Annotated in this window: 57 protein-coding genes (2 of these 57 running past the window's edge); 30 read left to right on the top strand and 27 right to left on the bottom strand. The window is 66.0% G+C overall.

From position 1 onward, the window contains the following. From B0T44_RS01100 to lpdA, 3 genes are all read right to left on the bottom strand, one after another. Positions 1-321, bottom strand: the start of a protein-coding gene (locus tag B0T44_RS01100) for a polysaccharide deacetylase family protein (RefSeq protein WP_077118310.1). Its footprint begins 396 nt before the window's first position; the window shows 321 of its 717 coding nt (coding positions 1-321); the start codon lies at positions 319-321; its stop codon lies beyond the left edge, outside the window. Positions 322-333: 12 nt separating this feature from the next. After that, positions 334-1,140: a phosphotransferase gene (locus tag B0T44_RS01095; protein WP_077118312.1), complete on the bottom strand. Its 807-nt coding sequence runs from the start codon at positions 1,138-1,140 to the stop codon at positions 334-336. Positions 1,141-1,258: 118 nt separating this feature from the next. Continuing rightward, positions 1,259-2,659: a dihydrolipoyl dehydrogenase gene (lpdA, locus tag B0T44_RS01090; RefSeq protein ID WP_077118314.1), complete on the bottom strand. Its 1,401-nt coding sequence runs from the start codon at positions 2,657-2,659 to the stop codon at positions 1,259-1,261. A gap of 164 nt (positions 2,660-2,823) precedes the next feature. On the opposite strand from lpdA, the gene B0T44_RS01085 reads away from it, so the two are divergent. The 3 genes from B0T44_RS01085 (at position 2,824) to B0T44_RS01075 (ending at position 7,336) form a co-directional block, all read left to right on the top strand. Beyond that, positions 2,824-3,945 (top strand): helix-turn-helix domain-containing protein, encoded by a 1,122-nt coding sequence (locus tag B0T44_RS01085; protein ID WP_245839251.1) that lies wholly within the window; start codon positions 2,824-2,826, stop codon positions 3,943-3,945. Between the two features lie 190 nt (positions 3,946-4,135). Then, entirely contained in the window at positions 4,136-5,191 is a 1,056-nt protein-coding gene (locus tag B0T44_RS01080) for an NADP-dependent oxidoreductase (RefSeq protein WP_077118318.1), read from the top strand. A gap of 72 nt (positions 5,192-5,263) precedes the next feature. Beyond that, the gene (locus B0T44_RS01075; protein ID WP_081511447.1) at positions 5,264-7,336 is read left to right on the top strand and encodes a prolyl oligopeptidase family serine peptidase; all 2,073 of its coding nucleotides are present in this window, start codon (positions 5,264-5,266) and stop codon (positions 7,334-7,336) included. Between the two features lie 6 nt (positions 7,337-7,342). Here the strand turns inward: B0T44_RS01075 and B0T44_RS01070 are convergent, their stop codons facing one another. Then, the gene (locus B0T44_RS01070) at positions 7,343-8,203 is read right to left on the bottom strand and encodes an alpha/beta hydrolase family protein (protein WP_077118321.1); all 861 of its coding nucleotides are present in this window, start codon (positions 8,201-8,203) and stop codon (positions 7,343-7,345) included. 92 nt (positions 8,204-8,295) lie between these two features. After that, on the bottom strand, positions 8,296-8,928 hold the full coding sequence (locus B0T44_RS01065) for a TetR/AcrR family transcriptional regulator (RefSeq protein ID WP_077118325.1): 633 nt from the start codon (positions 8,926-8,928) through the stop codon (positions 8,296-8,298). Positions 8,929-9,172: 244 nt separating this feature from the next. Between B0T44_RS01065 and B0T44_RS01060 the strand changes: the two genes are divergently transcribed. Then, the gene (locus tag B0T44_RS01060; protein ID WP_077118328.1) at positions 9,173-9,862 is read left to right on the top strand and encodes a ZIP family metal transporter; all 690 of its coding nucleotides are present in this window, start codon (positions 9,173-9,175) and stop codon (positions 9,860-9,862) included. 91 nt (positions 9,863-9,953) lie between these two features. Here the strand turns inward: B0T44_RS01060 and groL are convergent, their stop codons facing one another. From groL to B0T44_RS01030, 6 genes are all read right to left on the bottom strand, one after another. Continuing rightward, positions 9,954-11,579, bottom strand: coding sequence for a chaperonin GroEL (gene groL, locus B0T44_RS01055; protein ID WP_077118553.1), 1,626 nt, complete (start codon positions 11,577-11,579; stop codon positions 9,954-9,956). Between the two features lie 220 nt (positions 11,580-11,799). Continuing rightward, positions 11,800-12,093, bottom strand: a complete 294-nt coding sequence (locus tag B0T44_RS01050) for a DUF222 domain-containing protein (protein WP_077118330.1) — start codon at positions 12,091-12,093, stop codon at positions 11,800-11,802. A gap of 145 nt (positions 12,094-12,238) precedes the next feature. Next, positions 12,239-12,994, bottom strand: a complete 756-nt coding sequence (locus B0T44_RS01045; protein ID WP_077118333.1) for a Clp protease N-terminal domain-containing protein — start codon at positions 12,992-12,994, stop codon at positions 12,239-12,241. Between the two features lie 78 nt (positions 12,995-13,072). Next, positions 13,073-13,993, bottom strand: a complete 921-nt coding sequence (locus tag B0T44_RS01040) for a CDP-alcohol phosphatidyltransferase family protein (protein WP_081511445.1) — start codon at positions 13,991-13,993, stop codon at positions 13,073-13,075. Then, the gene (locus B0T44_RS01035) at positions 13,993-14,718 is read right to left on the bottom strand and encodes a phosphatidylserine decarboxylase (protein WP_077118336.1); all 726 of its coding nucleotides are present in this window, start codon (positions 14,716-14,718) and stop codon (positions 13,993-13,995) included. Before B0T44_RS01035 ends, B0T44_RS01040 begins: the two co-directional genes overlap by 1 nt. A gap of 136 nt (positions 14,719-14,854) precedes the next feature. Continuing rightward, positions 14,855-15,127, bottom strand: coding sequence for a GlsB/YeaQ/YmgE family stress response membrane protein (locus B0T44_RS01030; RefSeq protein WP_077118339.1), 273 nt, complete (start codon positions 15,125-15,127; stop codon positions 14,855-14,857). 223 nt (positions 15,128-15,350) lie between these two features. On the opposite strand from B0T44_RS01030, the gene B0T44_RS01025 reads away from it, so the two are divergent. Next, positions 15,351-16,379 carry a beta-ketoacyl-ACP synthase III gene (locus tag B0T44_RS01025; protein ID WP_077118342.1) on the top strand — a complete coding sequence of 343 codons (1,029 nt, stop codon included), beginning with the start codon at positions 15,351-15,353 and terminating at the stop codon, positions 16,377-16,379. Between the two features lie 73 nt (positions 16,380-16,452). On the opposite strand, the gene B0T44_RS01020 is transcribed toward B0T44_RS01025, so the two are convergent. Further along, the gene (locus tag B0T44_RS01020) at positions 16,453-16,908 is read right to left on the bottom strand and encodes an SRPBCC family protein (RefSeq protein WP_077118558.1); all 456 of its coding nucleotides are present in this window, start codon (positions 16,906-16,908) and stop codon (positions 16,453-16,455) included. A gap of 140 nt (positions 16,909-17,048) precedes the next feature. Between B0T44_RS01020 and trbK the strand changes: the two genes are divergently transcribed. Beyond that, positions 17,049-17,342, top strand: coding sequence for an entry exclusion lipoprotein TrbK (trbK, locus tag B0T44_RS01015; protein ID WP_077118345.1), 294 nt, complete (start codon positions 17,049-17,051; stop codon positions 17,340-17,342). Positions 17,343-17,417: 75 nt separating this feature from the next. Here trbK and B0T44_RS01010 read toward each other — a convergent pair whose 3' ends face one another. Next, positions 17,418-18,026, bottom strand: coding sequence for a DUF8020 domain-containing protein (locus tag B0T44_RS01010; protein WP_077118348.1), 609 nt, complete (start codon positions 18,024-18,026; stop codon positions 17,418-17,420). A gap of 484 nt (positions 18,027-18,510) precedes the next feature. Between B0T44_RS01010 and B0T44_RS01005 the strand changes: the two genes are divergently transcribed. The 7 genes from B0T44_RS01005 to mnhG all read left to right on the top strand — a co-directional run bounded on the left by B0T44_RS01005 (position 18,511) and on the right by mnhG (position 26,850). After that, the gene (locus B0T44_RS01005; protein WP_077118350.1) at positions 18,511-20,745 is read left to right on the top strand and encodes an AAA family ATPase; all 2,235 of its coding nucleotides are present in this window, start codon (positions 18,511-18,513) and stop codon (positions 20,743-20,745) included. Between the two features lie 191 nt (positions 20,746-20,936). Continuing rightward, positions 20,937-23,723: a Na+/H+ antiporter subunit A gene (locus B0T44_RS01000; protein ID WP_077118352.1), complete on the top strand. Its 2,787-nt coding sequence runs from the start codon at positions 20,937-20,939 to the stop codon at positions 23,721-23,723. After that, a complete protein-coding gene (locus tag B0T44_RS00995) occupies positions 23,720-24,103 on the top strand; it encodes a Na(+)/H(+) antiporter subunit C (protein ID WP_077118354.1) in 384 nt (127 codons plus the stop codon). The genes B0T44_RS01000 and B0T44_RS00995 overlap by 4 nt, the downstream gene beginning before the upstream one ends. Beyond that, positions 24,100-25,698 carry a Na+/H+ antiporter subunit D gene (locus B0T44_RS00990; RefSeq protein ID WP_077118356.1) on the top strand — a complete coding sequence of 533 codons (1,599 nt, stop codon included), beginning with the start codon at positions 24,100-24,102 and terminating at the stop codon, positions 25,696-25,698. The genes B0T44_RS00995 and B0T44_RS00990 overlap by 4 nt, the downstream gene beginning before the upstream one ends. Then, a complete protein-coding gene (locus B0T44_RS00985; protein WP_077118358.1) occupies positions 25,695-26,222 on the top strand; it encodes a Na+/H+ antiporter subunit E in 528 nt (175 codons plus the stop codon). The genes B0T44_RS00990 and B0T44_RS00985 overlap by 4 nt, the downstream gene beginning before the upstream one ends. Continuing rightward, the gene (locus B0T44_RS00980) at positions 26,222-26,482 is read left to right on the top strand and encodes a monovalent cation/H+ antiporter complex subunit F (protein ID WP_077118361.1); all 261 of its coding nucleotides are present in this window, start codon (positions 26,222-26,224) and stop codon (positions 26,480-26,482) included. The genes B0T44_RS00985 and B0T44_RS00980 overlap by 1 nt, the downstream gene beginning before the upstream one ends. Then, on the top strand, positions 26,479-26,850 hold the full coding sequence (gene mnhG / locus B0T44_RS00975) for a monovalent cation/H(+) antiporter subunit G (RefSeq protein WP_077118363.1): 372 nt from the start codon (positions 26,479-26,481) through the stop codon (positions 26,848-26,850). The genes B0T44_RS00980 and mnhG overlap by 4 nt, the downstream gene beginning before the upstream one ends. 178 nt (positions 26,851-27,028) lie before the next feature. Here the strand turns inward: mnhG and B0T44_RS00970 are convergent, their stop codons facing one another. The 5 genes from B0T44_RS00970 to napA form a co-directional block, all read right to left on the bottom strand. Further along, the gene (locus B0T44_RS00970; RefSeq protein WP_438269006.1) at positions 27,029-28,456 is read right to left on the bottom strand and encodes a phosphatase PAP2 family protein; all 1,428 of its coding nucleotides are present in this window, start codon (positions 28,454-28,456) and stop codon (positions 27,029-27,031) included. Between the two features lie 150 nt (positions 28,457-28,606). Then, the gene (locus B0T44_RS00965; protein ID WP_077118365.1) at positions 28,607-29,752 is read right to left on the bottom strand and encodes a glutamate--cysteine ligase; all 1,146 of its coding nucleotides are present in this window, start codon (positions 29,750-29,752) and stop codon (positions 28,607-28,609) included. 13 nt (positions 29,753-29,765) lie between these two features. Further along, the gene (gene sodC / locus B0T44_RS00960) at positions 29,766-30,455 is read right to left on the bottom strand and encodes a superoxide dismutase[Cu-Zn] (protein ID WP_077118367.1); all 690 of its coding nucleotides are present in this window, start codon (positions 30,453-30,455) and stop codon (positions 29,766-29,768) included. A 124-nt stretch (positions 30,456-30,579) separates the two neighbouring features. Continuing rightward, positions 30,580-31,149, bottom strand: coding sequence for a LytR C-terminal domain-containing protein (locus B0T44_RS00955; RefSeq protein ID WP_077118369.1), 570 nt, complete (start codon positions 31,147-31,149; stop codon positions 30,580-30,582). Positions 31,150-31,167: 18 nt separating this feature from the next. Continuing rightward, complete coding sequence (gene napA, locus B0T44_RS00950) at positions 31,168-31,542, bottom strand: nucleoid-associated protein NapA (RefSeq protein ID WP_077118371.1); 375 nt, start codon at positions 31,540-31,542, stop codon at positions 31,168-31,170. Positions 31,543-31,749: 207 nt separating this feature from the next. Here napA and B0T44_RS00945 point away from each other — a divergent pair, with 207 nt between their 5' ends. From B0T44_RS00945 to B0T44_RS00935, 3 genes are read left to right on the top strand one after another with little or no spacing between them, the layout of a single operon-like run. Further along, entirely contained in the window at positions 31,750-32,337 is a 588-nt protein-coding gene (locus tag B0T44_RS00945; RefSeq protein WP_077118373.1) for a peptide deformylase, read from the top strand. Continuing rightward, a complete protein-coding gene (locus B0T44_RS00940) occupies positions 32,330-33,346 on the top strand; it encodes an N-acetylglutamate synthase, CG3035 family (protein WP_077118375.1) in 1,017 nt (338 codons plus the stop codon). The genes B0T44_RS00945 and B0T44_RS00940 overlap by 8 nt, the downstream gene beginning before the upstream one ends. A gap of 10 nt (positions 33,347-33,356) precedes the next feature. Further along, entirely contained in the window at positions 33,357-34,172 is an 816-nt protein-coding gene (locus tag B0T44_RS00935) for an exodeoxyribonuclease III (protein WP_077118377.1), read from the top strand. On the opposite strand, the gene B0T44_RS00930 is transcribed toward B0T44_RS00935, so the two are convergent. After that, positions 34,139-34,756 carry a Uma2 family endonuclease gene (locus B0T44_RS00930; protein ID WP_077118380.1) on the bottom strand — a complete coding sequence of 206 codons (618 nt, stop codon included), beginning with the start codon at positions 34,754-34,756 and terminating at the stop codon, positions 34,139-34,141. The genes B0T44_RS00935 and B0T44_RS00930 overlap by 34 nt on opposite strands. Positions 34,757-34,924: 168 nt before the next feature. Here B0T44_RS00930 and B0T44_RS00925 point away from each other — a divergent pair, with 168 nt between their 5' ends. The 4 genes from B0T44_RS00925 to B0T44_RS00910 all read left to right on the top strand — a co-directional run bounded on the left by B0T44_RS00925 (position 34,925) and on the right by B0T44_RS00910 (position 38,330). Further along, the gene (locus tag B0T44_RS00925) at positions 34,925-36,121 is read left to right on the top strand and encodes a homogentisate 1,2-dioxygenase (RefSeq protein ID WP_077118382.1); all 1,197 of its coding nucleotides are present in this window, start codon (positions 34,925-34,927) and stop codon (positions 36,119-36,121) included. Beyond that, a complete protein-coding gene (gene fahA / locus B0T44_RS00920; protein ID WP_077118560.1) occupies positions 36,118-37,302 on the top strand; it encodes a fumarylacetoacetase in 1,185 nt (394 codons plus the stop codon). The genes B0T44_RS00925 and fahA overlap by 4 nt, the downstream gene beginning before the upstream one ends. Positions 37,303-37,336: 34 nt before the next feature. Next, positions 37,337-37,822, top strand: coding sequence for a VOC family protein (locus tag B0T44_RS00915; protein ID WP_077118384.1), 486 nt, complete (start codon positions 37,337-37,339; stop codon positions 37,820-37,822). A gap of 88 nt (positions 37,823-37,910) precedes the next feature. Further along, positions 37,911-38,330, top strand: a complete 420-nt coding sequence (locus B0T44_RS00910; RefSeq protein WP_077118386.1) for a hypothetical protein — start codon at positions 37,911-37,913, stop codon at positions 38,328-38,330. 220 nt (positions 38,331-38,550) lie between these two features. Here the strand turns inward: B0T44_RS00910 and B0T44_RS00905 are convergent, their stop codons facing one another. Beyond that, on the bottom strand, positions 38,551-39,027 hold the full coding sequence (locus B0T44_RS00905; protein WP_077118388.1) for a DUF6194 family protein: 477 nt from the start codon (positions 39,025-39,027) through the stop codon (positions 38,551-38,553). Between the two features lie 87 nt (positions 39,028-39,114). Here B0T44_RS00905 and B0T44_RS00900 point away from each other — a divergent pair, with 87 nt between their 5' ends. Continuing rightward, a complete protein-coding gene (locus B0T44_RS00900; RefSeq protein WP_081511443.1) occupies positions 39,115-39,936 on the top strand; it encodes a MerR family transcriptional regulator in 822 nt (273 codons plus the stop codon). 203 nt (positions 39,937-40,139) lie between these two features. Here B0T44_RS00900 and B0T44_RS00895 read toward each other — a convergent pair whose 3' ends face one another. The 3 genes from B0T44_RS00895 to B0T44_RS00885 are packed head-to-tail and all read right to left on the bottom strand — an operon-like array spanning position 40,140 to position 42,155. After that, entirely contained in the window at positions 40,140-40,634 is a 495-nt protein-coding gene (locus tag B0T44_RS00895) for a GNAT family N-acetyltransferase (RefSeq protein WP_077118391.1), read from the bottom strand. A 39-nt stretch (positions 40,635-40,673) separates the two neighbouring features. After that, positions 40,674-41,741 (bottom strand): Gfo/Idh/MocA family protein, encoded by a 1,068-nt coding sequence (locus B0T44_RS00890; protein ID WP_077118393.1) that lies wholly within the window; start codon positions 41,739-41,741, stop codon positions 40,674-40,676. A 60-nt stretch (positions 41,742-41,801) separates the two neighbouring features. Further along, entirely contained in the window at positions 41,802-42,155 is a 354-nt protein-coding gene (locus tag B0T44_RS00885) for a hypothetical protein (RefSeq protein WP_139347885.1), read from the bottom strand. A 294-nt stretch (positions 42,156-42,449) separates the two neighbouring features. Between B0T44_RS00885 and B0T44_RS00880 the strand changes: the two genes are divergently transcribed. The 3 genes from B0T44_RS00880 to B0T44_RS00870 all read left to right on the top strand — a co-directional run bounded on the left by B0T44_RS00880 (position 42,450) and on the right by B0T44_RS00870 (position 45,139). Beyond that, entirely contained in the window at positions 42,450-43,232 is a 783-nt protein-coding gene (locus tag B0T44_RS00880) for an aminotransferase class IV family protein (protein ID WP_077118397.1), read from the top strand. Positions 43,233-43,361: 129 nt separating this feature from the next. Continuing rightward, a complete protein-coding gene (locus B0T44_RS00875) occupies positions 43,362-44,219 on the top strand; it encodes an SUMF1/EgtB/PvdO family nonheme iron enzyme (RefSeq protein ID WP_081511442.1) in 858 nt (285 codons plus the stop codon). Positions 44,220-44,326: 107 nt separating this feature from the next. Next, positions 44,327-45,139: an inositol monophosphatase family protein gene (locus tag B0T44_RS00870; RefSeq protein WP_077118402.1), complete on the top strand. Its 813-nt coding sequence runs from the start codon at positions 44,327-44,329 to the stop codon at positions 45,137-45,139. Between the two features lie 133 nt (positions 45,140-45,272). Here B0T44_RS00870 and dmpG read toward each other — a convergent pair whose 3' ends face one another. Genes dmpG through B0T44_RS00850 form a run of 4 tightly spaced genes read right to left on the bottom strand, consistent with a single transcriptional unit; the run spans position 45,273 to position 49,682 of the window. Continuing rightward, positions 45,273-46,310, bottom strand: a complete 1,038-nt coding sequence (gene dmpG / locus B0T44_RS00865) for a 4-hydroxy-2-oxovalerate aldolase (protein ID WP_077118404.1) — start codon at positions 46,308-46,310, stop codon at positions 45,273-45,275. 15 nt (positions 46,311-46,325) lie between these two features. Next, the gene (locus tag B0T44_RS00860) at positions 46,326-47,240 is read right to left on the bottom strand and encodes an acetaldehyde dehydrogenase (acetylating) (RefSeq protein ID WP_077118406.1); all 915 of its coding nucleotides are present in this window, start codon (positions 47,238-47,240) and stop codon (positions 46,326-46,328) included. Positions 47,241-47,263: 23 nt separating this feature from the next. Further along, positions 47,264-48,049 (bottom strand): 2-keto-4-pentenoate hydratase, encoded by a 786-nt coding sequence (locus B0T44_RS00855; protein ID WP_077118411.1) that lies wholly within the window; start codon positions 48,047-48,049, stop codon positions 47,264-47,266. Position 48,050: 1 nt separating this feature from the next. Next, entirely contained in the window at positions 48,051-49,682 is a 1,632-nt protein-coding gene (locus B0T44_RS00850) for an FAD-binding protein (protein WP_077118414.1), read from the bottom strand. A gap of 119 nt (positions 49,683-49,801) precedes the next feature. On the opposite strand from B0T44_RS00850, the gene kstD reads away from it, so the two are divergent. The 6 genes from kstD to B0T44_RS00820 form a co-directional block, all read left to right on the top strand. Continuing rightward, complete coding sequence (kstD, locus tag B0T44_RS00845; protein WP_077118417.1) at positions 49,802-51,502, top strand: 3-oxosteroid 1-dehydrogenase; 1,701 nt, start codon at positions 49,802-49,804, stop codon at positions 51,500-51,502. 288 nt (positions 51,503-51,790) lie between these two features. Next, positions 51,791-52,654 carry an enoyl-CoA hydratase ChsH3 gene (gene chsH3 / locus B0T44_RS00840; RefSeq protein ID WP_077118562.1) on the top strand — a complete coding sequence of 288 codons (864 nt, stop codon included), beginning with the start codon at positions 51,791-51,793 and terminating at the stop codon, positions 52,652-52,654. A gap of 246 nt (positions 52,655-52,900) precedes the next feature. Continuing rightward, positions 52,901-53,596: a helix-turn-helix domain-containing protein gene (locus B0T44_RS00835; RefSeq protein WP_254854211.1), complete on the top strand. Its 696-nt coding sequence runs from the start codon at positions 52,901-52,903 to the stop codon at positions 53,594-53,596. A gap of 77 nt (positions 53,597-53,673) precedes the next feature. Beyond that, positions 53,674-54,465, top strand: coding sequence for an SDR family NAD(P)-dependent oxidoreductase (locus tag B0T44_RS00830; RefSeq protein ID WP_077118421.1), 792 nt, complete (start codon positions 53,674-53,676; stop codon positions 54,463-54,465). Between the two features lie 212 nt (positions 54,466-54,677). Continuing rightward, a complete protein-coding gene (locus B0T44_RS00825) occupies positions 54,678-56,108 on the top strand; it encodes a cytochrome P450 (protein WP_175648065.1) in 1,431 nt (476 codons plus the stop codon). Continuing rightward, a protein-coding gene (locus B0T44_RS00820) for a class I SAM-dependent methyltransferase (protein WP_077118427.1) crosses the window boundary here: on the top strand, positions 56,101-56,618 show its 5' portion. It continues 271 nt past the right edge of the window; only the first 518 of its 789 coding nucleotides appear in the window; it begins with the start codon at positions 56,101-56,103; the stop codon falls past the right edge of the window. Before B0T44_RS00825 ends, B0T44_RS00820 begins: the two co-directional genes overlap by 8 nt.

Genomic DNA, 56,618 nt, shown 5'->3' with positions numbered 1-56,618 from the left:
ATGCGAATACGTGTGGTTACCGATATCGTGCCCGGCCGCCGCGATCGCCGCCCCGTGCTCGGGATGCGCGGCCAGATCCCGCCCGTTCAAGTAGAAGGTCGCCGGGACGTCCGCACCGGCGAGGATCCGCAGCACTTCTGGTGTCAGATCGGTGGGACCGTCGTCGAGAGTCAACGCGACGATCTTCTCGGTCGTATCGACCCGATCCACCAGCCGCCCCGCCAGCTGGAAGCTCCGCGCATTCATGACGTAATAACCCCCGGCCACCAATGCCAGCACCACCACGAGCGCGAGCACCACACCGATAATCCATCGCCGCATCCAGGTTGTATATCAAGGAGCGCAGCGGAACTGCACGCCCGTGAGCCGCCGGAGCACGCCGTCCAGACCGGAGCGAACCTCGGCGGGCTCGTCGTGGTCCAGCCCGTGCAGGACTTCGTACCACGGGCCGAGCTGGTGCCACCGGAAGGCGCGTTCGCGTAAATGCCGAGTGACACCGTATGCCCGCGCTGCGGCGCATGAGAACTCGTGCGGCGTTGCGTGAAGTACCCAGGCCAGGTCGATCGCGGGGTCTCCGGCGTGGGCATCGGAAAAATCGATCACTCCGGTCAGGCGTTCATCGGTGCACAGGACATGTTCCGGGCCGACGTCGCCGTGGACGACCGTGTCGGCGGGGAGTCCGCCTATCGCATCCAGCAAGTTCGTTGCCGCAGCGCGATGAGGGGCTGGGAGCAGGGGCGTGACTTCCGACCGGAACCTGGCCACCGTCTCGTCACGATCACGCGCGGTCTCTCGAGCCGTGGGCAGGCCGTGTGCGACAGCTGCGGCGAGGTCCACCGCATGCAAGGCGCGTAGGAACCGGCCGAGCACGAAGCCGTTGTCCGCGCTCAGAGTGTCGATGGGTTCGCCCGCGACCAGCGCATGGCGGACGACCAGAGGCTCCACTGCTGCGATCCGGGGTTCCGGCACCGCCAACGGCAACCGGGCCGCCAGCCAGGGCATCAGCTGCGTTTCCATCCGCAACCGACCGGCGACTTCGACTCGGCGAGGCCGGCGGTCCACCCAGCGGCCGTCGACCAGGGTCGCCACGCTGTCCCAACCACTGCCGAAGTTCACCGGAACTGCCGCGTCTTTTTCCACGCGCTGATGAAACCGGCTTACGGCGCGACACGCATCGTATTTTTCGGCCGCGGATACGCGTATGGGCCGCCCGCACCGAGGCGAGCGGCCCATATCCGCCGGTCCGGGGCCCGGGCGATCAGAAGTTGATCATGTGCCCCGCCAGCCCGTGGATGGCCTCCTGCAGGGCCTCGCTGAGCGTCGGGTGGGTGTGCACGTTGCGGGCCAGCTCGTTGACCGTCAGATCCCACTTCTGGGCCAGGGTCAGTTCCGGCAGCAGTTCGGAAACGTCGGGGCCGATGAGGTGTCCGCCGATGAGTTCGCCGTGGGTGTTATCGGAGATGAGCTTGACGAAACCGGTGGCATCGCCAAGGCCGTGCGCCTTGCCGTTGGCGGTGAACGGGAAGGTGGCGACCTTCACGTCGTAGCCTTCGTCGCGGGCCTGCTGTTCGGTGAGGCCGAAGCTGGCAACCTGCGGCTGGCAGAAAGTGGCGCGCGGCATCATCCGGTAATCGCCGAGCGTCATGGTCTCCGCGTCGCCGATGGTTTCCGCGGCCACCACGCCCTGGGCTTCGGCGACGTGCGCGAGCTGCAGTTTCCCTGTGACGTCGCCGATGGCGAAGATATGCGGCACGTTGGTGCGCATGTAGTCGTCGATGGCGATGGCGCCGCGCTCGAGCTGCACCCCGGTGTTCTCCAGGCCGTAGCCCTCGACCCGCGGCGCAAAACCGACAGCTTGCAGCACCTTGTCGACGGTGACCGTCTCCACCGAACCCGACTTGTTGTCCTTGATCGCGACGGTGACCTTGGCGCCGTCGTCATCGATGGACTGCACGGCCGCACCGGTGGTGATGGTGATGCCGAGCTTCTTGTAGGCCTTGGTGATTTCCTTGGAGACGTCGGCGTCCTCGTTCGGCAGCGCCCGGTCGAGGAACTCGACGATCCGCACGTCCACGCCGTAGTTGCGCAGCACGTAGCCGAACTCCATCCCGATCGCGCCCGCACCGACGATCAGGATCGAACCGGGCAGGTCACGGGTGAGGATCTGCTCTTCGTAGGTGACGACATTGTTGCTCAGCGAGGTGCCGGGCAGCAGTTTGGTGACGGTGCCGGTCGCGATGATGACGTTGTCGAAGGTGACCGTCTCGGTGCCGCCGGAGCTGAGTTCGACCGAGATGGTGTTGGGGTCGGTGAACGTGCCCTTACCGTCGTATTCGGTGATCTTGTTCTTCTTCATCAGGAAGTGGACGCCCTTGACGCGCCCGTCGGCGACCTTGCGGCTGCGGTCGAACGCCGCACCGAAGTCGAACGACGCTTCACCAGTGATGCCGAAGGTCTTGGCCTCCTTGGTGAAGATATGGGCCAGCTCCGCGTTGCGCAGCAGCGCCTTGGAGGGGATGCAGCCCACGTTCAGGCATACGCCACCCCAATATTTCTGCTCGACGATCGCTGTTCGCAGGCCGAGTTGAGCGGCACGGATCGCAGCGACGTAACCGCCGGGACCAGCACCGAGAACGACGACATCGTAGTGGGAAGTCACGGCTTCGAGCCTAACGCTGTCACCAGCTCGCGGCCCAGTCGCCCGTCCCGCTGTTGGTGAACCGGCCCGGCGTACGAACACCGGCCGAACGAGTACCGCACGTGAGCATGCGCCTGCCGAGCTGCCGGGCGCGCACGGGAAACTAGGCTGGCGACGTGGTGAGCATGGGACCGGACGACGGCATGGTGCCCGGTCTCGGCCGATACGACGATCAGGGACGTCTCGGCAACAGTTCGCAGACCGGTATCGACGGCCGGTCATCAGCGGCCATCGACGGCACCACCTCGACGCATCTGGTTCGTTTGCTACGTGACGTACTGAGCGAGTCCGCTATCGCCCCCGAGCAGTTGGCGCGAGTCCACGGCACTGACGACATCGCCCTGGCGAGTGAACTCAACCGGATCCCGTTACCGTCGCTCGTGCGTCTATGGGAGCTGCTCACGACCGCTCGGCCGGGACCTGGCGCCGGCCTGGCGGTGGCGGCCGCCGCTCCCATCGGGGCGCTGACAACCTGGGACTATCTGGTCGTCACCGGGTCGACGTTGGCCGATTCGCTACAGCATGCTAGGCCGTACCATCGACTGGTCACGGCCGCCGCGGAAGGTTTCGACCTCGACCACGACGGCGAACTGACCATCGGTTACCGCACCACTGCCGGTGATCAGGCGGTCGCCGCGACGATCAACGAGTACGTGCTCGCCTACTACCTGCGTCGCGCCAGGGAAGCGACCGGGCGGCACATACTCCCCGCCCGCGTCACCTTCAGCACGCCTGCACCACGCTCCCACGACGCGCTCACCACGGGTTTCGGCACCGACCACATCGAGTTCGACGCACCGGCCGACAGCATCACCTTCACCTCCGCCGACGCCGAAGCACCGTTGCTGCGCGCCGATCCCGCGCTCGGTGCGCTGCTACGCAACCACGCCGAGTTGGTGCTGGCCACCGCCCGCCCGATCCGCGGCCCGCTGGACGCCTTCCGCATTGCGATGAACGCCGCCGTCGACGACAGCGAGCCGACACTGCCAGCTGTCGCACGCCGCCTGAATACCAGCCCGCGCTCCTTGCAGCGCCGCCTCGCCGAACACGGCACCACCTGGCGTAACGAGCTCGATGCTGCCCGCTACGAGCGCGCCGAAAAGCTGCTGCGCCAAGGAGACCTCACTGTCGACGCAATAGCCCGCCGCCTCGGATTCACCGACGACCGGGCGCTGCGCAAAGCGTTCCGCCGCTGGCGCGGGACGTCGCCGTCGGATCTGCGCGCCGTGCGGCAGCGGAGCTGGTAACGCGGAACGGCACCGCCGAACCGCGCGCAGTGCGGGCAGCGGGGGCCGGCAGCGCGGAGCCGGATCCGGCGCGAATGGACCGGTCGGTGGCGCCCGAGGACCTGGGAACCGGTGCGCGCCCTGCATAACGTCATAAGCACCGGATCGAACGATCCCCCATCGGTACTCCCGAAAGACAGAAGGCTCCTCCATGTCGAATCACACTGTTACCACCGCCCGTCTCAGCGAAGCTGCCGGCGATCTCCCCACCACGACACGGGAAATCCATCTGGCCGCCCGGCCCCAGGGTGTCCCCACCGCCGACAATTTCGCCCTCGTGCAGCGCGCGGTCCCCGAACTCGGCGACGGACAGATCCTGGTGCGCAACACCTGGATGTCGGTCGACCCGTATATGCGGGGGCGCATGAACGACCAGCCCTCCTATATCGCACCGTTCGAAGTGGGTGCGGCTCTGGAAGGTTCTGCCGTGGGCACCGTTATCGCCTCGAAATCGGTATCGATCCCGGTCGGCTCGGTCGTCTCCCATTTCTCCGGATGGCGCGAACACGCGGTCGTCGACGCTGCCACCGCCACACCGATCGACCCGGACCTGGCAGCGCCCCAGCACTACCTGGGCGCCCTGGGAACGACGGGCCTCACCGCGTATGCCGCACTCACCGATGTGGCCCCGGTCCGTCCCGGCGAGACCGTGTTCATCTCGGCGGCGGCGGGCGCGGTCGGCAGCGTGGCCGGTCAGATCGCCAAGGCGCTCGGCGCGGGCCGTGTCATCGGCTCGGCGGGCGGACCGGTGAAGACCGAGCTACTGCTGAACGAATTCGGGTTCGACGCCGCCATCGACTACCGGGCCGGCGACCTGGCCGGGCAAGTGGCGGCAGCGGCGCCGGACGGTGTCGACGTCTACCTCGACAGTGTCGGCGGCAACCATCTGCGGGTGGCGGTGGAAGCGATGCGTCCGAAAGGACGGATCGCGATGGTCGGCGCGATCAGTGGATACAACGGCGCGGACGGCGGGCCTGCGCCGGATCTGTACCTGGCGGCCACCAAGGAGCTGACCTTGCGCGGAATGCTTGTGAACAGCTACTTCCCGATATTCGGCGATTACATCGCCAAGGCCGCCCCCTGGCTTGCCGACGGCACCATTCGCACGAAGGAAACCGTGTACGAGGGGTTGGAGCAGGCGCCTGCCGCGTTCCTCGGGGTGCTGTCGGGCGCCAACACCGGGAAGATGCTCGTCCGGCTCGGGTGATTCGGGGCGGCTCACCCGGGTGAGCCGCCCCCACATCCCCACGGGGGTTGTATCACCGGCAACAATGTGGGAATGAGTGACATCGAGGACAGCGTGACCGATCCCTATCTCTGGCTCGAGGAGGTGACCGGTGAGCGTGCCCTCGATTTCGCCCGCACCCGCAACGAGATCGTCATCGAGCGCTTCGCCTCCTCCGACCGGTTCGACAAGCTACAGGGCCGCATCCTGGACATGCTCGACACCGACGCGAAAATCGCCTACCCGGGCAGGCGCGGTCCCTGGCTGTACAACTACTGGCGCGATGCCGAGCACCCCCGCGGGCTGTGGCGGCGCACCACCTTCGCCGAGTACGTCAAGGCCGAGCCGGACTGGGATGTGCTGATCGATCTCGACGCGCTTGCCGCGGCCGAGGACGAGAACTGGGTGTGGGGCAGCGTCGGGCTCCTGCGTCCGGAACAGACTCGTGCGCTCATCTCCCTCTCACGCGGGGGCGCGGACGCAAAAGTAGTCCGCGAATTCGATACGGAAAAAAGGGAATTCATCGCTGCCGCGGACGGTGGTTTCTATCTCCCGGAAGCCAAATCGCAAATCGGCTGGATCGATATCGATACCGTCTATGTGGGCACCGATTTCGGGCCGGATTCCATGACAGATTCCGGTTACCCCCGACTAGCCAAACGTTGGCGAAGGGGAACTTCGCTCGACGAAGCAGAAACTGTTTTCGAAGGAGAATCGAGCGATGTAGCGGTTTCGGCGGGTTATGACCGGACACCCGGATACGAACGGCATTACATCAGCCGCGCCACCGATTTCTTCAATGAAGAGGTGTATCTGCTCGAGTCCGACGGCAGTCTGATTCGTCTGGAAACTCCGACAGACGCCACGGTCTCCTGGTACAAAGACTGGCTGCTCGTCCGATTGAAGTCGCCGTGGGAGGTCGGTGGGCGCTCCTACCCGCCCGGCGTGCTGCTGGCCGCGAACTTCCCCGAATTCCTGGGCGGCGCTCGCGATTTCGAGGTGCTGTTCACCCCCGATGCGCATACCGCGCTGCACGGTTACGGCTGGACCGAGAACCATCTACTGCTGAGCACTCTCGAGGACGTGCAGACCAAGCTCTACGTGCTCACCCCCGGCTCGGGCGGCTGGCGCCGCGAACCACTGGCCGATACCCCACCGATGGCCACCACCAGCGCAATGAACCTGGACCCGCTGGAGGGCGGCGACGAGTTCATGCTCACCACCAGCGGTTTCACCACGCCCGCCACCCTGTTGGCGAGCTCGGTCGGCGGGACGACCACCCAGCTGAAACAAGAACCGCATTTCTTCGACGCCGACGGTGTGGACACCGAGCAGTTCTTCGCCCGCTCCGCTGACGGGACCGTGGTCCCCTACTTCGTCATCCGGCACCGCGACCGCAAGGACGCCCCCGCCCCGACCGTAATGTCCGGGTACGGCGGATTCGAGGTGTCTCGCACCCCCTCCTACAGCGGTGCCTCCGGGATGGGCTGGCTGGAACGTGGCGGCACCTGGGTGATGACGAATATTCGCGGCGGTGGCGAATACGGGCCGCAGTGGCACACCTCGGTGCAGAAAGCCAACCGGTACAAGGTGTATGAAGATTTCGCCGCGATCGCCGCCGATCTGGTGACCCGCGGTATCACCACCGCCGAACAGTTGGGCGCGGTCGGCGGCAGCAACGGCGGACTGCTGATGGGGGTGATGCTCACGCGCTATCCCGAACTGTTCGGCGGCATCGTCTGCCAGGTACCGCTGCTGGACATGCGCCGCTACCACCTGCTGTTGGCGGGGGCGTCCTGGATGGCCGAATACGGCGACCCGGATGACCCGGCCGAATGGGAGTACATCAGCAAATACTCGCCGTACCAGAACGTCCGCGCCGACCGGACCTATCCGCCGATCCTGCTCACCACCTCCACCCGCGACGACCGGGTGCATCCCGGTCACGCCCGCAAGATGGCGGCGCTGCTCGAGGAACAGGGCCATCGGGTCTGGTACCACGAGAACATCGAGGGCGGTCACGGCGGCGCCGCCGACAACAAACAGTCGGCGTTCCAGGCGGCCCTGATCTACGAGTTCTTCACCCAGACGCTGATCGAGGGCCGGGTTCACCAGACCGATCGGTGAACCGGGTCAGCGGTCGCGCAACCATTTCTCGATCCGGTCGACGGTGCTGTGCGGCTCGCGAATCCAGCCGTTGTGGCCGAGCGGACGGGGTTCGTGCCAGGTGCTGATCTGGGCGTTCGGTAGTTTCTCCAGCAGGTGGCGCGCGGCGGTGGCGGGCGTCAGATCGTCGCCGGAGATGGTGATCGACAGGACGGGCAGCTTCAGCCGCGCGATCCGCTCTTCGTAGTCGATATCGGCGCCGACCGGGTCGAGCCGGCCGGTGCGGGCCAGCCGCGCCCAATCGGAGATCAGCACCTTGGATTGGCGGCCGAATCCGGCCGGGCCGAGCTTATCGCCCGGCCAGACCCCGGCCAGGTTAGCTGTCAGCGATACCGCGGCCGTGCCGACCAGCATGCCGGGACCGGTCAACCCACGGTAACCGCGGTAATAGGGGGTGCCGGAAGCGATGAGGATCAGCCCGCCGAGGCGACCGCGGACCCGCGCGGCGTACATGACGCCGAGCTGGCCGCCCATACTGTGCCCCAACAGGTACGGGGTCCGGCCGGGGAACCTCGTCCGCACCGCCTCGAAGACCGCGGGGAAATCCACCGACACCAGTTCGTGGTAGCCGTAGCTGCTGGACGAGGTGGGTTTCGGGGCGCTGTCGCCGTTGCCGCGTAGCTCCCCGATCGCTACGTCGAACCCGCGCCTGGCCAGCTCCCTGGCGAAACCCAGGTAATAGTCGGCTGGTACGCCCAGCCCGGGCACCATGACGACGACCGGGCGCGGCATATCGATGGTCACCGGATGCCGGTGCGGGCCCTCGGCCGGGACCATCCGAACCGGAACGGTGCTGCCGTCGGGCATCTGGATCGGAACCGTCTCCATCGGCCCCAGGTTACGCCGCGAGCTGACCGGGGCGCGGCGCCCGTGAGCTGCTCGGTCAGCGCGCCTCGAACCTTCGGTAGCGCCGGTTTCGGTCAGGCCCCGACGGCGCCGATGATTATCCGGCTCAGCACCCGGATGACCTCGTCGAGCGGACGCTGCGGGTCCGAACCGCTCCAGGCATCGACCACGTAGTTGACGGCGCCGACGATGGCCAGCACCCGCATTTCGTAGTCACCGGGCGGAATTTCACCGTGCATAGCAGCGTCCTCGGCGGCCTCGGCCAGCAGGGCGCCCCACGCGCGGCGGGTCTCCATGCGCAGCCGTTCCACCTTCGGACCCGCGCCGACGACCTCGACCAGCGCGACTCGCGCCCGCCGCGGGTCGGTGCCCATGGACTGCACATAGGCGCGCACCGCGGCGTCTATCACCTCGAGCGCGGTGGCATCGGTCTTGGCTTCGAGTGCGGCGGTCACGCTGTCACGGGCTTCGCGCTGAATCTGCTCGTATAGCTCGATCAGTAGCGACTCACGACCGGTGAACTCCTCGTAGAACTGCCGGGACGACAATCCCGCGTCCTTACAGATGGCGCCGACCGAGCTATTGGCGTAACCGTCGCGGGCGAAAACCGTTAGTCCGGATTCCAGAAAACGCGCACGCCGCTGACGCTGCCGGTCCTCTACGGGCTGCCCGGCATACATTCGACCCGTATTCGCATCCTGTGACATCGGGGCAGACAATACCGAAAGGCCCGATCCCCTCGTCATCGATCGGGCCTTTCGCAGCAACTTTCAGTTTGCCGGAAGTTGGCTGGCCGCAGTGTTTGTCATCAGCAGCCGTGCTGAAACGACGATACCGGCAACTGGATCCGCGCGCGCTATTTTAAAGGGAAATTATAGAAGAATTTCTTTCGGCGCTCGTCTGCGCTTGTCCGGCCCCAGACGCGGCCAGTGCGCACATAGGATTTACCGCATGGGAACCGCACTGCTATACGGTCTCGGGACAGCAGTGCCCCTACTCCTCGGCGCAGCTATCGGATTGCGCTGGACGCTGCCCACCCCGGTACTGGCCTCACTGATGGCACTCGGCGCCGGAGCAATGATCGCGGCGGTGACGAACGAACTGTTCGAGCCGGCCTTTGTGCAAGCCGGGGTTTTCGTTGCCGGCGCAGCACTGCTCCTGGGGGCGGGCGTCTTCGTGGTGGCCGACCGGTTCATCGAAAATCATCTCGGCGGCGGCAGCGCTATCGGCTGGGCGCTGATGCTCGGCACCGTGCTCGACGGCGTCCCGGAGAACACCGCGCTCGGTGTGTCCCTGGGAGCGGGCGGCGGCCTGGCCCTGCTGGTTGCCGTCGCTCTCGGCAATGTGCCCGAGGCGATCGGCGGTTCGGCACTGCTGCGCGATCAGCGTGGTTTCGAGCCGGGCAAAGTTTTCGCGCTCTGGACGGCTACGGGAGCGGTGCTTGTGCTGGTCACCGTCGCGGGAAACGTGGCAGGAGAGCATCTTCCACCCACCTATATCAGTGCCGCGCAGGCTTTTGCGGGCGGCGCGACGATCGCGGTACTGGCCGATTCGCTGATGCCGGAGGCCTACCGCGAAGGCGGCTGGTGGGTCGGTATCGCAACCGCGGCAGGGTTTTTACTGGCGTTCTTGGTCGGATAGCCGCGCGACCAGGAAGCGGCCGAAGCCGAAGGCCGGCCCACCGAGTGGTGGGCCGGCCTTCGGTTCGAACGGTTGCCGGTGCGGCGGGGACTCAGAAGTCCATGCCGCCCATGCCGCCGGTCGGGTCGGCGGCGGGGGCCGCGGCCTTCTCCGGCTTGTCGGCGACAACGGCCTCGGTGGTCAGGAACAGGGCCGCGATGGAGGCCGCGTTCTGCAGGGCCGAACGGGTGACCTTGACCGGGTCGGCGACGCCAGCGGCCAGCAGGTCCTCGTACTCGCCGGAATCGGCGTTCAAGCCGCTGCCCGCGGGCAGGTTCGAGACCTTCTCCGCGATGACACCGGGCTCGTAGCCGGCGTTGAAGGCGATCTGCTTCAGCGGAGCCGACAGCGCAACACGCACGATGTTGGCGCCAGTAGCCTCGTCACCGGTCACCTTCAGCTCGTCCAGGGCAGGGGCAGCCTGCAGCAGGGCCACGCCACCACCGGCGACGATGCCCTCTTCGACGGCAGCCTTCGCGTTGCGGACCGCGTCCTCGATGCGGTGTTTGCGCTCCTTGAGCTCGACCTCGGTGGCCGCACCCGCCTTGATGACAGCGACACCGCCGGCCAGCTTGGCCAGCCGCTCCTGCAGCTTCTCGCGGTCGTAGTCGGAGTCGGAGTTCTCGATCTCGGTGCGGATCTGCGCGACCCGGCCCTTGATGGCCTCCGCGTCGCCGGCGCCCTCGACAATGGTGGTCTCGTCCTTGGTGACGACGACCTTGCGGGCCTGGCCGAGCAGCTCGATACCCGCGGTCTCCAGCGACAGGCCGACCTCTTCGCTGATGACCTCGCCACCGGTCAGGATGGCGATATCGGCCAGCTGCGCCTTACGACGATCACCGAAACCAGGAGCCTTGACGGCGACGGACTTGAAGGTGCCGCGGATCTTGTTCACGACCAGGGTCGACAGGGCCTCGCCCTCGACGTCCTCGGCGATGATCAGCAGCGGCTTACCGGCCTGGATGACCTTCTCCAGCAGCGGCAGCAGATCCTTGACGGTGGAGACCTTCGAGCCGACCAGCAGGATGTAGGGATCCTCGAGGACTGCTTCCTGACGCTCGGGGTCGGTGACGAAGTAGCCCGAGATGTAGCCCTTGTCGAAGCGCATACCCTCGGTGAGCTCCAGCGACAGACCGAAGGTCTGCGCCTCCTCGACGGTGATGACGCCTTCCTTGCCGACCTTGTCCATGGCCTCGGCGATCAGCTCACCGATGGACGGGTCGCCCGCGGAGATACCGGCGGTGGCTGCGATCTGCTCCTTGGTCTCGACTTCCTTGGCGGTGTCGAGCAGCTTGGCGGTGACGGCCTCGACAGCCTTCTCGATGCCACGCTTCAGGCCCAGCGGGTTGGCGCCGGCCGCGACGTTGCGCAGACCTTCGCGCACCAGCGCCTGGGCGAGCACGGTAGCGGTGGTGGTGCCGTCGCCGGCGACATCGTCGGTCTTCTTGGCGACTTCCTTGACCAGCTCGGCGCCGATCTTCTCGTACGGGTCCTCCAGCTCGATCTCCTTGGCGATGGACACGCCATCGTTGGTGATCGTGGGGGCACCCCACTTCTTCTCCAGGACGACGTTGCGGCCCTTCGGCCCCAGCGTCACCTTGACCGCGTCGGCGAGGCTGTTCAGGCCCCGCTCGAGGCCGCGACGGGCCTCTTCGTCGTACGCAATTGTCTTGGCCATTGCGGTGAGATCCTCCAAGTAATGAGGCTGACACACAGGATGACCGCCTTGTCGGGTCACCCCAGCTACGCTGTGGCCAGGCTCGGTGCCCGCGACGGACGACCAGGGGTGTACCCGATCTCACCGTCCCGACCTGGCACTCACACGTCGAGAGTGCCAAAGCCATTTTTAGCACTCGGGGGTGACGAGTGCAAGGTTGGTCGCGGCTCTGCGCGCTTGGCTAGAGATTGTCGGTCACCCGCAACGCCAGCGCGAGGAACGCGTCGGCTCGCCGTTCTTCCGGCGTACGCGGCTCACCCTCGTCGATGGTCACGAACTCGGCGTCGTGCAGCAGGAGTTCCGCTTCCACCCGCATGATGGCCCGGATGAACGGCGGCGCAACCTCCGGCGGCAGATCACCATTGACGATATAGCTGCCGTCATCGCGTGACTCCGTCGACACATAGGACAGCGCGCGCAGCAGATCGTCACGCCGCTCCCCCGCCACGGTATCGGAGTCCGGGTCATCGGCCATTGCTATAGATTACGACCGACAACGACTGGACGGGAGAACAAAATACGGCACGTCGGTGCCCTACCGCCGCCACAGAACACCACGGGCGAAGCCTCCTGGGCACCACGACGCCCCCGGACGTGCAGCCGGGGGCGAATCGCGACGGTCAGGCTCCGCCCCCCATGATCTGGGACAGCATTTCCACCAGTTGCGACTCGATCGCCGCTTTGTCCAAGCCGAGCCCGCTCAGCAGGCCCTCCCCGTTCTCCTGCTCCAGCAACGCCAGCAGGACGTGCTCGGTACCGATGTAGTTGTGCCCGAGCCGCAGCGCTTCCCGGAAGGTAAGCTCGAGCACCTTCTTGGCTTCCGCACCGAACGGGATCAGCGCCTGCACCTGCCCCGACGCCACCGAATCATGGAGCGCTTTCAGCGAGAGATCAGTGCCGCCTGCGGCCGCCGAGGCGAGTTTCTCCAGCGAAACCCCCTGGTCGATCACCAGCCGCGCCGCCAGGCCCTCGGGCTCGGCGAGCAGGCCGAGTACCAGGTGCTCCACCCCGATCTCCGAGCGCCCGGCCACCCGGGCAGCTTCCTGCGAGACCATCACGACCGTCCGCGCGCGGGGGGTGAATTTGGCGAAGCCGGCATTCGGGTCCACCGTCGCGACGTCGGAGGGGTCACCTGGAGCTTTGGGTACGAACCGTTTCTGCGCGGCCTGCTTGCTCACGCCCATACTCGCCCCGATGTCGGTCCAGGAAGCGCCGGACCGCCGCGCCTGATCCACAAAATGTCCGATGAGGTGGTCGGCCAGCTCGCCGAGGTGGTTCCCGGCCACCACCGCGTCGGAGAGCTGGTCGAGCACATTGTCCGGCCGGGCCTTCTTGATTCCGTTGATGAGGTCGTCCAAACGCACTGCAGAAGTCATGCGTCAACTTTAAGTTGACGCATGCGATTCGTCAACCCATGGTTGACGATCTTGGTCGCGGTCGCGTCTGCCGAGCCTTCATAAGTCATCGCGATCCTTCTTTCCGCCAGGCCTGCGCAGCCGCAGCCGGGAATCGCCACGCAGTACAGGACGCCGGATATCAGGACGACGCAGCGCCGGACGGCGGATGGCGGGCAAACGACGGTCCGCGCGGCGCTGGGCGCGGCGTTCGGCCGGTTTGTGTGCCCAGGTCTCCGGACGGGCAGCGACCCAGCGTTGCGAATACCACGCAAACGGGATATGGCCGAGGTACAGCACGATCAGCACCAGCAGCAGCACGATCGGATAGGTGACCAGCGCGGCCCCGGCGAGCGCGACCAGCACCAGCAGCCCGGCAGCAGCCTGCGGCGCGACCGATACCGACTTCATGGCCAGCGTCGGGATGGTGCTCACGCACAGCGCGGCAGCGAACAGCGTCCAGACGGCAACGACGTAGAAACCGGCCCACCAACCGTCACCGAACTGCACGTACAGCGCGATCGGCGCCATCGCGATCAGCGCACCCGCCGGGGCGGGCACGCCGACGAAGTAGTCGCGCGCCCAATCCGGCCTGGTGTCGTCGTCCATCAGGGTGTTGAACCTGGCCAGCCGCAGCACGATGCTCACCGCGAACATCAGGGCGATGATCCAGCCCGCACTGTTGTCGTTGCGCAACATGGCCACGTACAGCACCAGTGCGGGCGCGACACCGAAGGAGATGGCGTCGGACAGCGAATCCAGTTCGGCGCCGATCTTGGTGGTGGCCGCGAGCATACGGGCCAGCCTGCCGTCGAGAGTGTCGAGCACGGCGGCCGCGCCGATCATCGCCAGGGCAATACCGAATTCGCCGTCCAGCCCGAATTTCACCGCCGACATACCCGAGCAGAGCGCCAGGATCGTAACGATGCTAGGCAGCAGCCGGATGGAACGGCGGCGCCGCCCCTCGATCACCTGCTCCATTACGAAGCGGCAGACGGCAGCACCGCGAGCACGGTTTCCGCGCCGATGGTGCGCTGCCCGACCTGGACGAGCAGTTCGGTGCCCGCCGGAAAATAGGTGTCGACGCGGGAGCCGAAGCGAATCAGGCCGTAAGTGTCGCCGATGGTCAGTACATCGCCTGCGCGGGCGTCGCAGACGATGCGGCGGGCCAGCAGCCCGGCGATCTGGACCACCACGATCTGGTCCCCGCCCTGGGTGTCGATGATCATGCTGTTGCGCTCGTTGACGGCGCTCGCCTCGGGCAGGTCGGCGGAGCGGAACTGTCCTGGTTGGTGCAGTACCGAGCGCACGGTGCCGGAAACAGGGGTGCGCTGCACGTGCACGTCGAGGACGGAAAGGAAAATACTCACCCGGGGCAGCGGCTGGTCGCCGAGACCGAGCTCGGCGGGCGGTGCCGCGGTGTCGACGAGCGCGACCTCGCCGTCGGCGGGGGAGACGACGGCACCGGCCCGGTTGGGCGGCACTCGGTGCGGGTGCCGGAAGAATGTCGCGCAGGCCGCCGCGGCCGCCAGTCCGCTGCGGCGCAGCCAGGGGCGTTTACCGGCGAGCAGCGCGACGGCCAACGGCGCGGCAACGAACGGCAGTCCGGCCGGGTGCAGCGGCGGGATCGCGGTGCGCACCAGATCGGCCACATGGGCCAGGCCGGTGCGTTCAGGCGTGCCGGGCGGGGTGGGACGGCGTGCCACAAGCTCCTCTTTCGTGCTCGGTATGAATGGTCGCGCGCTCTCGACCGACTCGGCCGGACACGCCGTTGCGTGTCCGGCTGAGCGTCAGGCGCAAGCGTTCACACCTTACGCCGAACCGAGCTCATGGCACCCGGCGTCAGCGAACCGAGCGACTGCCCGTTACCAGCCGTACCAGGAACAGCAGGATAACTGCGCCGGCCAAGCAGGTGAGGAAGCTGAAGATAAGCCCACCACCGGCGACGTCGACGCCGAGCAGCGACAACAGGAATCCGCCGAGCAGGCCGCCGATAACGCCAACGACGATATTGAGCAGAATCCCCTGCTGCTCATCGGTTTTCATAACCTTGCTGGCGATCCACCCGGCGATACCGCCGATGATGATCCAGCCGATGATCCCGAGTCCGAGCATGTTGTCCCTCGCTCATCTAGTTGGGTAGCGCCGTTTGTGCGTGACGCGTATGAGCCGGATACCCGGACAATCGAGGAATACGCGCTGCGTCGCACGAATCTGGGGCTAATATGAGGGTGCCTCATGTCTACGTATTCCCTGGCGCCGCGCCGGGGAGGGATCCACATTGATACTTCGGGACAACAACCCGGCGGCGCCGCCGCAGGCACCTAGGAGAAGCACTATGGCTGCTCGACTCGCCCAGACGTCCGGGGCGGAGCACACGGCGATCCTCGGACTGGGTGTATACCGCCCGGCCCGGGTCGTCACGAACGACGAGGTCGCCGGCCCGATCAATTCCAGCGACGAGTGGATCCGCACCAGATCGGGAATCAAGACTCGCCGGTTCGCCGACGAGTCGGAGACGATTCACAGCATGAGCGTGGCTGCATCGCGCGATGCCCTCGCATCCGCCGGTGTCGCCGCAGACCAGGTCGACTGCGTTATCGTCGCCACGTCGACGCATCTGCTGCTCACCCCGGCGGCCGCACCCCAGATCGCCACCGAACTGGGGATGGACGGCCCGGCGGCGTTCGATATCTCCGCCGGTTGTGCCGGTTTCTGCCATGCGCTGGCGCTGGCCTCGGACCTGGTCCGCGCCGGAACATCCGGGCACGTGCTGGTGATCGGTGTGGAGAAGTTGACCAATACGGTGAACCCGGCCGACCGGTCCACCGCATTCCTGTTCGCCGACGGTGCGGGCGCGGTGGTGGTCGGGCCGTCGGCGACCCAGGGGATCGGCCCCACGGTTTGGGGTTCCGATGGCACCCAGCATCAGGCGATCCGCCAGGACAAGGACTGGATGGAGTTCTTCGCCGAGATCGAGGAGAAGGGTCTCGAGGCGGTCCGCCCCTATCTGGCGATGGAGGGCACCGCGGTGTTCCGCTGGGCCGCGCATTCGCTGGAGAAGGTCTGCCGAGACGCCGTCGACCGGGCCGGTCTGTCCACCGACGATCTGAACGCGATGATTCCGCACCAGGCCAACGGCCGGATCATCGAGATCATGGCGCGGGTGCTGAAGCTGCCGGAGAACTGCGCGCTGGCCGATGATATAGAGGAGGCGGGCAATACTTCGGCGGCGTCGATTCCGCTGGCTATGGAGAACCTGCTGCGTACCGGCCGGTCCAAGCCCGGCGATACCGCGTTGCTCATCGCTTTCGGCGCGGGACTGTCCTATGCCGCCCAGGTGGTGGAGCTGCCCAACTGGAAGTGAATATCCGGCGTGCGGACGACGGCAGCTACCGACCGCCCGCACGCCGATCGATCACCGGCCGCGACTGAACCGGTCAGCGGCCTGCTTCGACTGCGGTTTTGATCTTGTCGAGGGTTTCGTTCATCCCGCGCACCAGTAACTCTTCGAACGGTTGTTCCCCGCCGAGTGCGGCGTTGACCGCCGTGCGGGACAGCCAGGTGGTGCCGTTGGGGACGTCCCGGCGTTCGATCAGCCGGGTCCCGCTCGCGGTGGGTTCGAGCGTATAGCTCCACACCGAGCGGTTCTCGTTGATGCGGAACGCGAAGGCCTGATTCGGTTCATAGCGCACGATCCGCGCGGTGGTCGGCCAGAATTTCTTGCCGTCGCGGTTGATATTGATCGTCCAGGTGCCGGTCTTGGGAGTGCCGAGCGGGAGCATCCGCACGCACTGGGGGCTGAACTCCGGCATCCGCTTCAGATCGGAGACCACGGCCCATACCCGTTCGGGTGATGCGGCGATCTCAATGCTGACTTCGAGGTTCTTCGGCAACACTGCCTCCGGTTTAGTGAAACTACGAGTACCGGACATTCTAGCCGTGGCGGCGGCTGATCACAGTACCGCTTCCCCCCGGTACGCTGCATCGGACGCGCCGGAGGCTCCGGCGCCGCTGACCACGGGAAAAGCACGATATGAAGCGAATTTCTGCCATCGTCTCGGCCACCGCGGCGGTGGCATTCTTATTGGCCGGCTGCGGATCGGACGAGGAAACCGCACCGGATGCGGCGCAGACCACCTGCCGCGAGTTCAAGGCGCTCGACAATGATGCCCAGAAGTCGCTGATCGAGCAGATTCTTACGGAAAATCCCGACAGCCCGTTCGCCGGAAGCCCGAATGTAGCTCTGGGTACGGCGAAACTGGTCTGCAATGCCGAAAGCGTCGCAGATACTCCGGTTGCCGATGCAGCGGGAATCCTGGTGGATTGACGCACAACAAAAGCGGGCACGCCGTAATCGGCGTGCCCGATTTGTGTCGTTACCCGCTACCGCTTGGCGCAACTATCAGGGCTGACCGTTGATCAGCGCCATGAGAGCGTCGGTGAAAGCAGGACCACCCTGGATGGAGCCACCGACCAGCGCGCCCGCCACCATGCCGAGCGGCCCGGTGATGATGCTGAAGATGCCCAAACCGAGAAGCGATCCGATGAACCCGCCGAGCACACCGCCTGCGATCATGCCGAGGATGTTCTTGTTGGCCTGATCCATGAACCGGTCGAAGGAGCTGATGTCCTTCAGTTCGGCGATATCCCCCGCGCTCACCTCCGGCGTAAGGGTGAGACTGCGGCCGTTGTCACCGATTTCGTGCGCGATCGGAATCGACCGGCCCGCGACCTGGAAGGTCAGCGGGAGCTCGCTGATCTCCGCGCCATTGGCGGCGATGAGGGACACGGTGGCACCGTTGTCGGTGATTTCGAAGGCACCCGCGTCGACGGTGGTGGTCACCGTCTTGGCGTCGCCGGAAAGTGTGGTCTCGTAAGCGATTCCCTGCTGGACACCCGAAGTGGTGATGTCTTCGTTGGCAGCCGCGGGCTGCGCATTCGCGGTTCCGGCGGTGATACCGATGGCGGCGATAGCCATGCATGCGACAGCGCTGAACTTACCGAATTTCATTTCTTGTGAATCCTCCCCATAATTTCAGCCGTTCCGCCCTGGAACGGCCGCGGCGCTGACAGTACTACGTTCGCCAGACCTCCGCGCAAGCGTTGCCGGACAGTCCGAATCAATCCATTCGAGTTAACACCGAATAACCGCCGTAAATTTGCTTTACGGTAGCCGGAGCCGATTGCTTGAACGCGGAAAACGCTGGGCTGCACTACCTTCAACTCCCCTACCTGCGACAGGGCAGCAACTCACAGCAGCATGCACGACGAATAGCCAAGCTTCTCCCGAGTACGGCAATGAGCGATTCCATAGTGCGCGAAAAACCAGAAATTAGACGCGTCAAGTTTCCCGGTTCCATAAACACGCCGAAAAAAAATGTGACAACACTCACAGTAGCAAGGAGTAACGCTGCGGCTCGGCAGGCAGAAGTAGCGCGTGCCCGGCCACAGCGACATCAGCCATCGACCCCGCCCTCCGGGCACAATGGGTCACGATGGCTGAACTGGCACTGACTGCCCGACTGAACACCTCCGCCGCCGATGCGCGGCGCGGCGTGGTCCGGCTGCATCCGGAGGTACTGACAGCACTCGGATTACGTGAATGGGACCCGATCACGTTGATCGGCTCACGCCGCACCGCCGCCGTCGCCGGTATCGCGCGCGCAGGTACCCCGGCAGGCACCGCGCTGCTCGACGACGTCACGCTGTCCAACGCCGGGCTACGCGAAGACACCACCGTCGTACTCGCACCGGCGACCGTGCACAGCGCGAAACGGGTCGTGGTCAGCGGATCTGTGCACGCCACCAGTTCCATACCCCCCGCAACCCTGCGACAAGCACTGCTCGGCAAGGTGGTCACAGTCGGTGACACCGTTTCGCTGCTGCCGCGCGACCTGGGCCCCGATATCCCCGCGTCGGCGGCCAGCCAAGCGCTGTCCCGCGCCTTCGGAATCGCCTGGACCACCGAACTGCTCACCGTGATCGCCACCGACCCGCCGCGCGGCCCGGTGAGCGTCCAACCGAATACCGCGGCCGAATGGAGCACGGGAACCGGTGCAGCCGTCGACACCGCCAGTGCCCGCGAGCCGGAGTTCGTGCCCGGATCGCACACGGTCACTGCACCGGGCGGGCCGCCCGCGCCGGTCACCGTCACCGCTGGACCGCACACTCCGCAGATTCGTGTCGAAGACCTGGCGGGAGTGCACGGGCAGGCGGCCAAACTCGACGAATGGCTGAACCTGGCCCTCGATGAACCCGAACTGCTGAAAACTCTCGGCGCCACACCGCATCTGGGCGTGCTGATCACCGGACCGGCCGGTGTCGGCAAAACAACTCTGGCCCGCGCGGCGGCCGCACCCCGGCGCATCGTGGAGCTGGACGGTCCCGCGGTCGGGGCAGCCGAGAGCGGCGCGCGGCTGCGGGCGGTCGCCGCCGCTGTCGCGGAGGCGAGTTCCGGCCAGGGCGGCATTCTGCTCGTCACCGATATCGACGCGCTGCTTCCGGTCCCCGCCGAACCGGTCGCCACGCTCATCCTCGACCAGCTGCGCGCCGCGGTCGCCGCCCCGTGTGTCGCGTTCCTGGCGACCACCGCGCACCCGATGCGCATCGACCCCCGGCTGCGCGCACCGGACCTGTGCGACCGGGAACTCGCGCTGCCGCTGCCGACCGCCGCGGTGCGCAAGGCACTGCTGGAACAGCTGCTGCGTAAGGTGCCCACCGCGCCGCTGCGGCTGGAGGAGATCGCCCGCTCCACCCCGGGGTTCGTGGTGGCCGATCTGGCCGCATTGTGCCGGGAGGCGGCATTGCGGGCCGCCGCGCGGGCAAGCAAACAGCAGTCCGATCCGGAGCTGACCCAGGACGACCTGACCGACGCGCTAGAGGTGATCCGGCCACTGTCCCGTTCCGGCATGGAGGAGCTGGCCATCGGCAGCCTCGATCTCGCCGACGTAGGCGATATGGCCGACACCAAACAGGCGCTCACCGAAACGGTGCTGTGGCCGCTGCGTCACCCCGATTCGTTCGCCCGGCTCGGTGTCGAGCCGCCGCGCGGTGTACTGCTCTACGGCCCACCGGGCTGCGGCAAAACCTTCCTGGTGCGGGCCTTGGCGGGCAGCGGTCAGCTCAGCGTGCACGGGGTCAAGGGCGCGGAACTGATGGATAAATGGGTCGGCTCCTCCGAGCGGGCGGTGCGTGAGCTGTTCCAGCGTGCCCGTGACTCCGCGCCGTCGCTGATCTTCCTCGACGAAGTGGATGCGTTGGCGCCACGGCGCGGGCAGACCGGCGACTCCGGGGTCGGCGACCGGGTGGTCGCGGCTCTGCTCACCGAATTGGACGGGGTGGAACCGCTGCGGGATGTGGTGGTGGTCGGCGCGACCAACCGGCCCGAGCTCATCGATCCGGCCCTGCTGCGCCCGGGAAGACTGGAGCGGCTGGTGTTCGTGCCGCCACCGGACGTCCAGGCGCGGATAGCGATCCTGCGCACCGCAGGCCGTTCGGTCCCGCTGGCCGATGAAGTGGATCTGGCCGCGCTGGCCCGGGAGCTGGAGGGGTATTCGGCGGCCGATTGCGCCGCGCTGCTCCGGGAGGCGGCGCTGGCCGCGATGCGCCGCGACGTGAACGCCGCCGATGTCACCGCGGCCGATATCGCCGCGGCCCGCGCCGCGGTCCGGCCCTCGCTCGACCCGGATCAGGTGGAGTCTCTGCGCCGCTACGCCGCGGTCAACCGCTGACGGTCCCCCATCGCGAGCCACTGCTTCTGCCGAGTCGTGGGCACGGAGCTCGCTGTTGCTGCAAGTTGCCTGGACAGAGCCGAAAACGGACAAATATGGCGAATGCCATACGGCCCTGGACGGTTTTCCTACTAACCCAGCACGTAGGATTACCGGGAACACCCCGCCGCACCGATCCGACGGAGTGAAGCTTGCTCGGAATATTGTTCGCACACACCCTTGCCGCTTTGTCGGCTCCGCTGTGCGTCCGAGTGATGGGCCGGAATGCGTTCTTCCCACTCGCTGCCGTCCCGCTGGGATCGCTGCTCTGGGTGCTCGCGAACTGGAACGAAACCATACAGGTCCAGCTCAGCTGGGCGCCGAGCATCGGCATGGATGTCGATCTCCGCTTCGATTCGCTGGCCGCCATCATGTGCGTGCTCGTGCTCGGCGTCGGCGCGCTCATCCTCGTGTACTGCGCCCGCTATTTCGACGACGACGAGCCGCGGCTGGCCGCGTTCGCCGCCCAGATGGTGGGATTCGCCGGCGCCATGTTCGGTCTTGTCACCAGCGACAACATGGTGTTGCTCTACATTTTCTGGGAAGCGACGACCATCCTGTCCTTCCTGCTGGTCGGGCATAACTCCGATCAAACCACCAGCCGCCGCGCGGCCATCCAGGCCCTGCTGGTCACCACCGCGGGCGGGCTCAGCATGCTGGTCGGCATCATCATCCTCGGGCAGGCAAGCGGCAGTTATCTGCTGTCGGATCTGCTGGCTTCCGGGCCGCCCTCCGGTATCGCGGTGAATATCGCGGTGACGTTGATCCTGGTCGGCGCGATCAGCAAGTCGGCCATCGTGCCGCTGCACTTCTGGCTCCCCGGCGCGATGGCCGCGCCCACCCCGGTCAGCGCATATCTGCACGCAGCGGCGATGGTCAAAGCAGGCGTATACCTGGTGGCCCGGCTCGCGCCCATATTCGCAGGCAATCCGGTCTGGCATCCACTGATATTGATCCTCGGCGCGGGATCGATGGTGCTCGCGGGCCTGCGCGCAATGCAGGTGACCGACCTGAAACTGTTGCTCGCCTTCGGCACAGTCAGCCAGCTCGGCTTCCTCATCCTGATGGTGGGGATCGGCACCCCCGATGCCGCCCTGGCCGGTGCCGGGCTGATCCTGGCGCACGCTATGTTCAAAGCCTGCCTGTTCATGGTGGTCGGCATCATCGACCACGGTGCGGGCACCCGTGAGCTGCGTCAGCTCACCGGGCTCGGCCGCCGCTCACCGCTGCTGTTCGGGGTCGCGGCGCTGGCCGCGCTGAGCATGGCCGGTATCCCGCCGCTATGGGGTTTCGTTGCCAAAGAGGGCGCGCTCGGCGCGATCCTGGCAGCAGACAATCTGACAGGTACCGCCCGCATTCTGCTCTGCGCAGCAGTGGTGCTCGGCTCGATGCTGACCGTCGCCTACAGTGCGCGCTTCATCTGGGGCGCATTCGCCGACAAAGCCGGAGTCGACGCACCCGACTGGCATGCACCGGGTGGATGGCTGCTCGGTCCGCCCGCGCTGCTCGCGGCGGCGAGCCTGGTCACCGGACTGGCCGCGCCGCAGGTCGACCACGCGGTGCGCCGGTACGCCGAAACACTGCCCGGAGTACTGGACGCACATCTGGTGCTGTGGCACGGGTTCACCGTTCCACTCGCCCTCTCGGTCGGCATCATCGCGGTCGGCGCGGGACTGTTCGTCGTGCGACGCCAGTTCGGTGAATCCACCACCCTGCTCGGCAACGCCGACCGCGCCTACGACGCGACACTGCGCGGGATGGACAAGCTGTCGCTGCGGATGACCGGTTCGGTGCAGCGCGGTTCGCTGCCCGCCAACCAGGCGATCATCCTCAGCACACTGATCATCGTTCCGGTGCTGACCCTCGCGCTGGGCACTCGCACCGGGGTGGAACTGCGGCTGTGGGACTCCGCCCTGCAAGCGGTGGTCGTGGTGATCATGATCGCGTCGGCGCTCGGAGCCACGATCATGCGCAACCGGCTGGCCAGCGTGCTGGTCGTCGGGATCAGCGGCTACGGCTGCGGCGTGATCTTCGCGCTGCACGGAGCGCCGGATCTGGCGCTGACCCAGTTCCTGGTGGAAACCCTGACGCTGGTCATGTTCGTCCTGGTGCTGCGCGCGTTCCCGGCCGAGATCCGCACGCCGAGTAGCCTCCGTTTCAATATCGGCCGGGCGCTACTGGCCGCCACCACCGGCGTGGCCGTGATGGTGTTGGCGGCCTTCGCGATGGCCGCGCGCGGCACCGAACCGATCTGGCGGCGCATCCCCGATGCGGCGTACGAGTTCGGCGGCGGTAAGAACGCGGTCAACGTGCTGCTGGTCGATATCCGCGCCTGGGACACCCTCGGCGAGATCTCGGTGCTGGTCGTGGCGGCCACGGGCGTGGCGTCGCTGGTGTTCCGCAGCCGCCGGTTCGGCTCGGCGCCGCGCGCGGCAGACGCGCCGAACTACCGACCGGACCTGATCTCCTGGCTGCCTGCGGGCAGACTGGTGGACCGGCGGGAACGGTCGATGGTCCTGCAGATCGTCACCAGGCTGGTCTTCCCGACCATCATGGTGCTGTCGGTGTACTTCTTCTTCTCCGGCCACAACGCCCCCGGCGGTGGTTTCGCGGGCGGGCTCACCGCGGGCCTGGCCCTGGTATTGCGGTACCTCGCGGGCGGCCAGTACGAGCTGGGTGAAGCGCTGCCGGTGGAGGCCGGTCATGTGCTCGGGGCAGGGCTGGTCTTCGCCGCAGGCACGGCCGCCGCGTCTGTGCTGCTCGGTGCACCCCCCTTGTCTTCGGCGATCCTGGAGGTGACACTACCGCTGCTCGGCCACGTGAAACTGGTGACGTCGCTGTTCTTCGACCTCGGCGTATATCTGATCGTCGTCGGTCTGGTGCTGGATGTGCTGCGCAGCCTCGGCGCGCGCCTGGACGACGAGCTGAGCCAGTCATGAGCGCGAACCTGATCCTGTTGCTCGCCATCGGTGTGCACGTGGCCTGCGGTGTCTACCTGATCCTCGAGCGGTCCGTGACAAAGATGCTGCTCGGCATCATCCTGTTCGGCAATGCGGTGAACCTGCTGATCATCACGGTCGGCGGAGCCAGCGGAGCGCCGCCGATCAAAGGATCCCCCAACACCGTGCACGAAGATATGGCCGACCCGCTCGCCCAGGCCATGGTGTTGACCGCGATCGTCATCACCATGGGTGTCGCGGCCTTCGTGCTCGCGCTCGCCTACCGCTCCTACATCCTGACCACCAGCGAAAACGTCGAGAACGCGCCGGAGGATGTCGAGATCACGGCTCAGCGCGAGCAGGAGGATCCCGAGGAATGAGCCCGCCACAAGACCTGCTCGCCGTTTTGGCTCCGCTGCCGGTCCTGGTCCCGCTGCTGGCCGCCGCCGCGATGCTGATCTTCGGCCGTCGCCCACGCGCTCAGCGGTTCGTCGCGTTGTTCGCGCTCACGGCGGCGGTGGTCATCTGCGCGCTACTGCTGTACCTGGCCGACCGCGACGGGACCACTGCGGTTCAGGTCGGCGGCTGGGAGACCCCGATCGGGATCACGCTCGTGGTCGATCGGCTGTCGGCGACCATGCTGCTGGTGTCGTCCATCGTGCTGCTCGCGGTGGCCTTGTACGGCGCCGGGCAGAACATCCGCGACCGCGACGTCAAACAGCCGACCTCGATCTTCTGGCCGACGTATCTGGTGCTCAGCGCCGGGGTGTGGCTGGCGTTCCTGGCCGGGGACCTGTTCAACATGTTCGTCGGGTTCGAGATCCTGCTGGTCGCCTCGTTCGTGCTGCTCACCCTGGGCGCGACTGCCGAACGCATCCGGGCGGGTGTGTCGTACACGATGGTCTCGATGGTGTCGTCGCTGATCTTCTTGACCGGTATCGCCCTGGCTTACGCGGCCACCGGCACGCTGAACTTGGCCCAGCTGGCGGTCCGGATGGACGCCGTGCCGGACGGCATACGCAACGCGGTCTACGCGGTGCTGCTGGTGGGGTTCGGGATCAAAGCGGCAGTCTTCCCACTGTCGAACTGGTTGCCCGACTCCTACCCATCTGCACCAGCGCCGGTCACCGCCGTGTTCGCCGGCCTGCTCACCAAGGTCGGCGTATACGCGATCATCCGCACCTACACTCTGATCTTCCCCGCTGGTGGCTTCGGCAACCTCCTGCTCGTGGCCGGGCTGCTCACCATGCTGATCGGCATCCTCGGCGCCATCGCGCAAAGCGATATCCGGCGACTGCTGTCGTACACCCTGGTCAGCCATATCGGCTACATGATGTTCGGGTTGGGCCTGGCCAGCGAGGCCGGAGTGTCCGGCGCGGTGTTCTATGTGGCGCACCACATCCTGGTGCAGACGGCGCTGTTCTTAGTGGTCGGTTTGATAGAACGGCAGGCAGGTTCGTCTTCGCTGCGGCGGCTGGGCGGGCTCGCCTCGGCCAGCCCGATATTGGGGGTGCTGTTCCTGATACCAGCATTGAACCTCGGCGGTATCCCGCCGTTCTCCGGGTTCGTCGGCAAAGTTGCGCTGATGCAGGCCGGTGCCCAGCAAGGCAGTGTGCTGGCGTGGGTCCTGGTGGCCGGAGCGGTGCTGACCAGCCTGCTCACCCTCTATGCCGTGGCCCGCGTGTGGAGCAAAGCGTTCTGGCGGCCCCGCGCCGAAGCACCGGAGGGCCACCTGGCCGCGGCGACACTACCGTCGCTGGTGGAGGACAACGCCGATATGCTCTATGACGAGCGCACCGATCCGGGCCGTATGCCTTCGCTGATGGTGCTGTCGACTGCCGCACTGGTCGCCGTCGGGCTCTCGCTGACCGTATGGGCCGGACCGATGCTCGATATCGCCGATCGTGCGGCGGTGGACCTGCGCGACAGGGGGATCTATATCAGCGCGGTGCTCGGGCAGGAGCCACAGCGATGAGCCGAGAGAACCTGATCCGCGTCGCAGTCCTGGTCTGGCTGGCTGTGGTCTGGATGGCCCTGTGGGGACATATCAGCCTCGCCAACCTGCTGGCCGGGCTCGCGGTCGGCGCCGCGATCATGTTCGCGTTGCCGCTGCCCGCGGTTCCCGTGCGGGGCTGGGTGCGGCTGGCCCCGCTGGTGAAGCTGACCGCGGTGAGTATCTATTACGCGCTCGAATCCAGTCTTCAGGTAGCGTGGTTTTCGGTGCGGCCCGCGCCGCCACCGATCTCGGGTGTGCTGCGGGTGTTCTTCAGCTTCAAATCCGATCTGGTGCTCGTGCTGTGCACCAACCTGCTGAATGCGATCCCGGGAACCGTGGTGCTGGAAATCAACCGGGAACGCTGCGTGATCTATGTGCATGTCATCGACGTGGGCAGCGAAGAGGCGGTGGACAAGTTCTATCGCACCACGCGGCAGCTGGAGCGCCTGCTGATCGCCACATTCGAGCGTCCCGTTACCGGAACATCCGTGGAGGTGAAGTAATGACCGTCGTCGCCGTAACGGCCGGGGTGCTGCTATCGGCCGCCGCGCTGATCACCGCCTACCGAGTCCTGGCCGGGCCGAGCACGATCGACCGGGTGGTCGGCATCGACTCCATGCTCGCCATGGCTATCTGCGGGCTCGCCGTCTGGGCCGCATACAGCCGTGACACCACCGTGGTGCCAGGTATGGTCGCGCTGTCGCTGGTCAGCTTCCTCGGTTCGGCCGCTGTCACACGTTTCCGCGTACAGGACGAGACATGACGACCGTGGCGAACTGGATCTCCGGGACGCTGATCCTGCTCGGCGCCGCTATGGCGTTCACCGCGGCGATCGGCATCGCCCGCTTCCCTGACACCCTGTTCCGCATGCACCCGGCCACCAAACCACAGGTCATCGGCCTGACCCTGGTGCTGACCGGAACCATTATCCGCGTCTACGACAGCCCGGACGCGTGGATGCTGCTGCTGGTCGGCCTGTTCACCCTGATCACCGCCCCGGTGATCGCGCACCTGCTCGGCCGCACCGCCTACCGCGAACAGCGCCACCGCGACGGCCTGCTCGCGGTCAACGAACTCGGCGACGAACTCGAACCGCAGCAGCCGCGACCGGCCAGCGGCCCCGAGAGCTGAGCAATACTGCGCGGCGGGTTCCTTCCACTCCGGTCTCTGGCCTTCGGTTCGGGCCCTGGCTGCTCGACGTCGCCCTGCCGACTGCTCCCATCAACCGGACGTCGAGCTCATTCAGCCCGGCGAAAGCTCTGGCTGTACCAGATGCGCTGACCTCCGCCTGAACGCGGAGGCTTGCGCGCTACGTTCGCTGGATCGCCACCGCTGTCTTCTGGGAAACGTCGGGCTGCGACTGCACCGGTGGCTCATCCAGCGCGACCACCCCCTGCGGCGCGGGCGTGGCCGTGCGTTCCGCATCGTCCACGGCGACGCGTGGCTCGTCCACCGGCTCGGCCTGGGCAACCGGTTCACCGGCCGCCGTACGCTCTCGGCGCGCGAACCACGTCGCATGGAACCCCGCCGCCACCGCGGCCAGCAGCCCGAGCACCACGGTCCCGGCGACGACAGGATGGTCGGCCATCGGCACCGCGAGGTAGCGGTAGGACAGCAGCAGCGCGGCGAGGGCCGCGCAACCGCCCGCGACCAGTCGGATGCGGAACCAGCCCCAGCCCCGTTCGGGTTCCCGCAGCGCCGATTCCACGGTCAGGCACAGCACCGCACCCGCCACCAGATCGACGCCGTAGTGGTAGCCGAAACCCAGGGTCGCGGCCAGGGTGCCGAGCAACCAGAACGCGCCGCCCCAACGCAGCCAGCGCGGGGCGAGCGAGCCGTCGGCAGCGCGGCGGGTGTGCAGGAAAACCGCCAGCGCCCACGCGGTGTGCATGGACGGCATACAGTTGCGTGGCGTCACCTCGTCGAAGGGCAGCGCGGCCGGGGTGCGGTCCAGTGGCGGCACCACCCCGGGCCAATAGTTGCCGAGCTGGAAACCGTTGCCGTCGGCGCCGAACACGAACATCGGACCGACCACCGGGAACAGCAGATACACCAGCGGCCCGAGCAACCCGAGCACCAGGAAGGTTCGCACCAAGTAATGGCTGGGCCAGCGTCCGCTCGACACCACCCCGCGCAGCTGCCATACCGCGACAACGATCGCGGCGGCGGGCAGTTCGATATAGACCCAGTGCAGCACCGCTTCGGCCACCGGACCCAATGTCTCCAGCACCCGGCCGACCACCCAGGACGGGTCACCGAGGGCGTGATCGGCCAGCATCACGTATTCGTCGAGCACCTTCGGCTCGGCTGCGATGGTGATGTGCAACCACACATCACCCACTTTGGTGGCCAGGATCAGCAGCGCGCCCAGCGCCGAAGCATGTAGCGCGTTGCGGCGTTCGCTGCCCTGCCAGCGCAACCAGGCCAGCAGCGCAAGACCGGTGAGCACCAGGACCGGCCCGTTACCGACGGTGAACGGCTCACCGGCAACGAAGCGGATACCCGCATACCCGGCGTCGAGCAGGACCGCGATGGCGAGCGCAATCATCCGCCGCCGCATCGAGATACCGACCAACGCAAGAACCAGCCCCGCCCACGGCACCGTCATCGATTTCGGTGCGCCCACGTAATCACGCCACAGGCTTTCCAGCGGTCCCTCGAACCCCTGCCACAGCGCCACCCCCTGCAATACGACCAGCAGCATCGGAACCGCGGCAACGGCGGCGGCGACCCGAATTCCGACGTTCGGTACGCCCAGCCTCAGCGTCCGGTGTCCTGCTCCGGTTTTCGGGTCTTCCACTAACATCCGACCATCGTAAACGCCGGGTGAACGCCACCTCCACGGCCAACTGAACAGCAGACACCGAACCGGGGACGGTTTCGCGGGTTACTGGTCGAGTTCTTTGACCAGTGCGTCGACCACCGCCACCAGATCCCCCTGAGCGGCCGCGGCCACTTTGCGTTGCCGCTGATAGCAGGCGCCGCGTTGCGGGATCTCGGCCACCATGGCCAGTTCGTCGGCGCAGCCGAGCTGTTTGGCGGTGGGTTCGAGCCGGTTGAGCAGTTCGGTCAGGTCGTCGGTGACCAGGCGCTCGTTGCTGTCGTCGTCGACGATGATGATCGCGTCCAACCCGTAACGCGCGGCCCGCCACTTGTTCTCCTGGACATGCCATGGCGGCAGCGTCGGCAGCTGTTCACCGTTCTCCACCCGCTGATCCAGATTGACGACCAGGCAGTGGATGAGCGCGGCAAGGGCGGCCAGTTCGGCCCGGGTGGAGATGCCGTCGCACACGCGCACCTCGATCGTTCCCCATTTGGGGGCGGGCCGGATATCCCAGTGCATACCGCCGAGTTGTTCGAACACACCGGTTTTCATCTCGTCGTGCACGAAATACTCGAACTGCCGCCAGTTCTCGAACTGGAACGGCAGTCCCGCGGTGGGCAGCTGCTGGAACATCAGCGCCCGGTTGCTGGCATAACCGGTATCCGAACCGGCCCACATCGGCGAGGACGCCGACAGCGCGAGCAGATGCGGATACGACAGCAGCAGCGAGTTCAGGATCGGAAAGACCTTGTTCCGGTGCGAAACCCCCACATGCACGTGCACGCCCCAGATCAGCATCTGCCGCCCCCACCACTGAGTGCGTTCGATCAGCTCGTCGTAATGCTGGGAACGGGTGAGCTGCTGGGTGGACCAGCGCGCGAACGGATGGGTGCCCGCACAGAACAGGTCGACGCCGAGCAGGTCGGCGGCCCGGCGCACCGTGCCCATGGTGGCGCTGAGATCTTCGACCGCGCCGCCGACGGTGTCGTGCACCCCGGTCACCAGCTCCACCGTGTTACGCAGCAGCTCCTTGGTGACCTGCGGGGTGCCGTCGTGGGCGCGCAGATCACCGACCGAATCGAAAACGGCGGCCGCGGTATTGGACAGATCCCGGCTCACCTTGTCGACGAGCGCGATCTCCCATTCGATACCGATGGTCGGGCGGGGCGAACCTCGGAAGGGAACCGATTCGATTCTCGCCCCGCCCATCATGGTTGGTGTCCTATTCGACTACACCGCAGGCGATGCGCCCGCCTGCGTCACCGGTTGACAGTGTTGTCTCGTCCGGCCCGGTTTCACCGTCACGCGAGTAGCGGTCGGGGATATTGCCGAAGTTGTCGGAGCCGGCGTGGATCATCAGCGCCTTACCGCGCACATCGGCCATGGTCACCGAATCCGTGGTGGTGACCAGATAGCCTTCGCCGTCCTTACGGACCTGCAGGGAGGTCAGATCGCCGCTGGCCGGGTGCGCGTTGTTACCACCGACCTGCAGATGACCGCCCGCGGACAGGAAGTTACCCGGGTCTCCGCCAGCCGGCGGGGTCGAATTCGCCTCGCACTTACCGACCTCGTGGAAGTGCAGGCCGTGGAAGCCGGGTTCCAGCCCGCGCGCTTCGACAGTGATCCGCAGGTGGTCGCCGTCCTCGGCGATATCGGCGGTGCCCACCGTGGCGCCGGACGGGTCCTTCAGCTGGACTTCGGTGCCGGAGCCCGCCGGGGTGTCGTTGTGGGTGCCGCCGTGCTCGTTCTCGGCGCCCGCCGGAGCCGGGGAACTGGTGAACACCGGCGGGGTCGTCCCCGGGACGTCACTCGACTCCTGACTGTTCGTGCAGGCAACGAGGCCGAAAGCCGCGACAGCCAGCACCGGGGTCACGCTCCGCCAGGACGGGCGACGAGTTGTGGACGGTGCCATCGGAGAACTCCTTTACGAGTACCGAGTTTACGAGCAAAGCTCGATCAACACGATCATTACCGGACAAGATGATGCCACGTCGGCCCTGTCGTCCCATGACAGGGCTGTGCCGCTCTGCCGCTCCCTACTCACCGGTCACGATCACGGTCACCCCCGTTGAACTGTCCCCGATACCGGGATTCGGTGCGGCTTTCGCCCCGAGTTCGGCCGCGATCGCCTCGGCTGCTTCCTTGTCGCCTGCTCCGTCGCCGTAGTACACGGTGGTCTCGGCGAGGGTGCTGCCCGCATAGTTGCCGGTCGAGGTGTTCGTCCAGCCCTCGGCGCCGAGTTCATCGGCAGTGCGCGCGGCCAGCCCGGCGACGAGGCTGTTGTTGAGCACCTGCACCGGAACGGACCGGTCGACACCGTCGGCTGCGGTGGTGGTTGCTTTGCCCGGTGTGGTCTGTGCGCTGCTGGTGGCGGTAGCACCCGCCGACGTTGTGGTACCCGCGCCTGCCCTGGTCGTCGCGGCCGCGGTCACCTGCGGCGCCGCGGTTTCGCTGCTGGTTTCCGAATCGGCCGCCTCCGCGGTGTCGGACTTCGCACTCGACAGCGACATCGCGCCGAGACCGGCGAAGACGATGGCCAGCGAAATCAGAACCATCGCCAGCGCGCGCAGCGGTGGCCCACCGGAGGTGGGGTTCGAGTTGCTCACGTGACCGAGCCTAGCGCGTCACACCTGGAAGCCCAGCCGCCGCGCGGCGCGCGCTTTCTGCCTGCTGGACCGCAGCCTGCGCAGTCGCTTGACCAGCATCGGGTCGGCGGCCAGTGCTTCTGGCCGGTCCACCAATGCGTTCAGCACCTGGTAGTAGCGGGTCGGGGACATGCCGAACAGCTCGCGGATCGCTTCTTCTTTGGCGCCCGCGTATTTCCACCATTGGCGTTCGAAGGCAAGGATGTCGCGGTCGCGGCGGCTCAACCCGTCGTCGGTGTTACCGGGGTGTTCGGAATGCGCTGTATCCACGTTGGCCGCTGCTTCGTTCGGGCTGTCGGGGCTGCCTGCGCCGTCCCGGTGTGCGGAAAGATTCCGCGCCGCTGCGCCGTCCATCTTGCTCCCTCGCCGAGTCACCCACCGGACGAAATATGCGTAGTCTCCGGGTACTTGTCGCCGGGTATTACTACGTGGCGGATATTCAACCACGACTGTCCCAGAAACATAGTGCGCCAACACGCGGTACGTCCGGCCCCACCCTAAACGGTTGGACCGACAGCTACCCGCGCGCCCCGACAAGCCGGACATCAATAAACTTCCAGCATGGCAATCCTCCCTATCGTGATCGTCGGCGATCCCGTTCTGCACCATCCGACCGAACAGGTAACCGAATCGCCGGAGGAGCTGGCGGGGCTGATCGCGGATATGTACGAAACGCTCGACGCGGCCAACGGGGTCGGTCTGGCCGCCAACCAGGTGGGGGTCGCCAAACGCCTGTTCGTCTACGACTGCCCTGATGAGGGCGCCGACGGCGCGGTGACACGGCGGCGCGGCGCGGTGATCAACCCGGTGCTGGAGACCTCGCAGATCCCGGAAACCATGCCGGACCCCGACGACGACGAAGAGGGCTGCCTGTCGGTGCCGGGTGAGCAGTTCCCCACCGGCCGCGCGGAGTGGGCGCGGGTGACCGGGACCGATGAGCACGGCGAACCGGTCACCGTCGAAGGCAACGGCTTCTTCGCGCGGATGCTGCAGCACGAGGTCGGCCACCTGGACGGGTTCCTCTATGTGGATGTGCTGATCGGCCGCAATGCGCGCGCAGCGAAGAAGGCGATCAAACGCAATGGCTGGGGCACACCTGGTTTGAGCTGGCTACCCGGCGTGGGGCCGGATCCGTTCGGGCATGACTGAGCCGGCTGCGCCCGGTACACCGGGAGGTCTGCCCGGTATCGAGGTGGGCCGCCGCGTGGTGTTGCGGTACCGGCTGCCCGAGGGGTACGCGCAGCCGCTGACCGATGTGATCGGGGAGCTGGTGTCGCTGGAACCGGTGACGGTCCGCACCGCCGACGGCCGCACCGTCTCGGTCACCGCCGATCGGGTGGTGGCCTTGAAGGCGCTGGCAGCTCGGCCGATTCGCACCGGGGAGATCCGCGCGCTAGAGGCCGCCGCCGCGGCAGGCTGGCCCGGAACCGAACACGCCTGGATCGACGGCTGGCTGGCCCGCGCCGGTCACGGTTACACCAGGCGCGCGAATTCGGCGGTACCGCTCGGCGATGCGGACGGGCCGCCGCAGTTCACGGTGGACACCCTGCACCGGATCAACACCTGGTACACCCAGCGCAACCTACCGCCGCGACTGCTGCTGCCCGACCGGCTCGCCTCCGTACCGCCCGGATGGAACAGCTGGGGTGAGACAGCGGTGCTCGGTATGGACCTGGACAATTTCGTGTTCCCGCAGGGCCCGCCGATGGTGCGGATCGCGCAGGAACCCTCGGATACCTGGCTGCGGATGCACCGGTTCCGCGGCGAGGAACCCCCGGACCACACCGAGCCCACACCTCCGGTACCGGTACCGGAGGTGTTGACCGCGGTACGCGATGGTGCCGTCGGTTTCGCCTCCCTCGGCCTGCCGGAACCGATCGCCATCGCACGGGGCGCGCTGACCACCGCCCCCGACGACCGGCACTGGATCGGGCTGTCCTGTGTGACGGTCGCGGCCCAGCACCGCAGGCACGGTCTGGCCGCGCTGGTATGCGCGGAACTGCTGCGCTGGGGCCGCGACCGCGGAGCAACCCATGCATATGTGCAGGTGGAGGCGGACAATGCGGGCGCGCTCGCGTTGTACCGCCAGCTGGGATTCGTGGACCACCACAGCTACCGCTACGCGGTCCCCGGCGGGCCGATACCCGTGGTGCGGTAGAAAGAAGACCGTGCGCCTGGCCACCTGGAACATCAACTCCATCCGCACCCGGCTGGACCGGGTGACGTCGTGGCTGGACCGCCAGGACATCGACGTGCTGGCGTTGCAGGAAACCAAATGCCGCGACGACCAGTTCCCGTTCGACAAGTTCGAAGAACTCGGCTACGAGGCGGCACATCTGGGTGTCAACCAGTGGAACGGGGTGGCGATCGTCTCCCGGGTCGGCCTGACCGATATCGAGTTCGCCTTCCCCGGACAGCCCGGTTTCGACAAAGACGCCGGTGAATCGCTGATCAGTGCCCCGGTGGTCGAGGCGCGGGCGATCGGCGCGACCTGCGGCGGGTTGCGGGTGTGGAGCCTGTACGTGCCGAACGGTCGGTCGCTCACCGACCCGCATTACGCTTACAAACTGGAATGGCTGGCCACTCTGCGCCGTAACGCCCAGGAATGGTTGAGCGCCGACCCGCAGGCCCGGATCGCTCTGGCAGGTGACTGGAATATCGCCCCCACCGACGACGACGTGTGGTCCGCCGAATTCTTCGCCGGGAAAACCCACACCTCACAACCGGAACGCGATGCCTTCACCGCCATCCTCGACACCGGTTTCACCGATGTCATGCGCCCCTACGCACCCGGCCCCGGGGTCTACACATACTGGGATTACACCCAGCTGCGTTTCCCGCGCAAAGAAGGAATGCGGATCGATTTCATCCTCGCTTCCCCCGCACTGGCCGCCGCCGCGACCGACGCCATGGTCGACCGGGAAGAACGCAAAGGTAAACAGCCCAGCGATCACGCGCCGGTTATCGCGGTATTCAGCGACTGAGCATCCTCATACCCATGCTTGAGCGGTTCGCTGTCCAGGGCGACTCCGATGGGATCGGGGATCTGGACAACAGCGCCGAACGGCACCGTGGTTCTCGAGCGGTAGCGGGTCTCGCTCGGCTGGCTGAAAACAGTGACTTCGCCTGAAGTCCGGTCGATCAGCAGATAAATCGGTATCCCGGTGGACGCATAAGCAACAGGTTTGTCGCAGCGGTCTCGCTGCTCGGTGTCCTGGTCGCGTGAGGTCACCTCGACCACCATGAGCACCGGCGCCGGATCGGCCCACTGCCCTTGACCGGCGAAGGCGTCGCCGACTGCCAGTACGCCGTCCGGTCTGGCGCGGCCGTTGCGATGGCGCTGCACCTTAAGCCCCTGCCCGGTGAAGAGGCAAAGGTCCGGACGAAGCAGCACGAACAGCCGAATCAAGCCCTGAATGATCCGCTCGTGATCCCCATCCGGTACTGCCTTCGCCCCCAGCTTGCCTGCGACGAACTCCAGTCGCACATTTTCGGACACCTGCCCGGCACACCGGTCGAGTTCCTCGAACTCTCCGGGCGTCATGAGCGACTCATGAACGGCGGTCATGCGCACAACGATACCGACACCTTTGTGCCGGATAACAATGTTTCTCCCCAACAGGGTGTAGAACTTCCTCGAGCCTCGCAGATGAAGTTGTTGCTATCGATCAGGACCGCTCGCGGGTCCCCCTACATACCATTGAGGTGACTGTCCGTCCGTTCGGCGGGAGGTGTCGTGGCTTTCTATCGGCAGGTCGGGGCGGTGCCGCCGAAGCGGCATACCCAGCATCGGGACGGGCAGGGCAGGCTCTACTGCGAGGAGCTGATGGGCGAAGAGGGGTTCTCCGGGGACTCGTCGCTGCTGTACCACCTTGGGCTGCCCTCGGCGATCGTGGATGCGACCGAGTGGGAGCTGGGGGATCAGACGATCGTGCCGAATCATCCGCTGCGCCACCGTCATCTGCGGCTGCACGAGCTGTTCCCCGGCGACGCCCCCGCCGCGAACGACCCGGTGACCGGGCGGCGGCTGCTGCTGGCCAATGCCGACGTGCGGCTGTCGTATGTGGTCGCCTCGGGCGCGTCGCCGCTGTACCGCAACGCCGTCGGCGACGAGCTGGTGTACGTCGAGGCCGGTAGCGCGACAGTCGAAACCGTGTTCGGGGCACTGTCGGCGCGTCCCGGTGATCATGTGCTCATCCCCCGGGCGACAACCCACCGCTGGGTGCCCAACGGCACGCAACCGGTGCGGGCCTATGTGATCGAGGCGTCCGGTCATATCGCTGCGCCGCGCCGCTATCTGTCCCGATACGGCCAGTTCTTGGAGAGCGCGCCGTACTGTGAGCGCGATATGCACGGGCCGGACGAGCCCCTGCTTGTCTCCGGCGCCGATGTCGAGGTCCTGGTGAAACACCGACCGGCCGGGCAGCTCGTCGGCACCAGACTGGTGTATGCCACCCATCCGTTCGACGTGGTCGGCTGGGACGGATGCCTGTACCCGTTCACCTTCAATATTTCCGACTTCGAGCCGATCACCGGGCGAGTGCATCAACCACCGCCGGTGCATCAGGTGTTCGAGGGAACCAATTTCGTGGTGTGTGATTTCGTGCCGCGCAAGGTCGACTATCACCCGCTGTCGATTCCGGTGCCCTACTACCACTCGAATGTGGATTCCGATGAAGTCATGTTCTATTGCGGTGGCGATTACGCGGCGCGCAAAGGCTCGGGGATAGGACCGGGATCGGTGTCGCTGCATGCCGGGGGTTACGCGCACGGCCCACAACCCGGCGCCTACGAGGGTGGTATCGGCGCGGAATTCTTCGATGAGTTGGCCGTTATGGTCGATACCTTCCGGCCACTTCTGCTCGGCGAAGGTGCGCTGGCCTGCGAAGACCCGGACTATACGTGGACCTGGTCGGGGCGGGGGCCTGTATGAGGATCCGGGTGGAGGTGCCCGACGATTCCCTTTTCGGCTTGGACAACCTGCCGTACGGGGTGTTCGCGCCGCCCGGCGGGGATTTCCGGGTCGGGGTCCGCGTCGACGAACGCGTGCTCGACCTGGCGACGATGCTGGGCGACCCGGTATTGGCCAGGGGCGAGTTGAACGCCTTCCTGGCCGCCGGGCCGGGCAAATGGCGGGAGGTGCGGGAACGGGCGCAGACGCTGCTCGCCGGTGAGGTCGTCGATACCGCGCTGTACCCGATAGAGCAGGTGCGGATGGCGTTGCCGGTCCGCATCGGCGACTACGTCGACTTCTACGCCAGCATCGACCACGCGACAAACCTCGGCAAACTGCTGCGTCCTGGCTCCGATCCACTTCTGCCGAACTGGCGGCATCTGCCGGTCGGGTATCACGGGCGGGCGGGAACGGTCGTCGTTTCCGGCACCGAGATCGTCCGGCCGCGCGGTCAGCACCGCGCGACCGGAACCGATTCGCCCACTTTCTCGCCGACCGAGCGGCTGGATATCGAGGCCGAATTGGGTTTCGTCATCGGGACGGGTTCGGCGCTGGGTTCCCCGCTCGGCACCGCCGATTTCGCCGACCATGTTTTCGGTGTGGCACTGGTCAACGATTGGTCCGCCCGTGATATCCAGGCGTGGGAGTATCAGCCGCTCGGCCCGTTCCTCGGTAAATCGTTCGCCACGTCGATATCGGCGTGGGTCACTCCGCTGGAAGCGTTGGCCGCGGCCCGGATACCGCTGCCCCCGCAATACCCCGAACCGCTGTCTTACCTGCGGGAACACGACGACTGGGGGCTGGATATCGACTTGTGTGTGCAGTGGAACAGCCAGGTGGTGTCCCGGCCGCCGTACTCCCGGATGTACTGGTCACCGGCCCAGATGCTGGCCCATCTCACCGCCAACGGTGCCTCCGTACGCACCGGCGACCTGTACGCCTCCGGCACCGTCTCCGGCCCCGAACCCGATGAGCGGGGTTCGTTCATCGAACTCACCTGGGGCGGCGCCGAGCCGATCACCGTGCTGGACTCCGAACGCACCTTCCTCGTGGACGGTGATGCCGTCACCATCACCGCCAGCGCTCCGGGCCCAGGGGGCGGGCGGGTCGGGTTGGGTGAAGTACACGGCTCGATAATGCCCGCGCTCAGGAACTGGTGACCTGCCGATGTAGCCACCCGACAAGGAGGAGCGAATGCAGAAGATCGTCACAAACCTGTGGTACGACACCGAGGCCGAGGAAGCCGCGGAGTTCTATTGTTCGCTGTTTCCCGATGCCAAGATCACCGGTATCCAGCGCTACACCGAAGCCGGTCCGCGACCGGCGGGCTCGGTGCTGACCGTCGACTTCGAACTCGCCGGCCAACAGTTCACCGCCATCAACGGCGGTGGCGAATACCAGTACACCCACGCGATGTCGCTGCTGATCAACTGTGACAGCCAGGACGAAGTCGACCGCCTCTGGACCGCCCTGCTCGCCGACGGCGGTCAGGAAGTCGAATGCGGTTGGCTCAACGACAAATACGGCGTCCCCTGGCAGGTGTGGCCGACGGAAGCCAACGCGCTGCTCGTCGGCGAAGACCGCGAGGCCGTCAACCGGGCGATGCAGGCCATGCTCGGCATGAAGAAGATCGACGCGCACGCCATGCGCGAGGCCTACGAAGGACGACCAGCGCAGTGAGAGCTACTCTCCACCAGGGCTTCTGAAACGATCAGAGCGGAAAATGCGACACAGGGGCAAACCGAACAACTCGACAGGAGACTCAACCGTGAAACTTCGCGCCGTCGTGGCCGGCATCGCGCTCGCCGCCGCCGCTGTCTGCACCACCCCTGCTGTCGCCTCCGCAGACGACCCGGAATTCCCGCGCAACGGCATCATCCCGCCCGGGTTCTACCACATCACCCAGCACCCCTCGAACGTCATCGGTACCCCACTGAACGACTGCACCCTGCGCATCTACGCGCATGACCCCTGGGTCCAGCTGGAGTGCGGGAACACCATCCGGTCCGGGTACCAGCACCCGGTCGGCCCCGACGAAACCTACGTCACCTTCCACGCCAACCCTCTCGGCCTGGCGCTGCGCGATATCGATCCCCGCCAGGGCCACTGGATCGGAACGGTGAATCTCAGCGGAACCCCGATCGCCGCGCCCTATCCGCTGGCGGGGATCAACCTGCAACGCCGGTAAACCCCTACCCCGTTCGCCGGCAGGCAGGTCGCGAACCGATCGACTACGAGCGAACAGGCACGGGCGCGTGTCATGAACATGCAGACTGGGACGCATGGTTGTTGCGATCCGGAGCCTCGACATGGACGCCGAGGAAGTCGTCGCGGAGATTCGTAGCGGACGCTGAGAGGCCGGCCGACCGGCCGCGCTGGGCACTCGCGTCGCCGTGAGCGTATGTCACTTACCGACGCGTTGATTCAGCGCGACGCTCGTAACGAGACCTCGCGCGGCGGTAGGCGGTCGTAAGCAACTCGCGCACCGCCGATTCCGTGCGCTTACCCGGGTTCACCACCGCGAGCCAGGCGACGGTGCCGTACACAGGGTGGGCGATCACCGTGTCGAGACTGCTCGGGTCGGGCTCGTCGAGGGCGGGTTCACGAGGGGCGCGACCGACCCAGCTGACGAAGGCGTCCTTTCCGACGGCGATATTCACCCGAAAGGTGTCCGGGCGGTCCAGACGCGATGCTTCGTCGCCGGGGTAGTTCTTGGTGACGATTGTGGCGAAGGGTTGAGTGTTGGTGGGGACGACCCCGTCGGGCGAGTAGTAGAAGAACAGGTCGCCCCAGCTGATCTCCGGGGAACCGTCGCCCGGCCCCGGCCGCAGCGTCAGCACACCGTCCATGTCTGCTACGAAGTCGTAGATCTCGTCTATGGTCATGAGCTCCAGCGTTTCATTGAAGTGCTTGTGGAGACTTTCGGACAGAAAACGAGGGACTTCGAGATGCCAAGGCTCAAACCAGCGAGCATGCGCACTGTTGATGTCGCGCGGCGTGCCGGTTACTCCGTGCAGCAGATCCGCAACCTCGAGCGCGACGGCGTCCTGCCTCCCTCCGCGCGCACCGCGACCGGCTACCGGGTCTACGACGACATCCACCTGCATTCCGCCCTGGCCTATCGCGCCCTCGCCGCAGGCACCGGCCCGGTCGAGGCCAAGAAGATCGTCCGAGCCTTCCACTGCTCCCCGGCAGCCGTTGCCCTCGCCCTGCTCGACGCGGCACACGCCCGGCTCGACACCGAACGCACCGACCTGCATCACGCCATCGCCGCAGCCGAGTCGATCACCACCGAACCACTCACCGATATCCGCGCCTCCGACTCGATGACCGTCTCCGAACTCGCCACCGCCCTCGGCATCCGCCCCTCCACCCTGCGCCACTGGGACTCAGAAGGCCTCGTCGTCCCCGACCGCGCCCCGCACCGAGGAACACGGCGCTACACCCCCACCCAAGTCCGGGACGCCCGCATCGTGCATCAGCTCCGCCAGGCCGGTTACCGCATCCCCGCCCTGCGCGCCCTGATGCCGGAAATCCGGCACGCCCGCCGCTTGCAGGACGTCAGGTCCGCACTGGCCGCCAGGGAGACCGCGATCACAGCACGCTCCCAAGCCCTCCTGGACGGATCCGCCGCCCTCAGCGCGTTACTCGCCTGTTCAGCCTCCACGAACAGCCCTCAGGACGACTCGAAACAGATCAATGCCTCGAAACGGCTCGAGGCATTGAACGAACTCACCGAGATGGCGGAGCGAGGCGACTTCGACATGCTGTTCGACAAGAACAACTATCGGTGAGAACCAGCATTTTCGGTATCAGCCACCTCACCGTAGCCGCCGCCGTGCCCCTTCTGCGGAACTTCCGTCAGCCAGACCAGCCCACCCAGCTCGACCGGAATTGGCGAATCGGTGCTGACCAGCGCAGTTTCCGCCGTATGCAGCTGCATGGTGATCGCAGCCGCTTCGCTCAGCGCGGCGAGCGTCCCGTCGTTGTCACTCGACTACTGCACCTTTTTGTGCATCACCATCGAAGAAACCGCGTAGCCGCTGCGGCGGTACAACTCGATCGCCGCCGTATTGCTCCCGACGACGTTCAACCCGACCCGAGTCATCCCCTTACCCGCCGCCAATTCCTCGACGGCCGCGAGGATCGCACTCCCATATCCCTGCCGCCGGAACTGCTCGTAAACGACGATGTCGTACACCCACCCCGAGTCAGCGGTCGCAGTCGCCTCCTGCGGGTCGGGCCCGAGCCACGCCTCACCCACCACTGCGCCCGAATCATCTTCCGCCACAACGAGGTAATGTCCCTCGGTCTCCTGCCCCTGCGGTAGATAGAAAGCGGTGCCCTCCCGCACCCGCTCCCACGCCTGCTCCTCCGACACGAACTCGGCGAGCTCCCGCGCCCCCTCCGCTTCGCGCCGGCGCGTGGCCTCCTCGTATTCTGCGGCGGTCATCGCCCGCAGGGTCACCTGCTTCACGTTCCTCCATATCATCGAACACCGAAATCATCAGCCCGTCTCGGTGACGGATGTCTAGCTGGGGTGTACCCCGACAAGGAAGTCGGGCAGCAGTGTGGAGCGCGAGTTGTCGCGCAGTGACTGCGCACCGACGACGCCGACCAGGGAAGCGGCAACCGCGTACTGTACGGGTATCAGCGGGGGTTCGCCACGCTCGACGCTGGCGCGGAAGCCTTCGAGCACCCGCACAGTGCCTTCCGTCTTCGGTTCGACGACGGTGCCGTCGAGCGACAGCGGCGACGGTGCGCGCTCCTCGTCGCGCACCTGTCCGTCGGGGCTGGTCCATGCCTCTTTGCGGACCCGTACCGACCACGCGCGGGAGCCGGGCGCCCGCACCGACTCGGCCAGGCCCTCGGTGCCGCGCACCGAAACCCAACTCCAGTGACTGTCGGGCTCCCCTTGCAGGAAACCGTGACGGGTGATCGCCAGCCCGCCGCCGCTGAGACGTACCAGAAGCACTACTGCCGCACGGGGATCCGTGGCGTCGACCGAAAACGCTGTCACCTCGGTCGGCATCTGCCCGGTGAGCGCGAGCACGGGCGACAGGGTGTGCGTGCAGTACGCCGTCGGCGCGATCCGGCCGCGCCAGTGGCCTGGATCGCCGATCAGCGCCGTGACGTCGTCCGGGGCCATCCCGTGCAGATAATCCGCTTCGATCAGGGTGACCCGGCCGATTTCCCCGCTGGCCACGGCATCATGAATGAGCCGGACATGCGGATGGAACACGTAGTTCTCGGCGAAAGAGTAGGTGGCGCTGGAGCGTCGCTCGGCGTCGATGAGCGCGCGTGCCTCTTGCTCGTCCATGCATGCCGCGGCTTCGGAAAGCACATGCACACCCCGTTCGAGAAAGGCGATGGCCAACGGCGCGTGTTGATCGAAGTCGTTGGCGAGCACAACGCCGTCGAGGTCTTCGTTCAGCAGTTCACGCCACTGTTCGACGAGCACCGCCCCCGGCAACTGTTCGGCGGCTTCGGCTCGCCGCTCGGGATCACGATCGCACCCCGCCACCACATCCATCCCCAACCGACGACACCACGTCGCCAGATACAGGCCCATCCCCAAACCGACCACACCCACGCGCATAGCCGGATCTTCAAATGCCGCTGGGGAACACGTCAACCGAAATAATCGAGGCCGACCCAGTCAGCCACCCTTCCCTGCGCCCGCCACGCCTTCTGGTGGCAGCCCGGCGATATACCAATCGATCGCTCCCCGGTGATACCAGCCGTAAGGACGGCCGACAAGCAGCGAGCAGCGGGTCAAGACCTGGCGAGCACGAAAATCGATGTGCTCCAAGCTCGGCACAATGATTCCGTTGGGTCCTGACTTCAAAACCTCATCCAGCGTCCACGGAAACGGATCGTGCTCGTCGTGCACCACCACGCGCTGGATGCGGAAACCATGGGCGGCGGCCAGTAGCCCGCAGTGGGTCTCCAGCAGTGCCCTGCCGTTCCCACACAGAGACTGTTTGAGGAAGACGACAGCGTGTGGCATCACCGGACCTCCGCTCCCGGCTGGAGGAACACATGACAGACATGTGTTTCGGCCGCATAGTGCTGGCAATCATCATGCTGCATCGCTCCAACCAAGCGTTGGGCGTAGCCGTCCTCGAAGCCCGAGGCAAGTGGGGTGGTGCCAACCGTTCTCAGGTGTTCCGCAGTTGTCATGTAGGCCAGGATCAACGCAGCAGATCAGCAGCGGAACCGCCGCGACAAAGCATTACACCGCCCTTTCACCGAACTTCGGCATAGAGCAGGGATTCGACATGGAGAAAAGTGAAAGACTGGCCGTATGGAACTCAACGGCTCAGCGGTCACGGCCGACGATATAGGCGCTCTGGGATTGGTCAACTTCGGCCACTTCACGTCGATGCGGGTCGAGAACGGCGCGGTTCGCGGTCTTTCCCTGCATCTGGATCGGCTTATCCGCGATTGCCGTACTGTGTTCGATGCCGATCTCGATCCCGAGCGTGTCCGTGAGCTCGTACGGCATGCGCTGCGTGGCTCCGCTGCTGCAGTGGTAGTACGGGTGACAGTGTTCGACCCACACCTCGAACTCGGCCGGCCAGGAGCGGACGCCGAACCGCACATCCTTGTCAGCATGCGAAAAGCACCGCCGTCCCCGCAGAGCCCGGTGAGTCTGCAATCGGCGGTCTACTCCCGCGATATGCCCCGGGTCAAACACGTCGGTCTGTTCGGCGCGCTACATCAACGACGCACTGCGCAGCGAAACGGGTTCGACGATGCCATGTTCACGACTGCCGACGGAATCGTCACCGAGATCGCGACCTCCAACATCGGATTCATAGACACCGAAGGGCGTCTGGTCTGGCCCAAGGCAGAGGTGTTGCCCGGAACCACTATGCGTCTGATCAGCCAGGCCCGGGACGAGGAAGTCCAGTCCGAAACAATCACACTGGCTCGGCTCAATCAGTTCGTCGGTGCCGTGGCGACCAATGCGGCTGTCGGGGTCCGGGCAGTCGCCCGAGTCGATGACATCCGGTGGCCGACCGCACACAAGCTGATCGATACTCTGCGCGCCGAATACGAATCAATTCCGGCGCAACAGCTCTGACCGACAAGTGGGCGCTCCGGCGGCCAGCAACAGCGCCGCCGATGTGGTGAGGGGAGAACACAGAAGATGATCACGATTGTTCGGCGTTGGACCGGGGCGGAGGTCCGCGCCTTGCGCCACGCGCGGAGAATGAGCCTTGTGGAATTCGCCGCGCACCTCGGTGTCGGCGACCGTTTGGTGTCGAAATGGGAGGCCGGTGGCGCGAGCACCTGCCCCAGGCCGGTCAACCAGGCGGCCCTTGACACCTCTTTGGCACGTCTCACCAGTGAAGAACGCGCCCGTTTCACGGAGTTCGTCTCCCTGGACGTGCTCAGCCCCGCGCGTAATCTCGATGTCCCCGAACATCCCACCAACGTCCGCCACCCAATGGACGGAAAACTGATGACCCGGATTCCCGAAGGTGTCTATCTGTCCGGGGCCGAGGACGAACCGGTGTGGGTCGCGGAGTTCTACATCGACCTGTCTCCCACAACCAACGCTGATTACGCACGGTTCGTCGCCGCTACTGGCCACACACCGCCACAGCACTGGGAGGAAGTGCACCCGCCGACAACGATCGCCGACCATCCCGTCGTCTGGGTGACCTGGGATGACGCCCACGCCTATGCCCAGTGGGCGGGCAAGGGCCTGCCGACCAGCCAGCAGTGGGAGAAAGCAGCCCGCGGCACCCTCGGCAATACCTGGCCGTGGGGCACTCAACCTACTCCAGCCAAAAGCAACGTCCGTGGCTCCGGCCCAGGCACCACCACTCCTGTCGACCAATACAAGAGCGGTGTCAGTCCCTACGGCTGCTACGACATGTGCGGAAACGTCTGGGAATGGCTCGCGACCCCTACCACAAACAACCGTTACGAGCTCAAGGGCGCGGCATTCACCAGCCCGTTCGACCGAGGAAGACCGGCGGCCTTCAACGATGCGGATAGAGCGATGACGGATGACGACACCGGCTTCCGCTGCGTTTCAACGAAGTTACTCGACCAAGACTGAGCGAAACTGGGAATGCGGTCAGCTGAGCGAATCGAAGCGCCCGGGATTTTCGATACATTCGCCAATGTCTTCGACAGCATCTGGACGCGAGGGAAAGAGGTCGGTACGTGATCGATACCCGAGCACTCCTGAACACCGCGCGTGCGGCGGTAGCCGAAGGTGCGGCCCTGCTGGGCAGCTCGGGCCCAGGCGAGATCCACGCGAAAGGCGAGCGCGATTTCGTCACGGAGCTGGACATCGAAATCCAGACCGCCATGCAGAAGCAGCTGCATTCAGTGACGCCATGGATCGGCTTCCTGGGTGAGGAAGCAAGTACGACGGCGACGGACCGCGAAGACGCCGAGTACGTGTGGACGCTGGATCCGATCGACGGGACCTCGAATTTCATCCACGGTCTTCCGTTGTGCGCCGTTTCCCTCGCGCTCGTACACAGAGGCAAACCGATGATCGGCGTCATACAGGCGCCCTTCCTCAGCCTGGAGTACTACGCGGCCGAAGGCAGCGGCGCATTCTGCAATGGCGAGCCCATCGCCGCAGGTCGGGCACAAAATCTCCGCGATGCCATCGTGTCGATCGGCGACTATGCGGTCGGCCCTCGAGCCGCCGAACGGAACCGCCGGCGATTCGCGATAACGGAAGCTCTCGCCGCGACTGTCGAGCGCGTCCGGATGTTCGGGTCTGCTGCTCTCGATCTGGTGTGGGTGGCCGAGGGGCGTACCGATGGCTGCGTGATGCTGTCGAACAAACCGTGGGATACCGCCGCCGGTGTCCTGATCGCCCGCGAAAGCGGCGCGGTCGTCACCGATTCCGACGGAAGCCCGCACAGCCTGCGGGCACGCCACACCATTGCCGCCAACCCGGTGATCTCTCGGGAGCTGGTGCGGGTGGTATCCACCGCGTGCGAACCACCATCGTTCTGAGCTCGACCAGCTACCGTGCTCGGCCGACTACCGTCCCGGTCGATGCGATCGGCCTCGGAGCCGAGTCCGAGAACGCGAGCAGGCCGCGAGGTGGCTAATCGACATCCCTCGCGGCCTACGGCAAACCCGCTGCTCAGGCAGAAACAGTCGCCTGCTCGCGCTGCAACTCCAACGCGATATCGATCAGCTGGTCCTCCTGCCCACCGACCAGCTTGCGCTGACCGGCGCGCACCAGCATTTCGGCGGCCGAGACGCCGTAGCGTTCGGCCTGCCGTTCGGCGTGCTTGAGGAAGCTGGAGTACACCCCGGCGTAGCCCATCATGAGTGCCTGACGGTCGAGCAGGCATTCCTGCGGCATGGCGGGCCGGACCACGTCTTCGGCGGCGTCGGCGATGGCGAAGAAATCGATGCCGGTTTTGATGCCGAGTTTGTCGCAGACGCCGACGAGGGCTTCGACGGGGGTGTTGCCTGCGCCTGCGCCGAAGCGGCGGGCGCTGCCGTCGATCTGGGTGGCGCCTGCGCGGATGGCGTAAATGGAGTTGGCGCAACCGAGATCGAGGTTTTCGTGGCCGTGGAAACCGACCTGGGCGTCGTTGCCGAGTTCGGCGACCACCGCGGAGACGCGGTCGGAGACCTGCTCCAACACCAGTGCGCCCGCGGAGTCGACGATGTAGACGCACTGGCAGCCTGCGTCGGCCATGATGCGGGCCTGTTTGGCCAGGACCTCGGGGGGCTGGGTGTGCGACATCATCAGGAAGCCGACAGTTTCCAGGCCGAGTTCGCGGGCGAGGCCGAAGTGCTGGATGGAGACGTCGGCCTCGGTGCAGTGGGTGGCGATACGGCAGATGCTGGCGCCATTGTCCTGGGAGACTTTGATGTCTTCCTTTACACCGACGCCGGGCAGCATCAGGACCGCGATCTTGGCCTGTTTCGCGGTTTCGGCGGCGATGGTGACGAGTTCCTGTTCCGGCGTCTTGGAGAAGCCGTAGTTGAACGAGGAACCGCCGAGACCGTCGCCGTGGGTCACCTCGATCACCGGGACGCCGGAGGCGTCGAGGGCGGCGACGATATCGCGGACCTCGGTGGCGGTGAACTGGTGGCGTTTGTGGTGGGAACCGTCACGCAGTGAGGTGTCGGTGACGCGGATATCGAGTTCGGCTGAATATGGCATTTCAGAAGTCCCTTCTCACACCCGGGCCGAGGTGATCTGTCCGGCCATGACTTCGCCGACTCGGGTGGCGGCTGCGGTCATGATGTCGAGGTTGCCCGCATACGGCGGCAGGAAATCGCCCGCGCCCTCGACTTCGACGAACACCGAAACCTTCGCCATACCGCCGGACACCACCGACGGTGGATCGAACTGCGGGTCGTTGAGCAGGCGGTAGCCGGGCACGTACTGCTGGATATCGGCGACCATGCGGTGAATGGAATCGGCGATGGCGTCGGTGTCGGCATCTTCGGGGATGGCGCAGAAAATGGTGTCGCGCATGATCATCGGCGGTTCGGCCGGGTTGAGGATGATGATCGCTTTACCGCGCTGCGCGCCGCCGATGGTTTCCACACCGCGGCTGGTGGTTTTGGTGAATTCGTCGATATTGGCGCGAGTGCCAGGTCCGGCCGATACCGACGACACCGAGGCGACGATTTCGGCGTAAGGCACCGGCACCACACGGGATACGGCCGCCACGATCGGGATGGTGGCCTGGCCGCCGCAGGTGATCATATTGACGTTCGGCGCGTCGATATTGGCCCCGAGGTTCACCGGCGGCACCACGGCGGGCCCGACGGCGGCGGGGGTCAGGTCGACGGCGCGGATACCGGCCTCGGCGTATTTGGGTGCCGCCTCACGATGCACGTAGGCGGAGGTGGCCTCGAAGATCAGGTCCGGCAGTTCGGACTGGCCGAGCAGCCAGCCGACGCCCTCGTGCGATGTCTCCAGACCCAAGCCACGCGCCCGTTTCAACCCCTCACTGTCCGGGTCGATGCCGATCATCCAGCGCGGTTCGATCTGCTCGGAGCGCAGCAGTTTGTACAGCAGATCGGTGCTGATATTGCCGGACCCGACGATCGCGGCGGTTACGGTTCCCGTCGTGGTGGTCACGACAAACCTCCTAGTGGTTACGCCTAAGCGAATTGCAGACGGACAGAGCCGAGCCCGGCGAACTCGGCGTGGAAGGAATCACCGGGGCGTGCGTCGATGGCGCGAGTGCAGGAGCCGGGCAGCACGATATCGCCTGCTTTCAACCGGACCCCGAAGCTCGCCACCTTGCGGGCCAACCAGGCGACCGCGATAACCGGATCCCCGAGCACCGCGTCGCTTCGGCCTTCGGCGATCACCTCGTCGTTGCGGGTGAGTACCGCATCGATGTTCTTGATATCGATGTCTTTCGGCGCCACCCGCTGTGGGCCGAGCACGAAACCAGCCGAGGATGCGTTATCGGAAATTGTGTCGGCCAGCGCGATATTCCAGTTCTTGATACGCGAATCGATGAGTTCGATAGCGGGCGCGTAGGCGACGGTCGCGGCGAGCACATCGGCTTCGGTGCATTCCTCCCCTGGCAGGTCGGCGCCGAGCACGAAACCGACCTCGACTTCCACCCTGGGGAACAGGTAGCGGCTCGTGTCGACCGGAACGTCTTCGTAGACCTCCATGTCGGCGAGCAGATGCCCGTAATCCGGTTCGTCGACGCCCATCATCTGCTGCATCGCCTTCGACGACAGACCCACCTTGTGCCCGACGATGCGGGCGCCCGCGTCGATCTTGCGGCGGATGTTGATCAGCTGGATCTCGTAGGCGTCGACCACATCGATATCGGGATACCGGGACACGAGCGGGTCGATGGCGACCCGCTCGCGTTCGGCGCGGTCGAGTTCGTCGGCGAGTTCGGTTCTTACCGCATCGGACAGCACGCTAGTTTCCTTCCACAGTGGTCTTTACGGCGTCGTGAACCGCGGCGAGGCGTTCCGCCGCGCTCCGGCCCGCTCGCCTGCCGGAGAAAACACAGTCGGCCAGGGAAAGGCCGCTGACATAGGAATTCGCACAGAGACCCACCGCGGTGCGCCCTGCGGCGTATAAGCCCGCGATATCGGTTCCGTCGGTGGATTTCACAGCACCGGTGTCCTCGTCCACCACTACACCGCCGACGGTGAACATCGGGCACGGGTTGGTCAGGCTCGGTTTGATCGATACATCCAGCAGCCAGTACGGGCCGTTGCCGACGGTGCGGGTGTATTCGGCGGGTTTACCCACCGGGTCCGCCGTTCCTTCGGTAATGGCAGCGTTGTGCGCGTGCACTGTCGCCCGCAGCCCGGCCGCGTCGATCCCGGCCTTGGCGGCCACTTCCTCGAGGGTTGCACCGCGTTTGGCGGTGCGACGCATCACCTCGAATTGCACCCGCTGGAACCAGCTGCCTTGGGGGCCGATCTGGGAGATCGCGGTGCGCATCAGTTCGTCGTCGGCGAGCAGCCAACCGATACCGTTGCGCTCGGTGACCAGGGTTTTGCCGACGGCCGCGCCGTACCGGGTTTCGTCGATGACCCGCCTGCCTTGCCCGTCGACGAGCAACGCGCCGGTGAAAGAACTCGGCGGCAGCAGGAAACGCCAGGCCGAGACGCTGTCCAGCCGGTCGGTGCGTGCGCCGAGGCGGCGAGCGAGTTCGATACCGCTGCCGTCGTCGCCGGAACTGCCCAGCGGCAGCCCGCCACGGTAGGCGGGGGCGTATTCGCGCACCATTTCCCGGTTGCCGATGAACCCGCCCGCGCTGAGGACCACCCCGCGCCGGGCCAGCACTTTGATGGTGGTGGCGTAGTGCCGTTCGAGGGCCGCCATCCGTTTTTCCATGGCTTTGCGCAGCGGCGGATAGTAGATGCCGGGTTTGGCGGCGAGCCGGGCCATGCGGCTGTAGCGGTCGCGGATGCGGCCCGGTGCGTCGCGCAGGGTGCGGCATTGCAGGCCGATCACCGTGCCGGTGTCGTCGGTGATCAGTTCGGTGGCCGTGGTGAGTGTTTCCACCCGCACCCCGGCGGCGGCAGCGGCGGCGGCCATCGGGAAGAACAAGGCTTTACCCGACACCCCGCGCCCTTTGGCGCGGTGCCCGCGCTGGGCCGGGGTGATATCGCCGAATGCGCCGGAGATTTCGCTGCCGGAGTAGTACAGGTAGTAGTCGTCGTTGGGGTAGGAGGTTTTGTACGGGCACAGTGATGCCTCGAAAGGCACCCCGTGCCCGGTGAGCCAGTCGATCATCGCGGGGCTTTGGTCGACGAAACGCCGCAGCGTCGCCGGTGACACGGCGTCACCGACTTCTCGTTCCAGGTAGGCCAGCATCTGTTCTGGTGTGTCCTCCACCCCGGCTGCGCGCTGCACCCAGGTGCCGCCGCCCGCGTAGATGATGCCGCCGGATAGTGCTGTTGCCCCTCCGCCGGTGAACCGATCCAGGACCAGCACCTGCGCACCGTTGTCGGTGGCTTCCAGCGCCGCGGCTGCGCCCGCCGCACCGTATCCGATGACGACCACGTCCGCGGTCAGATCCCAATCGTGGTCCATCTACTCCCACTCCGTTGCCGACAACTAACGGGAAACTGAAACGAGTTTCCTCGCCGTTTCCGCTGATATTCGAGTCTTCTGCCAGACAACATAGACCAACAGCGTCCCCATTCTATAACGTGTTCTACATGATTGATCGGGAATACGACGTGGTGGTCGTCGGCAGCGGTGCCGCCGGGATGACCGCTGCCCTCACCGCCGCTCACCACGGGCTCAGCGTGGTCGTCATCGAAAAGGCCGCGCATTACGGTGGGTCGACCGCCCGCTCCGGCGGCGGCGTGTGGATCCCCGGCAACAAGGCGCTGCGCGCATCGGGCCGCCCGGACGACCGGGAAGACGCCCGCACCTACCTGCACAGCATCATCGGCGACGTCGTACCCCGCGAACGGATCGACACCTACATCGACCGTGGCGCGGAGGCCTTCGACTTCGTGCTCGACCACACGCCGCTGAAGATGAAATGGGTGCCCGGATACTCCGACTACTATCCGGAGGCTCCGGGTGGCCTTGGCGAGGGACGCTCCTGCGAGCCCGCGCCGTTCGACACCAAGGTGCTCGGCGAAGAACGGTTCAAGCTGGAGCCGCCGTATGCCAAGGCGCCGCTGAACGTGGTCGTTATGCAAGCCGACTTCGTTCGGCTCAACCTCATCAAACGCCACCCGAAGGGCATGATGCGTGCCCTGCGGGTCGGTGCGCGCACCTACTTGGCGAAGTTCACGGGTAAACATATCGTCGGTATGGGTCAGGCCATCATCGCCGCGATGCGCAAAGGCCTCATGGACGCGAACGTGCCGCTGCTGCTGAACACACCGTTGACCGAGCTCGTCATGGATGACGGCGTGGTCACCGGCGTGGTGGCCGAGCAGGACGGTGAGCCCGTCACCTTCAAGGCCCGATACGGCGTGGTGCTGGGCAGCGGCGGGTTCGAACACAATGCCGAGATGCGCGCCAAATACCAGCGCCAGCCCATCACCACCGAGTGGACCACCGGTGCGGCCGCCAATACCGGCGACGGCATCACCGCGGGTATGGCGGCAGGCGGCGCGATCGGGTTCATGGAGGACGCGTGGTGGGGTCCCACGCTCTTCAAGGGTGCAGGTAAGCCGTGGTTCGCCCTCGCCGAGCGCAACCTGCCCGGCACGATCATCGTCAATGCTGACGGCAAACGTTTCGGCAATGAGTCCGCTCCTTACGTCGAGGCCGTGCACACCATGTACGGCGGTGAATATGGACAGGGTGCGGGCCCTGGCGAGAACATTCCTGCTTGGCTCGTTTTCGACCAGCGCTACCGCAACCGCTACATCTTCGCTGGTTTACAGCCTGGGCAAAGGTTCCCCTCCCGCTGGATGGAAGGCGACAACATTGTCAAGGCCGACAGCATCGAGGAGCTCGCGAACAAGATCGGGGTGCCCGCGGAGAACCTCGCCGCGACCATCACCCGGTTCAACACTTTCGCCGAAACCGGCAAAGATGCGGACTTCGGCCGCGGCGACAGCCACTACGACCGGTACTACGGCGACCCCACGGTGAAACCCAACCCATGCCTGGCCGCCCTGGTCCAGGGGCCGTTCTACGCGGCCAAGATGGTGCCCGGCGATCTCGGCACCAAGGGCGGCCTGGTCGCCGACACCTCGGGCCGGGTGCTGCGCGAAGACGGCACCCCGATCCAGGGCCTGTACGCCTCCGGTAACTGCTCCACCCCGGTCATGGGCCACACCTATGCGGGCCCCGGCGCCACCATCGGGCCGGCCATCACCTACGGATATCTGGCGGTCCTCGACATCGTCGAACGGAAGAAGAACCAGACGAGCACGGCATGACCGTGTCAGGGCCTGGAGGAGGTAGCTTGCGTCGCCACGCAGGGCCCCCACGGGCATGCAGAAAGAACACAGCATGACCGTGTCAGGGCCCGTAAGAGGCAGCTCGCGTCACCACGTAGGGCCCCACACGCATGCAGCCAAGGACGCCGCCGCAAAGGATGCGTGAGGAGTACATTCCGGCCGGTGGGACAGTCCCTGCCGCGTCTGCCCTTCAGCGGGCAGGATCGACGGTTGGCCCACCGGCCGGACCTCGCGACTTTCATCCGCAATCATGCACAAGGAGTACTGATGCCCATCGATCCGAAGATCGCGCTCGGCGCGGAACTGCCGAGCCGCGAGTTCGCGTGGACACCGTCGGACGTGCAGCTCTACCACCTGGGTCTCGGCGCGGGCACCCGCTGGACCGACCCCGCCGAACTGCGCTACCTCGCCGACCGGGAACCGCAGGTGCTGCCGACCTTCGCCACCGTTGCACCCACCCTGGGCGAAACCGAACCGCCGAAGGTCGAGTTCCCCGGTATCGATATCGATCTGGCGAAGGTGGTGCACGGCTTCCAGGAGGTGCAGGTGCACCGCCCCATCCCGGCCACGGGCAAAGCCACCCAGACCGGCCGGATCAGCGAGATCTGGGATAAGGGTTCGGCCGCGGTGGTCGTGCAGGAGCAGACGGTCACCAGCTCCGACGGTGAACCGCTGTGGACTACCCGCTCGTCCATTTTCGCTCGCGGCGAGGGCGGTTTCGGGGGCGAACGCGGCCCCAGCACCAAAACCGAACTGCCCGATCGCGCACCCGATCACGAGGTCACCGTGGCGACACTGCCGCAGCAGGCGCTGCTGTACCGCCTGTGCGGTGACCGCAACCCGCTGCATTCGGACCCCGAGTTCGCCAAGGGCGCAGGTTTCCCGGCGCCGATCCTGCACGGCCTGTGCACCTACGGAATCGTCTGCAAAACCGCCACCGACACCGTCCTTGGCTCCGACGCCACCCGCGTCACCGGTTTCCGGGCCCGGTTCGCGGGTGTTCTGTTCCCGGGCGAAACCATCCGCACCCGCATGTGGCGGGAAGCCGATCAGCTGATCATCACCGCCACCGCCGTCGACCGCGATGACTCCCCCGTGCTCGCGGACGTCGTGCTCGGCTTCAGCTCCTGATCATCTCGGGGGCGCCCGGCGTGCGGTCGCAGAACCGCACTTCGGGTGCCCCTCGAACAGGTACGGGCAGACCAACGGGTGAGGGCTTCGCCGGGAAACGTTCCGTAGCATAGGGCGATGCGATCCGGACTCGGGCTTCGAGCTACGACTGCCTGGCATATCGCGCGACCGGCACCACCTGGCCCGATGGCCCGCGTCAGCATGGCCGGCTTTCGCGATCGATGCACGGATCCGATAGAACTGCCGGTGGTCCCGCACCCCTCGGTCACGCTGGTTTTCGAATGCGGCGGTGGCACGCTCGTGGTGCGTGATGCCACCGGTCGTCGGCATCGAGGCAGTCTCGTCGCCGGGCTCGCCCCCAGCGCAGTTCGGATGCAGGGCCAGAACATCGACTGCGTGGAGGTACGCCTCTCCCCGGTGGACGCACCTGCCGTGCTGGGTGCATACCTCGCGGAGCTGGATCACAACGTGGTCGCTCTCGACGACATCTGGGGTCGAGAGGCGTCGCGAATCCTGGACCAACTGGGCGAGACCGACTTGTGGGACGAACGTTTCGCATTGATCGATGCGTTACTCACCCGTCGAAGCGCAGCCGGGCCGATGCTGAACCCTGAAGTGGCTTGGGTCTGGGAAAGGATCAGCCTCGGCTGCGGCTCGGCCAGGGTCGAGGATTTGGCGACCGAGGTGGGATGGAGCCGCCGACGTCTGTGGGAACGGTTCCGGGCCCAGGTGGGCCTGCCACCCAAGCGTGCCGCGAAGCTGGTGCGTTTCCATTGGGCCGCAAGGTGTTTGACTGCGGGAGACAGCCCAGCCCGCGTCGCGGCGAAATGTGGTTATACCGACCAGTCGCATCTGCACCGAGACGTTGTGGCATTCACCGGAGTGACTCCGGCAGCCCTGGCTGTCGACTCGGGGCTCGCAGCACATTGCGCAGCCGAGTGACCAACATTCGTACAAGACCTGCGGTCACCCGGTAGGCGAGGGTGGAATCTCGTCCACCCGATATCGGAGTACATGAGATGGATTTGCGTAAGGCAAGAGTGCTGTTGACCGGTGCTACCGGCGGAATCGGGCAGGCGCTTGCCGTCGACCTGGCCGCTTGCAGCGGGGAGGTGGTGCTCACCGGCCGCCGGACAGATGTGCTCGAGCCGCTGGCCGAGAAGCTGAACGGCCGAGCCATTCCCGCCGATCTCACCGATCGAGACGCGGTCGAACAGCTGCTGCAGACGGCAGGCGAGATCGACGTGCTCGTGGCCAATGCCGCGCTACCGGCGACAGGCCTGCTCTCCGACTATTCCCTTGCCGAGATCGACCGCGCACTCGACGTCAACCTCCGCGCCCCGATCATGATGGCGAAACTCCTCGCGCAACACATGGCCTCCCGGCGCCACGGTCACCTGGTCTTCATCTCCTCGCTCAACGGAAAAACCGCCTCCGCGCAGGCATCGCTCTACAACGCCACCAAGTTCGGAATGCGTGGCTTCGCCCTCGCGCTCCGTGAAGATATGCGGCCGCACAACGTCGGAGTCTCCACCATATTCCCGGGCTATATCAGCGACGCGGGTATGTTCGCCGACTCCGGCGCCAACCTGCCCCGCGGGATCGGTACCCGGACGCCACAGGACGTGGCACGTGCGACCATCCGCGCCATCGAGAAAAACCGCGCCGAGGTGGATGTCGCGCCCCTGAGCCTGCGCATGATCGGCCTGCTCAGCGGCATTGCCCCCGGCCTGTCTGCTGCCATCCAACGCCGTGCAGGCACCGAAAAGATCACCGAACAGCTGGCAGAAGGCCAGCGTTCCAAGCGGTGACCCTTCGCTCCCCCTGACCGGACAGCGAGTGGCCGGGGCTCGCGCCAACACCTTGGCCGTGGCGTCGTCTCTCATTACTGCGCTTCAGCTCCTGACGTCGCCGAGTGGTGCATAGCATGCCTATGTGTCCGAACTGGCGACACAGACGAAACCGCGGTTCGGGCCACGGTAGCCTGGCCGGACATTGCGGCTTGGCGAGCAGGAGTACGCGTATGTCCCGCAACAACAGCAACGGCGCAGGTCGGCCGCCGGGTACTAGGCCCTTGCCGATCATCGGCGACCTGGCGGCCTTTGCCCGTGATCAGTTCGGCTTTCTGCCGTCGCTGCATCAGCGGTTCGGAGATGTTGCCGAGTGGTCGATCGGCTCCACCCGGGCCGTCGTGTTCTTCCACCCCGACGATGTCGGGCTGGTGTTTGCTGCTGCGGGGGCCAATGGACCGCTTGGCCGGGGAAACGAAGATTCTTTCGCCAGGCATGCCGAGATCACCGGAAGCAATGGCCTGATCATGAGCGAAGGCGCTTACTGGCGGAGGCAGCGGCGCACGCTTCAGCCGGGCATGCATCCGCGGTGGATCGAAAGCTACGCCGAAGTCATCACTCGCTTCTCTGAGGAGACCGTACTGAGCTGGGGTGCCGGCCGAACGCGGGATATGCAGCGGGACATGGAACAACTCGTGGGCCGCATAGCTATGCGGACGCTGCTGGGATCGGACCTGGGCGACGAGCTGGCCGAAGAACTCAAACGCGCAAGCGACCGGATGTTGAAGTTGAACATGCTCGAGTTCGCGCTCGGCTCGAAACTCCCGGTGTGGGTACCGACACCGTTGCGGCGCTGGCTCACAAGCGCTTCCACCCGCACGGAGCGGCTCATCATGGGCGCTGTGGAGCAACGGCTCGCCGAACGCGAAACGCACCCGGCCGACAGCGGGCAGGACATGCTCGACATGCTTTTGGATGCTCGCGACGAAGATGGGCAGCCGCTGACAGACCTCCAGTTGCGCGACGAGATCTACACGTTGTATCTCGCAGGTTATGAGACGACAGCCAATACGTTGGGGATCATGTTCACGCTGCTGAGCCGATACCCGGATCTACAGCAGCGGCTGGTCGACGAAGCTGAACAAGTTACGGAGGGGGCACCTCTCGGGTACGAGCATGTGGGCGCACTCGAGCTCGCCGAAGCGGTGGTCAAGGAGACGTTGCGCGTGTATCCGGTAGTGCGCGCACTGAACCACCGAGTCAATTCCACGTTCAGCGCAGGCGGTCACGAGTTCGGACCAGGCCACCTGGTGTGGGTGGCTCCTTGCGTCACCCAACGAGACCCCCGCTGGTTCGACTCGCCCGACGAGTTCCGGCCCGATCGATGGCTCGACGGGTCCACCGATAACATCCCCCGGTTCGCCTGGTTCCCGTTCGGCGGCGGTCCCCGCGTATGCCTCGGCCAGAGGCTCGCCGTCGCCGAGATGGTGTTGATCATGACAATGGTGCTGCGCCGGTTCGCTCTGTCCCCAGCGGATGGGGAATCCGAGGAGTTGCCGTTGCGGATCAACGGCGGCGGTCACCTGGTGTGCACGAATGCCCGCGTGACCCTCGGTAGCCGACCGACGGTAGGAAAAAGGAAGCAAGCCAGCCCACATGCATGAGGATCACCGAGTGAGCGCAACCGACACGATCGACACCTTGCCCCGGGGCGGACCGGCTGCCTCTTGGCTGGACCGGCAGCTCGAAACCGAGCGCCTGGAGTTCTTGGACCGAGACGATGTCGACGACCGTGTGAAGCGGTCAGTGGTTCGGGCGCTCGAGCATATCTGCACAAAGTTTCGGTACAACGAGAAATTCGCCCAGCTGGCGATGCAAGAAGTAGCGGATATCCCTCGCCCGAGGATTCTCGAACTCGGCGCAGGGCACGGCGGTTTCTCGCGCGAACTGCTCGAACGGCATCCCGATGTAGAGGTGACCGTCACCGATATTGATCCCGCATCGGTAGACGATATGGCCGCAGGCGATCTCGGATCGCATCCGCGTGCTGTCGTGCGTGTCGAGGACGCGACGTCGATCAATGCGCCGGATCAAGCCTATGACCTCGTAGTCTTCGCTCAGTCGTTCCATCATCTGCCGCCGAGGGCGGCTGCTGCCGCGATCGCCGAAGCAAC

Source organism: Nocardia donostiensis (genome assembly GCF_002081715.1).
Lineage (GTDB): Bacteria > Actinomycetota > Actinomycetes > Mycobacteriales > Mycobacteriaceae > Nocardia > Nocardia donostiensis.
This window is presented reverse-complemented; position numbering and strand designations above follow the sequence as displayed.

Bases quoted from the DNA above. Each gene is read 5' to 3' on its own strand.
- B0T44_RS01085 (WP_245839251.1), top strand. From the start codon at position 2,824: ATGGGACCGGACGACGGCATGGTGCCCGGTCTCGGCCGATACGACGAT.
- B0T44_RS01080 (WP_077118318.1), top strand. From the start codon at position 4,136: ATGTCGAATCACACTGTTACCACCGCCCGTCTCAGCGAAGCTGCCGGC.
- B0T44_RS01075 (WP_081511447.1), top strand. From the start codon at position 5,264: ATGAGTGACATCGAGGACAGCGTGACCGATCCCTATCTCTGGCTCGAG.
- B0T44_RS01070 (WP_077118321.1), bottom strand. From the start codon at position 8,203: ATGGAGACGGTTCCGATCCAGATGCCCGACGGCAGCACCGTTCCGGTT.
- B0T44_RS01065 (WP_077118325.1), bottom strand. From the start codon at position 8,928: ATGTCACAGGATGCGAATACGGGTCGAATGTATGCCGGGCAGCCCGTA.
- B0T44_RS01060 (WP_077118328.1), top strand. From the start codon at position 9,173: ATGGGAACCGCACTGCTATACGGTCTCGGGACAGCAGTGCCCCTACTC.
- groL (WP_077118553.1), bottom strand. From the start codon at position 11,579: ATGGCCAAGACAATTGCGTACGACGAAGAGGCCCGTCGCGGCCTCGAG.
- B0T44_RS01050 (WP_077118330.1), bottom strand. From the start codon at position 12,093: ATGGCCGATGACCCGGACTCCGATACCGTGGCGGGGGAGCGGCGTGAC.
- B0T44_RS01045 (WP_077118333.1), bottom strand. From the start codon at position 12,994: ATGACTTCTGCAGTGCGTTTGGACGACCTCATCAACGGAATCAAGAAG.
- B0T44_RS01040 (WP_081511445.1), bottom strand. From the start codon at position 13,993: ATGGAGCAGGTGATCGAGGGGCGGCGCCGCCGTTCCATCCGGCTGCTG.
- B0T44_RS01030 (WP_077118339.1), bottom strand. From the start codon at position 15,127: ATGCTCGGACTCGGGATCATCGGCTGGATCATCATCGGCGGTATCGCC.
- B0T44_RS01025 (WP_077118342.1), top strand. From the start codon at position 15,351: ATGGCTGCTCGACTCGCCCAGACGTCCGGGGCGGAGCACACGGCGATC.
- trbK (WP_077118345.1), top strand. From the start codon at position 17,049: ATGAAGCGAATTTCTGCCATCGTCTCGGCCACCGCGGCGGTGGCATTC.
- B0T44_RS01010 (WP_077118348.1), bottom strand. From the start codon at position 18,026: ATGAAATTCGGTAAGTTCAGCGCTGTCGCATGCATGGCTATCGCCGCC.
- B0T44_RS01005 (WP_077118350.1), top strand. From the start codon at position 18,511: ATGGCTGAACTGGCACTGACTGCCCGACTGAACACCTCCGCCGCCGAT.
- B0T44_RS00995 (WP_077118354.1), top strand. From the start codon at position 23,720: ATGAGCGCGAACCTGATCCTGTTGCTCGCCATCGGTGTGCACGTGGCC.
- B0T44_RS00990 (WP_077118356.1), top strand. From the start codon at position 24,100: ATGAGCCCGCCACAAGACCTGCTCGCCGTTTTGGCTCCGCTGCCGGTC.
- B0T44_RS00985 (WP_077118358.1), top strand. From the start codon at position 25,695: ATGAGCCGAGAGAACCTGATCCGCGTCGCAGTCCTGGTCTGGCTGGCT.
- B0T44_RS00980 (WP_077118361.1), top strand. From the start codon at position 26,222: ATGACCGTCGTCGCCGTAACGGCCGGGGTGCTGCTATCGGCCGCCGCG.
- mnhG (WP_077118363.1), top strand. From the start codon at position 26,479: ATGACGACCGTGGCGAACTGGATCTCCGGGACGCTGATCCTGCTCGGC.
- B0T44_RS00965 (WP_077118365.1), bottom strand. From the start codon at position 29,752: ATGGGCGGGGCGAGAATCGAATCGGTTCCCTTCCGAGGTTCGCCCCGC.
- sodC (WP_077118367.1), bottom strand. From the start codon at position 30,455: ATGGCACCGTCCACAACTCGTCGCCCGTCCTGGCGGAGCGTGACCCCG.
- napA (WP_077118371.1), bottom strand. From the start codon at position 31,542: ATGGACGGCGCAGCGGCGCGGAATCTTTCCGCACACCGGGACGGCGCA.
- B0T44_RS00945 (WP_077118373.1), top strand. From the start codon at position 31,750: ATGGCAATCCTCCCTATCGTGATCGTCGGCGATCCCGTTCTGCACCAT.
- B0T44_RS00940 (WP_077118375.1), top strand. From the start codon at position 32,330: ATGACTGAGCCGGCTGCGCCCGGTACACCGGGAGGTCTGCCCGGTATC.
- B0T44_RS00930 (WP_077118380.1), bottom strand. From the start codon at position 34,756: ATGACCGCCGTTCATGAGTCGCTCATGACGCCCGGAGAGTTCGAGGAA.
- fahA (WP_077118560.1), top strand. From the start codon at position 36,118: ATGAGGATCCGGGTGGAGGTGCCCGACGATTCCCTTTTCGGCTTGGAC.
- B0T44_RS00915 (WP_077118384.1), top strand. From the start codon at position 37,337: ATGCAGAAGATCGTCACAAACCTGTGGTACGACACCGAGGCCGAGGAA.
- B0T44_RS00905 (WP_077118388.1), bottom strand. From the start codon at position 39,027: ATGACCATAGACGAGATCTACGACTTCGTAGCAGACATGGACGGTGTG.
- B0T44_RS00900 (WP_081511443.1), top strand. From the start codon at position 39,115: ATGCGCACTGTTGATGTCGCGCGGCGTGCCGGTTACTCCGTGCAGCAG.
- B0T44_RS00895 (WP_077118391.1), bottom strand. From the start codon at position 40,634: ATGATATGGAGGAACGTGAAGCAGGTGACCCTGCGGGCGATGACCGCC.
- B0T44_RS00890 (WP_077118393.1), bottom strand. From the start codon at position 41,741: ATGCGCGTGGGTGTGGTCGGTTTGGGGATGGGCCTGTATCTGGCGACG.
- B0T44_RS00880 (WP_077118397.1), top strand. From the start codon at position 42,450: ATGGAACTCAACGGCTCAGCGGTCACGGCCGACGATATAGGCGCTCTG.
- B0T44_RS00875 (WP_081511442.1), top strand. From the start codon at position 43,362: ATGAGCCTTGTGGAATTCGCCGCGCACCTCGGTGTCGGCGACCGTTTG.
- dmpG (WP_077118404.1), bottom strand. From the start codon at position 46,310: ATGCCATATTCAGCCGAACTCGATATCCGCGTCACCGACACCTCACTG.
- B0T44_RS00850 (WP_077118414.1), bottom strand. From the start codon at position 49,682: ATGGACCACGATTGGGATCTGACCGCGGACGTGGTCGTCATCGGATAC.
- chsH3 (WP_077118562.1), top strand. From the start codon at position 51,791: ATGCCCATCGATCCGAAGATCGCGCTCGGCGCGGAACTGCCGAGCCGC.
- B0T44_RS00830 (WP_077118421.1), top strand. From the start codon at position 53,674: ATGGATTTGCGTAAGGCAAGAGTGCTGTTGACCGGTGCTACCGGCGGA.
- B0T44_RS00825 (WP_175648065.1), top strand. From the start codon at position 54,678: ATGTCCCGCAACAACAGCAACGGCGCAGGTCGGCCGCCGGGTACTAGG.